Below are 57,671 nucleotides of genomic sequence, written 5' to 3' on the forward strand. Positions count from 1 at the left end.
TATTTTACATAAAATACTGGTCTAGTTTCGTGATGTCTTTTTTAAGCAATTTGTCCTTTGATAACTTCAAAAGATATTATTTTTCAGTTGACATACTACCGCAGGTCTTATCGCTATTATTGTAAGTTCAATCTTCTTACATGAAGCCATTACAATGAGCTTATTTATTGGCCTATTATTTATTGTTGTGAGCATTTGTTTTGTAAATATAAAGCCGAAAACACTTGCTGTAAGGCAGCAGGTTGAAGTGAAATAAATATGAGAAAGAGCCTACTATTTGTAGGCTCTTTTTTATATCTTATTTTTACGACGCACTACAAAAACACACGCACCTACCGAAGATACAATTGCCAAAATAGATAAAACAATTGCTATCAACTGCATATTACTAGTACCTTCATTCTTTTCTACATTAGATACTTCACCATGTTCTCCTGTTAATGACGTACCTTTTGCAATTGTAGTAAGTGAATGCGGTTTTTCAGCTTTCTCATCGCCTGTCCATTCAACAATTTCTCCGTCTTTATATTGTTGATATGCATCCCAAGCTATTTTTTGTTCTTTATCCGGATTTTTAGCGACGAAAGTAAATCGCTGGAACTGACCGGGTAAAATCCCTTCTCCTATTGCTTCCCATACTACAGTTTTCACTTTTCCGGCATTATCTTTCTGCTCTTCCATTTTCCACCCTGGCACTGGTTCATACTGTTGGAATTCCACACCAGACGGTATTTTCAGTGTAACTTTTGTTGTTGCTATATTCTTTTCAACTGGTACTTTTATCGTGTAAGTCTCCCAAGAACCGATGTCAGAAGTTGCTGGCTTCACAGTAACGTGCGCACTAACAGGTAACGAAAACATTCCCATTGTAATTGCTGTTGCGATCATTGTTGTTCCTAATTTTTTTATACGTTCCATTTTCAATTAGCTCCTTTTTATCTATACCTACTCTTTATCCCGCTATTCGCCGGGTAGCCCAATTGATGAGGGCTGCTTAAAGTTTTACTTTATCTGCCACCTACAATAAATTTATAATCCGTATCGAAGCTATCAAGCGATTTCGTTAATCCATGTACTTGTATATTCCAGTTTCCTGTCATGTTAATATACATACCTTCTGCTTCATATTCTCCCGGTGAAACTGCCGAAACTTTAAATGATCCTTTTCCCATATTCATATCTAACGATTGAGTCGTTAATATAATTTGTTCCATATCAGTAACGAGTTGTCCGTTCTCATCCTTTAAAGTAATATGGAATATATTTTGTCCTACTCTATTAGGACTTACATTTAGCGTCATTTCATATCCATTATCTAATTGTTTACTCTCTGTAAAAGGTCCAGTAGGAGGCATCGGTGGTGTTTGTACGTTTGTCATAAAAGCTACGATGACGAAAATGATAATTCCAATGATAAACTCTACTTTCACCGTAGCACCTAATCCTTGCTCCGCTCTCATTTTCCCTTTCACATAATGAATAATTCCCAATATCCCCATGAAAACGAATAAAAGTATCTTTGCTAGTAAAGCTAATCCATACTTCGTATCAAATAACGAGTGGATTGTTGGAATAAAAAATGTACTGTTAAAAAGACCTGTTATTAAAATCACAATGACAGCGCATGTTGCCCACGGTGAAAAACGCTTAATCATATCCCAATACATATTCCATTTGTTATCCTCTTTACGTAACAGAAGAATAATAGACGATAAACCACCAATCCATAATGAAGCTGCGAATAAATGTAAAAAATCCATAACAACAGCAATATCTTTAAACTTTAAACCATATGCGTGACTATTAAATGCTTTCATAACAAGTATTCCAATAAACAGCACTATTGGAATACTCCATACTTTAAACGACGAAAACTTCTCATGCTTCACCGCAAAATACGTAACAATTATAAGCGTACTAATGAGAACCATTTGAGTGATCCATATATAACCAAAAACAGAAAGCTGTAATGTTTCTTTTAATAGTAAAGGGTTGAATGCTTCTAGCCACGAAACATCGGCATTTATTTTCGCTTGCAATGGTAGGTTGAATAACAAGCTAATAAATATCCCAAATAAGGAGATCCATATTATGTTCTTACTCCTTGATCGAACCGAGGTTGCATTCCCTTTATACATAATAAGATTAAAGAAGAGAACTCCTAAAAATAGCGAGAAACTCGTATATAGAATCCCACGTTCCATAATCATATCGATTTGCGGGACATACCCCATCTCTTCCACTTGTATATCGTCTGTTTCCGCTTCCGCTAATCCAATCCGAAACGGGATAACTCCTTGAATTGGATGTCCATCAGCTGAAATCACTTTCCACTGAATGGAGTAAAGACCATTTTTGAGGTTTTCTTTTAATCCAGCTTCTAATAGCTTTTTATTTTTTTTATCAATATGAGCATCTTTTAAATCGACTCTTTTACCTGATGTATCTCTCACGTACAATGTATTAAAACGTGAAACTTGTATGTCCTCATCGAATTCGATTTTTACAACAGATGGTGCTTTCTTCAATGTTTCATTTTCAGTAGGGTTTGATTTCACAACGTACGCATGAGCAGATGCACTTTTCGGTATCAATATGATAAGCACACATGCAAGTAATAACCATGTCCCTAATCTTCTCATTACTTTCATACTCATTTCACTTCTTTCTTCCTCATCGCTCTATTTTCATTACTTTAACTTCCGAAGTTTGATTCTCCGGCGAAATATTAACCTGATTAAATATAAACTTCTAGAAAGTATAACTCTTTATTTCTCTTCCACCTCTAAACTTCTAATATAATAGTAACTATCATGATAGATACAACTTACATTTTTAAAGTCGATTGTTATTATATCATAAAATATATTTATGTAAGTTATCAAAGAAGAAAAGTTATCGTGAATCATTTGTGAAGAAAATGTGAAATACATAAATAAAAAGGTATTACGTTATTACGTAACACCTTTAAAAAAATATCCCTCTTCTATTTCTCTTCCGGATAATCACAATACTCGATAATCGTTCCTTCAGTATCCGCTGGGTTAAGATAAATTAACCTTCTACCGTGCTTATTAATGCGTAGTGTATGCTCTAATGTCCGAATACCTTGTTCTTTTAACTCTTCTAGAGCCACATCTAAATCATCGACACGATACGCAACGTGATGAACACCTTTACCTTTTTGTTTAATAAAACGGGCAATTGGAGATGTCGTATTATTCGTCGGTGCAAGTAATTCAATTCTATCTCCATCCACTTCAAGAATGGCTACTTCGCTTTCCACACCAGGAGCTTCACTTACGTAACGATCTATTAAAGTTCCTAGTAACACATTTTCATAAAAACGTATCGTACTATCTATATCACGAACTGCGATTCCGATATGATCAATTGTTTTTTTCATTTTATTTCCCCTACTACTTTATTTTTTCTCATTATTAATAGTAACAAAAAAAGCTATAGAAACAAGTTCTATAACTTTTTTTATTTAACCTATTTTCTTATCCGCTCTAGTTGCTGGTTGAACTTGGTTTTTCACTTTTAAAATGCTAAGTCCATATCCGATAAATCCACCGATAATCGCTGGGAAGATCCAGCCTAATCCTACTTCCTGCATCGGAAGGAATTTAGTGAACACTTGGCTTACTACTTCAATGTTAACTCCAGCTGCACTTAATCCATCGAATAAGCTGATGATAAATGTTACGATTAAGCTCACTTGATAAACTTCAGCTCTTCCTTTGAATAATGAATGGAAGAATGTTAAGAAAATCAATACGATTGCTAGTGGATAAATTGCTGTTAATACTGGAACAGAAACTGCGATTAACTGTGTTAATCCTACATTTGCAACAATTGCACTAAATACACATAGCGTGATTGCAATTGCTTTGTAAGGAACATTTGGGAATAACTTATGGAAGAATGAAGAACATGCTGATACAAGTCCCACACTAGTTGTTAAACAAGCTACTGTAATCATTAATCCTAATAATACTCCGCCATATGATCCGAAATAGTAGTTAGAAACTTTCGCTAATACTTCTCCGCCGTTCTCTAAATGTCCAAGCTTTGCAACACTTGAAGCACCCATATAAGAAAGTGCTGTATAGATAATTGCTAAAATAGATGCTGCAATAATTGTCGCTTTTGCACAAACGACCATAATTTGTGTTTTCGTTTTCGCACCTTTTTCTTTAATAGCATTGATGATGATAATCCCGAATACGAATGATGCGAGCGTATCCATCGTTAAGTATCCTTCTTGGAATCCTTTAAAGAATGCATGTGATGTATAAGCTTCCACTGGTGCTTGCATATCTCCAATCGGATGTATAAAAGCAACGATTACTAAAATACCGATGAAAGTCAACTTAATTGGCGTTAAAATTTTTCCAACAATATCGACAATTTTCGCGGGATTTAGCGAAAAAAAACAAGTGATGCTAAAGAATATAATTGTGAAAAGAATTAAAGGTGTAGAACCTACTCCCTCTGGCATAAACGGCTTAAGACCAATTTCATAAGAAACATTTCCTGTTCTCGGTATTGCAAATAACGGACCAATCGCTAAGTATAAAACTGTTGTAAACACAATCCCAAACACTGGGTGAGCACGACTAGCTAACGACTGCAAATCATCTTTACCTGAAAAACCAAATGCTAGCACACCTAGTAATGGTAATCCAACACCAGTTACTAAAAATCCAGCGTTAGCAATCCATACATTCTCTCCTGCTGATTGACCAAGCATCGCTGGGAAAATTAAATTTCCCGCTCCAAAAAATAGTGCAAATAACATTAATCCAATAACTACTATGAACGAAAACGGTACTTTATTCGCCATAATATAACCCCCATTCAAGTTTCCTTATCTCATTTTCCAATTTTAACTAATTGATTTTTCTGAATATTTAATTTAATTATCAACTATTCTTGAACTCATTATAGTTTGCTATATAATATTTTGCAATACTATTTTCGAACTTTTCTTTTATTTTATAAATATACATTTTTTAACATGAAAAATAGACTAAAAAACCAACATGGTCATCCATGTTGGTTTTTCCATTTACTATCATGAATTAAAATTTTGCTGCTACTTTTTTAACGTTTTCTAGACCTTCTTCAACAATTTGTTGTGAACGATCTGGATATTGATTGTGTCCTTCAATTACAACTGTCTCTGGATTTGTAATTCCCCAGAATCCAAGTACCGTTGTTACGTAATTAACTGCCATTTCCATAGGAGCCATTTGCTCTGAAGAGTAATCTGAACCACGAGCACCTAACACAACTACTTTTTTACCACCAACTAAACCTTCTGGGCCATTTGCTGTATATTTAAACGTTTTTCCAGCTTGAGATAAGTATGAAATATATGTGATTAATGGCGCTGGTACTGTAAAGTTCCATAATGGGAATGCAAATACAACCTTATCAGCTTCTAAAAACTGATTTAAATATTGATCTACTGTAGCAACTGCCTTCTCTTCTTCAGCAGTTAACTCCATGCCTTGGCTACGTTTATATCCACCTGAAATCGCGATATTTCCGTAATAAGGAAGATCTAATGCAAATAAATCTAATTCCGTAATTTCTGTATTTGGATTTGCTTCTTTATAAGTACTTACAAATGTTTCATACATTTTTGAACTAACTGCTTGCTCCGCTGGACGATCGTTTGCTTTTACAAATAATACTTTTGACATTTTTTTATTCCCCTCTACATTCGTATTTTCTTCTTTTTTACCAAATAATGAGCTAAATAGTCCCATTTTCTTCACCTAATCTTTCTTTTCATATTCATTATTCATCATCATAAAAATTCTTATTCTAAGAAAAAGTTCCAATAGATACCTTAAGTTACGCTATCACAACTTTTTGTTATTTAATTACCTTATGTAAGTGATTGTAATATAGTCACTTACTTTAGTCAAGTAACTTTTAATAAAAAATAAAATCTCAATTTAAAAATATTAACTAAAATACAATTGAACACCAAATACATCTTTATTACTTGTATAATAAACTTTGAGAGGAAAATTCATATATAGAAAGGATTTATTCATGAGCACTATAGAAAAGATTCAAACTTTTATTATTCTTTTTGCTGTTACATGCGGCATCGTACTCGGACAATTTAATATGATACATACGTATTCAGACAAATTTATTGTCCCCTTCTTATTTTTCATGCTATATGGATTATTCCTCAGCATTCCATTAAAAGAAATAAAAAACGGATTTCGCAATTTAAAATTTGCTGGAACAAGTCTTACTATTAACTTCTTATGGACACCTTTACTCGCTTGGGGGTTAGGAGCACTATTTCTTTCCGATCATCCAGCACTTTGGGTTGGATTTATAATGTTAATGGTTACTCCATGTACAGATTGGTACTTAATCTTTACTGAAATAGCGAAAGGTAATGTAGCACTTTCTACTGCAATTTTACCTGTAAATTTAATTTTGCAAGTACTGCTCCTTCCCATTTATTTATTTTTATTTGCTGGTGTCATGAAAACTGTAGCGGTTTCTGTTTTAGTAGAAAGTATTGTTATCGTAATCGTCTTACCATTTATACTTGCACACGCTACAAAATTCATTATGAATAAAATGAAAAAAGCTGAAACTCTCGAGAATAAACTCATTCCGTTTTTCAGCTCTGCTCAAATTGTATTTTTAAGTTTAGCAATAGTAGCGATGTTTGCATCACAAGGTAAATATTTACTGCAAAATATGAATATCGTTTTATTATTACTCGTTCCTGTTCTATTGTTCTTCATCATTAATTTCTTACTAGGACAATTTATCGGGCGCATGATGCATTTATCTTACAAAGATACAGTAAGTCTAAGCTTAACAACGTTAGCAAGAAACTCACCTGTTGCACTCGCTATCGCTGTAACAGCTTTTCCAGACGAGCCTCTTATCGCACTTGCACTCGTTATTGGACCGTTGATTGAGTTACCGGTACTAGCTTTTGTTTCACAAGTTTTGTTGCTTATTAAGAAAAAACGGCAATACGCATAATAAAAATCGTCCCATTTTGGGACGGTTTTTATTATGGAAAGATTACATACAACACTTGCTTCTTATTTATCAATACAAATGAAATTACCGAAACTACAAACGTAATAATACCAATTGTAATAAAGTGAAACTTTAATCATTGGGGGGGTTGTTCATCCCCCAATGATTATTAGCCCTCACCACTCCCGCATTAACAGATCCTTTCTAATTAAAAATGATAGGAAACGTAAATATAACGAAAGCTGCCCAAAGTCCGTATATTGGCAAATACTTCGTAACGGCATCTTGGATAGCTTTTGGTCCTGATTTATTTTGCAAGAAACGCATATAGGAAAACATAATCCAAATTAAATTTGCCCAGACCAGTATGTTTACACCTAAAACAGCAAGTCTATTAGGTGTAATCCCGTAAGAAGAAAGTCTGAATACTATGGCTGACAATGCGACAGTGTCAATAATAAGCGCCAGAACAATTAAGGAAAAATTTATATAATCTGAAATGTTCTTTTTCTCGTCCGAGTCACTCTCAACGATAGAAAATATAGTAACAGCCAATACGCCAAGCAGTATTCCGTTGAAGGCCATTAGGAAATTGCGATCCAAGAATGGATTTTTCCCGACCCAAATTACCGTTATAAGATAGATAAGCAAGGTAATCAGGACGAGAGGACTAAAAATTTTAGATATGTATGGTGTAATATTTTTAGCAAGCTTAAGATTCATTGATACTAAGTATGCAGTCACAATAGCGAGAGCCGCTGCTCCAAATAAAACAACATTACTAAAATAGAATTCTCCTATATCTAAGTCAACAAAGCTAAATAAACGCATGGTGAATACCGCAAGTATCATTCCGCTCACTGCCATGCTCCCGTAGAGAAGACAATATTCTAAATTAAATTTAATATAGGCTAATCTTGTACTGCCTTTTGAATATTCATTTCCTGTAAATGCAAGCCCTACTAAGACCCATAAAAATATAGGAAGATGTAAATAAGCAAGTATGGTACTGTCTTTATAATTTACTGGCAGCGTATTAAGATAATACCCGGAAATTAGGAACAACGCTGCAAGGGAATAAATAATACTTTTTTTCGGAGTATTATTGTAAACAAAATAAGCAGCAATAAAGGGAATTACACCAAAAGCCAAATTAATTGGAGCAATTGCTTCCTGCTCAACAAAGTGGAAAATGATTCTAGTGCTTATGCCGGCCAAAATAGCTAAAAGGCCCATGAATAAGAAACCATTTTGAAACAAAGATGTTTTTTCTTTATTTACCTTCTCCTTGAAATGCAACCTTTCATACCAAGCAGCTAGAACCTGAGAATCAGGTTTTTGGTCCCATGCTTGTGAGAATGATTTTTTAAAAGCTTTCGGATCTTTTCTATACATCTTCTCCAACTCATGAGGGTTATCCATATTTTCGATAATCAAATTTTGATTGTTCATAATTTTACCTCCTCTAATAAAAAACAGCTTTGTTACCTTTCTATAAAAAGCATCTCACTGATTTATTATGATAATGATTTTAATACACAATTTATTGTTTTACAATAAATAATTATCAATTATAAAGATTTTTTTATTGTATATTTCATTTCAAACAAAAACATATAGTACTACTTATTCAAAAAAATATCCTATAGAATAGACTTTTTTAAGCGTCTATTCTATAGGATATTTTTTAATTATCATATTTTTATTTGTTAAAACAACTTAATTCTCAAACACAAAATTAATCTTATTATCTTTCCACTCTAACTTCGCATCAAATGTTTTCTCGCCCTTTTTAAAGCCTTTAATTAAATCGGTCTTTTCACCTTTTAATAGCTTTGTCATATTCTTTTGCGAAATTGTTTTACTTAATATTTTCTTCGAGATGGTAAAGTCACATTGTGTCGTGTTGTAATTAGAACAGCCGTAAAACGTTGACTTATCAATTACATCGCCATCACATTTTTTACAGCTACCAACCTTTTTACCTGTTGTAAATTTCGATCCTTTTCGCTCAATCGATTCAACATGCAATCCAGTAAAGTCCCATTTCTCTGACATTTCCACTGCATCTTCAATAATTTTAGCTGATAGCTTTTCCGTCTGTTCCATAAATGTAGCTGGTGAAGCTGTACCTTCACCAATTTCCGCAAGACGTTGTTCCCATTTCGCAGTCATTTCTGGTGAAGCTAGTATTTTGTCACCAATTGCGGTAATTAATACTTTTCCTTTATCAGTTGCATACACTTGGTTTTTCTTTACATCTATATACTTACGGTCTTTCAGCATCGTAATAATACCTGCGCGAGTCGCTTCCGTACCTAAACCTTCTGTTTTCTTTAATACTTTCTCCAGCTCTTCATTCTCTAAATACTTACCAGCTGTTTTCATTAACGTAATAAGTTGTCCTTCTGTATAGCGCTTCGGTGGCTGTGTTTTTCCTTCTTTCACTTTCACCTTTACAACTTTTCCTTCTTCGCCTTCAGCTACAATTGGAAGAATGGTTTCGTCATCTTTATCGTCTTGGAAAATAACTTTACGCCAACCTTCTTGAATTTGCTGTTTTCCTTTTGAAATGAATTCAGCACGTTCATCTACAAGCGTAATGATTGTTGTATAGTCAAAGATTGCAACTTCATAATGAGCTGCAATAAGCCTTCTTACGATCATATCGTATATTTTCTTTTCATCACCTGATAGTCTGCTTGGGTTTGTAACTTGCTCTGTCGGAATAATTGCGTAGTGATCTGTTACTTTCTTTTCATTTACATAACGCTTGTTATTCATAATGGATTCAACCGGAGCCGGTAATAAGCCTTTATATTCATCAAACTGACTTAACTTCTGTAAAATATCAGGGAACGTCGCTGCTTCTCCTTGTGTAACATAGTTAGAATCTGAACGTGGATAAGAAACAATCCCTTTTTGATATAGTGCTTGCGTTATATCAAGCGTCTTTTTCGGTGAAAACTTAAAGGCTTTATTTGCCGTTGCTTGCAGTGATGATAAGTTAAATAAAAGCGGCGGCTGAAACTCTTTACGCTCCGTTTTCATTTCCTTCACAACAGCCGGTTTCCCTTGGCAAAATGCCGCAATTTTATTCGCCATATCAGGGTCTTTTAAGCGGGATTCATTATCCTTTTCCCATTTCCCGTCATATTTCTTTCCTTCTATATTAAAGGTTGCAAACACTTCCCAGAAAGGCTCTGACTTAAAGTTTTCAATTTCTTTCTCTCGCTTTACAATCAATGCTAACGTTGGTGTTTGGACACGACCAGCAGAAAATACATCATTCATTCCTTTTTTCTTTAACAAAATACTAAAGACACGTGATGCATTCATACCAACAACCCAGTCAGCGCAAGATCTTGTGTATGCTTCGTAATACGTATTAATTGTATCTGATTCATCAAGTAGATTTTTAAATCCTTGGTAAATAGCTTGCTTCGTTAAAGATGAAATCCATAGACGTTTCATCGGCTTTTGCACGTTACAAAGATTAATAATATTTCGTACGATCAGTTCCCCTTCACGCCCAGCATCTCCTGCGTGAATGATTTCTGTTACCTGTGGATTATGTAACAGCTGTTTCACAACGTTAAATTGCTTATACTTTGACTTTGTTACTTCAAATTGAAATCGTTCAGGAATCATCGGTAACGTATCAAGTGACCATTTTTTCCACTCTGCGTGATAATGCTCTGGATTACATAACTGCGTCAAATGACCAATTGCCCATGTACAGTACGCTCCATTTGGAAATAACTCATTCGCTTCTACTTCTAAATATCCATCTTTCCGGCGATATTTAAACTGTGAAACAAGAGCCAACCCTTGATCTGGTTTCTCGGCAATAATTAATTTCATTTTATAACTCCCTATCTGTATTCCAGTGTTACTTTCATTGTCTATATGTTTAGAAGCGATGATAAAACAACAATCTTATTTATCATTCGCGGTTTGTCTCGCAAATGGGAGACCTATAATATTATACGCTTATTCTTTATGGCTTCACAATAGAAACTCATAATATAACAATTTCTTTGATATCCTTAAACAAAAAAAGACACCATAAAATTTGGTGTCTTTTTCTCTATTTTTTAACCACTATCTTTTCATTTACATTGTTTTTTATACTCTCTTCATTGCAATTAATTTTATCGATACTATCTACCTTCAATTTACCATCATTTTTCTAAAAAAGATGGTACTGTAAGGAAATGCCACAATAATTTATGTATTAAACTTTAAAAAATTAGAATTTTTTTTCATTTTATCCATAGAATACTTTAACTATCTCGTTGTAGTAGACAAATCATAATTTGCTCTTTAACAGCGAGCTTTCTCTACATGATTATTAACTCTCTTTAAAATCTATCAATCAAGTTGTATCCATTTCACTATACTCGCTCTAGAACTTCAAGGTTAGATTTTGTACTTTTTTCCAAATTCAATATATTTCCCGTCTTTATATTTAGCCCTAAACTTTTATCATTATCAAACCAATCAACTTCTAATTTTGTAAATTTAAGATTTTCCTCACTCCTTATTTCATAAGTGTAGAGTTTATCCCATAATCCCCATAAATGAGGATATAATCTCACTTTCAAATTAAAGGGTTCTAATATACATGTAAATAATTTTTGTTTTTTATTCTGACCTACATGTATTGATTTAAATAAATTATAGGCTACCAAACGTGATTCTCCATTTCTATTCTTATCAGCAATCAATAAACATAACGGTTTTTTTAATGAACATAATAAATTAATTGCTTCTGATTTAAATGTTAGGTTTAAAAAAGTTGTATTATTATCTTCTGTACTAATCCGCTTACACAAAAAGTTATCTAAAAATAACAAACCAGGATAAATCTCATCTTCCTTAATCTTTTTTAAATCGGAAATATTCAAATATTTACTTCGAGTTAAAAAAACATTTGTTTTAAATATTTTACATAATTGATAATCAATGAGATTAAAATCACCAAATTGAAAAGTACAAAAAAATCCCTGAGCTTTTTTACACAAATAAATGTTATCTAATCCTACTATTTCTTTAACTCCTTTGTAATAATGAGGGGTTAATCTATATTTTCTTTGTATATATTTATTAATCCGATACTTCCGCCAAAGGTCTATTACTTCTACATTTGTAAATCTATTAAAAGATGCTAGTTCTTTTGATAGGTTAGCAAGGGCTATAAAATCACTATATTCTGACCCAATTATTTTCTCAGTAGCTATTTGGCAATCTATAAAGGATTCAGCCAGATAATTTAATTCCTCATTCACGTAATTCCTCCTAATTTCTAGATAATTTATCTTCATTTTGATTTTATTAAAATGAAGCTTTTTAATATACCTCTACAAATATTAAAAGATGTTTATGTTATATATATTTGCACGACACCTAACTATTACAATGATCTTATATCCTCACTTATTACATCATGAAGCACACAATTGTATGTATCCTTAAATCTTTATATTTTGTCCGCACTCAACTTGCATAATATTAAGTACGATTGATAGGCAGTAAACCATACATATTTCCCCTTTTTTCACACCCGATAATTAAAATTATGGAATACTAATTGTTTTCAATTAACAAAAATCCCCTATCTTCATAATCCTCGTTAGTAATTTTTTAATTATATTTTTATTTATAATTTCTTGTGCTATAAATTCTCCATTATAACAAATACTAAAAACCGCAAAAAAACACTGTATTTTCTTTTGTTATTAATCTATGAGTATTAAAAGAAACTTCTTTATCACTCTTCTAGGTCCCCACAAACCCCCAACAGCAATTTTGTTTTAGTATAAGCCGTTATTTTAGTTAAGCATTCTCTTTCATTAAAGAGATAATCTCTTTAATCTTTTTAAATACAATTTCATTAGATATTTGTGGATGCATAGTACAGATAGATAATTTATGATTTTCATCTATGAATAATTTTTTTAAATAATAATATCGATTATCCAATACACTTTTCATTTTAATTATTTCTAAATAATTTCTTAAATCAATTGAAAATGACTCCAAAGGTATCGATAACCCTCTCCCAATCGCTTTAATATAACTCTCTTTTAAAGTCCATAAATCGTAAAATCTATTAATTTGTTCGTTTTGTGATTTAATGGAAAATACATATTCCGCTTCTTCAGTGGAAAAAAAAGATAGCACTAGACTTAAATCTATCAATTTAATAATTTCTACATCAATTCCCACTGGTGATGAATCAAATGCACAAACCACCCAATCTCCTGAATGTGATAGATTGAAATAATTTCCCTCTATCTTTATATAAGGCTTGCCATAGGCATTGTAATATATATTAATATCTTTGTTCTTTAATGATAATTGTTTACCTAGTATAGATCTAACTAATATTTCTCCAACTAATGTTCGTTTTGCATCTTTAAAATGCAAAAAACTCTTTATTTTTTTTTGTTTTTCTAATGGAACATAGCTAAGAAGTTCTTCAAAATCATTGACAGAAAGCTCCTCTGATATATTTACGGCGATTATTTGCATCTGCTCCTACCTCACATTAAATTTCATAAAATCTGTACTACACAAACTGCTTATGATTTTAAATAATATACAGATTCCTGTCTTTTTGCTGTATTAAATACCGAAAAAATAATTCCTAAAATCAAAATAATACAACTATATCTATACGTATTATTAAAACTATTAGTAATCGCTTTTTTATATTGCTTCTTTGCATCCTGATATATATCCGAGATTGTTTTTTCTTGTAATTCAAAATCTTGATTTACTTTTTCTGCAAGCTCTTCAGGAGTATTATGTATAGCAACTTTTTTTCTTTCTTCTATTTGATAAATAAATTTCTCTAAAGAATCTTTAGAAGATGTGTCTTTCATATGTTTTCTATCTATTTGTTGAACATTTATAATTAATTTCTCTTTTATTTCTTTTGGCATATTTGTATGTTCAACTTTGTTTACCATTTCTTTTTTGACCAGATTTAGTTGTGATTCCAATTGATTATTTAGTAATGCTACTAAAACTGCTACACCTAATATACTACCAATAGTACGAGATATATTTGTTATGCTAGAAGCCATACCCGACTTATTAACAGGAACACTTAAAATTGCAGTAGTAGATATTGGAGCAAGTGTGCATCCTGTTCCTACCCCACCTACTGCTACTCGCCAAATATAATCTAAACTTGTAAAATCTGTAGACATTGTAGTAAAAGAGTAAGTAGTAACAGCTAATAACAACATTCCTGCCATTCCTATCCATCTACTACCTTTTTTAGTGGCTATAGGTGTCATTATAGTTGTCACAATCATAGAAAATATGGCCAATACACTAATTATCAGACCTGCTTTCAATTCACTTATTCCTTGAACCTGTGTTAAAAAAAATGATAATAAAAAAATGATATTCATCATACCCATTCCTACTATAAATAGCAATAGATTTCCGACTGAAAATTGACGATTATTAAATAGCCAAAGTGGTAATATTGGATACTTTGATTTTTTTTCAATATTAATAAAACTTATAAAACTAATAATAGATATTACAAATAATAAAATTATATACTCTTTGTTCCAACTATCGTCATTCACTTTTAATAAAGCTAAAACTAAAGTAAATAAAAATAGAGAAGATAACAATACCCCTAACCAATCTATTTTCTTCTCTGATAATTCATCATAAGATTCTTTAAATAAAATCAATACTAATACACAGGCAATCAATCCTATAGGAATATTTATGAAAAAAATCCACTTCCAGCTTAATTGATCACTTAGTATTCCCCCCAAAGCCGGTCCAATAGCTGCAGCAAGTCCTCCAAAGGCCCCCATTATTCCTCCTATAATCCCTTGCTTTTCTTTTGGTACTAATTCTAAACCTAAAGGCATTGCCACCGGAACAATTATAGCTGCTGAAATTCCTTGAATTACTCTAAATAGGACTATTGTTTCCAATGAAATAGATAGTCCACATAATAAAGAACTAATTGTAAATACAAATAAACCTATTACATAAAACTTTTTACGTCCAAATCGATCAGCTAATTTTGCCATAGGTAACAAACAAACAGCAAATGCTAAATTATAACTATTTATAACCCAAGAAATATGTTCTACCGAAGTGTTAAAACTGATTGTCATTTCAGGTAAGACAATATTAACTATGTTTGAATCTAAAATTGCCATAAAAAAACCTGAGATTAAAGCAAATAAAGCAAAGCTATGAGTTAATTTATTATTCATTCTTATCTCCCCAATCTTTAAATTTTTTTACCTTACAGTGCCTTGATAGTAGATTTATATTAGTAAGTACTTACTAACATTTTATCACTTTTTTTACCTAAAACAAATAAATTCTTTGTGCATCAATATAATATACTTCAAAGCTCTCATCGTTAAAGTTAAATATAGGTTGTTGATAATTCTCACCAACAACCTATATTTATTTTATTTAATCTAATTGATTATAAAATTTTTCTATATATTCATTATGATTTGATAACCATTTAAACCCTAAACGCTCTAACATTAAATTTGTTCTGTCACACACTCTTAGAAAATTTGATTCCTTAGTATTTCTAAATAAAAATGAATTTAATAAAACTTGAATTACAGATTGTCTTTTCATTGGGTCTTCAAGGTGATTAGATAAATATTGAACAAAATCATCAAAATTAACAACATCAACCGCTATACCCAAAGATTGAGCAACAATCCCCATATCATTCCAACTAATCTTATTAGGGTTAAAAACATGAAAAATCTCATTTTGAAGACACTCTTTATTAAAAAGGGTTACTATGGCTTCTGCTACCTGATTTACCCCTGATAAATCTAGTACTGGATTTATTAAAAAAGGATAGATTCCTAAATTATTCATTGCCTTTATTACCATATAGAAGCCTTCTTCTCTAAAATTATAAGGCATTTTTTTGGAGCAATAATTCATAAATAAAGAATTCAAACGATATATATTACAATTCAGTCCAGAATCCCTTGCAACTAGTACAGCTTCTTCTGCTAGTACTTTACTTCTTAAATAGTAGTTTTCAATCATATGATTTCCCTTTTTGTCATATTCACTAAATATGACATAATCACCACCACTTGCTATACTAAGTGTAGATATATAGTTAAAATCTTTTTTTAAACCTGTCTTTGCAAACTTCAATACATTTTTTGTTCCTTCGATATTAACATTATGGAAATCTTCCCAGTTCCCATAATGTTTTATTTTTGCCGCACTATGAAGAACACAATCTATTTTATAAGACAGTTTCTCATATTCCTTACATTCCATACCAAATTTATTTTGGGTAATATCTCCTAAGATAATATTGATTCTGGATTGATATTTCTTTAATAGATTTTCTTCATTAAAGTAATAAAGAAATCTTTTATTTAATTTTTCTTTAGCAGCTTCTACTGAAATTGAATTGACTAATAGATATATAGTTGATTCTGTTCTGTTTAATATTTCATTAACTAAATGAATTCCTAGGTACCCTGTTCCTCCTGTTAAAAATATATTGTTATAATTCTTTTGTGACAAAAGAACTTCATTAGAATAGCGCTTAACATCATTAGTATAGATATCTTTATATTCCTCTAATGCTTCAATATCGTTATGATTTATTAAACCTATGTCTTGTGTTATTTTATCTAGTTTGTTTTTTAAATAATTTTGCTTATAAGTCATATTCTTTGCAAACTCAAAAATTGTAGGAAATGCATATACGTCATTAATAGATACCTCGAATAAATCTACCAACTCAGAAATTATCTCTATCGCTTTTATAGAATTACCACCAAGTTCGAAGAAATTGTCATAAATACTAATAAACTCAGTATTTAATACTTTCCCCCATAAGTCTGCAAGTAGTTTTTCTCTTTCACTACTTGGTTCAACTCTTTTATTCTTTTCTCTTTTTTGAAGTATTTGTAATAATGCATTTCGATCAGTTTTCCCATTTGCATTTAATGGTATTTTATCTATACATATAAAGTTTGATGGGACCATATATTTCGGTAATATTCCTAACAAATACTTACGTAATTCTGAACCACTAAACTCTTTTTCCTCTTTTATAACCAAAAAGGCATATAAAGTCGCTTTTTCATCTTGTTTCACTATCACTTTAGCTTCTTCGATACAATAATAATTTTTTAATATAGATTCAATTTCTTCTAGCTCTATTCTATATCCATTTAACTTAACTTGATTATCTTTTCTTCCTAGAAATTGAATGTCTCCTGTTGGAAGATAGCGAGCTAAATCTCCAGTTTTATACATTAAGGATTCTTCACTAAAAGGATTATTAACAAATTGTTCTTTGTTTAATTTATGATTGTTTAGATACCCTTTTGACAAGCCTTTACCAGCTATAACTAATTCTCCAACCCCACCAATAGGTTGTAACTTTAAGTAATCATTTGGATTAACAATAAAGCACTGATAATTCATAAGAGGGGTTCCGATCGTTATTTCAGTATCTTTAGTAACTTTTTTATATGTAGCCCACACTGTAGCTTCTGTAGGACCGTATGCATTATAAATATCAGCTGTTGTATGCTGCTGAACCTGTTTTAGTAATTCTTTTGGAAAAGATTCTCCGCCTACTATAATTACTTTTAATTTTTCAAGACCGCTTGCATCCTCAATTAATAATTTTAATCTTGAAGGTGTCAATTGTATTATATCAACTTGATTATCCATAATTAATTTATTTATTTCTTTAATATTCATATGTTGCTTCTCATTTGCAATTATAACTTTTAATCCTACCGCTAATGAATATAAAGATTCTAAAATAAATATATCAAATGATATACCTGTTAATGCTAACATTACAGTAGTTTGTTTTTCATTTAATATATTCCTCATAGCTTCTACAAAGTTAGTAAGTGCCTGATGTTGTATTTGTACTCCTTTAGGCTTTCCAGTTGATCCCGATGTGAAAATAACATACGCTATTTGATTCTCTTGTATCTGTAAATCAAGATTTTCAGAACTATACTCTAATAACTTCTTATAATCATGCTGTTTTTTCAACAGATTAGATTCATTAGACTCTTTTACTATGAGTTTATTTACTTCTAAAATCACATCATAGCGATACTTTGTCAGCTCATTTTCAATTTTGCAATTTTTTCCCGATATATTTAATGAATGAATTATATGGCTTTTTATTTGCAAATCATTAAACCAAGATTTTGCTAGAAATAACTCTGATGAAAAATCAACTTTGGTTCTATAATTTGGGTTACTTTTAGAAAAATGAACAAGTGATTCAATCATTTCAGATTTTTTATCCTGATCCATTATATCACCAAGAAATATAACACCTTTCTGATCCAACATATCTGTGGCAATATTTATAACCTTTTTCAAGTAATTATGACCTGGAAAATATTGAACTGTACTATTAATAATAATCACATCAAATTTCTGCTTAATTTGCCCAATTTCATGAGCTGCTAAACATTCTAATTTAATATTTTCAATACCCTGTTTTTTAATGTAGTTTTTATTTTTTTCAATAGTCACATTTGACATATCAGTACCATAATATAATTTACAATATGGCGCTATCTTGTACATTGTAATACCAGATGCACAACCTATTTCCAATACACGAATATTTTCATGTAAATAAGGAGTCAATTTTCTCAAAACGTTATTTGAATACTCTTCCATCTCCTCCCTACTAAATTCTTCTCCTGTATAACTATTTATCCAACCACCCATACCTATTCTATTATTTGTACTAGCTCCAATATGATTCCATAATTTCGGATCCATTAATTCATTATTATGTGTATCTTCCACTTCTTCAATGTTATTACTATCCAAACATACATAAGCTTTAAATTCGAAACATTCCCACTGAAGTTTATTTAGCAGCTGAACATAATTAGATTTCGAAATAATAACTTTTATTGCAGTATTATCTATAATATTTTTAATTCTATTTGTAGGTAAAGTCGGATCAATAGGTACATAAGAAGCGCCTGCTTTTAAAACCCCTAACATTGCTATAATGGTATAATGTGATCTCTCAAGTAAGATACCTACACACTCATTTGAATCTATGGTATACTCGCTAATTAAATACTGAGCTAAACGATTAGCACATTTATTAAGCTCCTCAAAAGTTAGTACTGTTTCTTCAAAATTTAAAGCTATTTTATTCGGTGTTAATTTTGCTTGTTTTTCTATTAAGACATGAATTGGTTCATTAAATTCTTGATTAATCGCCTCTATATTGGAATTAAATTCAAATAAAATTTTGTTAGAATCATATTCAGATGTAGCATTTATATTTTTTAGTAGAACATCTGGATTTGTTGTTGTCTCCTCATAATACAATATTAGTGTACGTAGCATCGCCTCTATTGTTTCTCTAAAATATACGTTTTCATTAAATTCAACTTTTATTTCAATGCCGTCGTTTAAATTAAATATAAATGCAATATCCGCAAATATCGGCTTTATGTAATTTATATCTTGTATTTCTTCTAGTAATGTAACTATTGGGAACAAGGGCATTTTTTCATCTTCTAATAAGATTTTATTCTCTTGTAAAATCGTTTGGTAAGGAATTTCTTGATTTTGTAATGCTTCCACTACAACTCCTTTAACTTCATTTATCCAATCTCGAAAGCTTATTTGACTATTAATTTTCTTTCTTAAAGTAAGTAACTGATTTATTGTCTTCTCATCCCCTCCCATATTAATTATAGGAGTTCCAATAACAACATCTTCATTATCAGTATATTTATATACTAAATACATGATTCCTGATAGTAATAAAATATAGGTTCCTAACTCAGAATTTTTACTTATCCGAAAAACATCTCTTACCAATTCATCAGGAAATTTTAATTTTACAATTTCTTTTTTATATTCTTTTAATAAAACACGTGACTTATCTGTTGGGAAGCTGCTCATAGCAACTTCTCCTTTTAGTTTTTCTTTCCAATAACCTTTTTGATTCTCAAAAATTTGATTTGTTACATACGGATCATTCGTTGCTTTACCCATTTTCATTCACCTTTCTAATGAATTCAAAATTGAAACTCTATATTTTCTACATTTAAATTAATTTGCGTAGGCTTTTCTCTCAAAATATCATTAATCTGTATTTCAGGGTTTGAAGTAATATCATCTAAGATCTTCAAATAATGTTCACTCATCATTTTAATTGTTTCTCTTTTAAACAGTTGAGTACTAAATTCAAATGTAAATTCTATACCCTGAGCTTGTTCAGAAGCAAACAACGTAATATCAAACATAGAAGTAGTATTTTCAAATGGATACTTTTCCAAAGAAACACCCTCAAAATCAAAATTAGGTTTCTCCATATTTTGAAGTACAAACATTGTATCAAATAAAGGATTTCTTGCTGCTTCACGTTTTACTTTTATATTTTCAACTATTTTTTCGAATGGATAATTCGAATTATCAAAGAACTCCATAACATTTTTCTTTGTGTTTCTCATAAAGTCAAAAAAGCTTTGATTTGTTTGTATGCTAGTTCTTATAGGAATTGTGTCAACAAACATCCCTATAACATTTTCTAAATAATAATGTGGGCGACCATTTATTAACGTGCCAACTACAATATCCTTTTGAAGAGTATATTTATACATTAAAAGATAATAAGCTGATAACAAAACAGTAAATAAAGTTGTTTCGGCTGTTAATGCTAACTTTCTCAACTTACTTTCTAATTCTTTTGAAGAATAGCAAATAAATTTTTCTCCACTATATGTTAGCCTATCAGACCGTGAAAAATCAGTCGGTAAATTTAGAATTGGTATCTCTCCTGAGAAAATTCTTTTATAAAATTCCTCTTGTTTTTGATATTCATGACTATTTACCATATTTTCTTTCCAATTTGTAAAGTCCTTATATTGTCTATTTGGTTTATAAATCTCTTGTCCCGAATATGCTTTTATAAATTCATTTGTAAAAATCGCCATAGAAGTTCCATCTGCAATGATATGATGAATGTCTAGTAATAATAAATATTTATTTTCTTCTATTTCACCAATACCTACTCGAAATAATGGTGGTTCTTGTAAATTAAATGGTCTAATAAAATTCCGAATAGTTGTATTTATATTTTCTTTAATTCTTATTTCTTCAACTTCAAATGGCAGTGAAGCATGGATTTTTTGTACAGGTTGGCCATTAATTAACTGAAATGAAGTTCTTAATGACTCTTGTTTTTCCATTAGATCGAGAAAGGATTGTTTTACTTTTTCTAAATTTAAATTCCCCTCTAGTATAAAAGCTTGTGGCATATTATACGTTGTTGTTCCACTTGTAAATTGTTCCATTATATATATTCTTTTTTGGGCAGATGAAATGGGGTAGTAATCCATTACTTTACTTAACTCAATGTCATTTTTTAATTTAGTAACTTTTTCACTAGCGTCTTTATCTATATGCCTTATTAAATCTTTAAAAATTGGGTATTTTAATAAATCAGTAACTTTCCACTCTAAAGATAAATATCTATTCAATTTATTGATAACTTTTAAAGCTATTATTGAATCACCACCTAGTTCAAAGAAGTTATCAATTATATGAATAGTCTTTAATCCTAATTCTTCTGCCCATACCTTTGCTACAAGTAATTCATTTTTAGAATAATTTTGTTTATCTTTTCCAACTATTTTTATTTCACTTAATATATCCTCAACACTGTTATTAATTGATATATAACTATCCCATTTCATTGTTAAATTTTCTATTTCTTTTTTTAAATCAGCAGGCACCTTAGAGTCTTTTAGTAAATGAGAAATATTCAAACTAAACTCTTTACTGTCATTTTTTTCTGGGATACTTAACCAGCATGGGTATTTGTCAAATACATATACAGGTAAAATTACTTTTTTCCGCAATTCACCTTTATACAGAAAACCCCAATCAATATCTGCTCCTTCAATGTAGTATTCACATATATTTTGCAATTCATTTCCTTTTACGTAATAAGGATTTTCTATTTGATTTATATATCTTAACGCTTCTTGGCTTGACTTTTTTATGTTTAACTCACTTAAAACTTTTATGTTTTCATCTGTCCTTCTATTTATTAGTGAGTATTCCCCCCAAAAAACCCCTTGTTTTTTTTGATTTTTTAAATTTTCTTCAGTAACTAGCAAATTTAATTTTGTCTTAAGTTCTTCCTCACTTTGGAATATGATAGCAAGACGGTAATTATAATGCCCTCTTCCAGTATTTGCTGTATAACATAAATCTCTAAGGTCATACTGGTTTTCATTTAATAATTTTTGGTATTTTTTTATTAATTCTTTCACTGCTTTTTCACTTTTTGCTGAGATAGTTAATAAATGAAACATGTTATTATATTGATGGTTATTTACAGAATTCTCATTATTCCATTCTGACAAGACAATATGGCAATTAGTTCCACTCATTCCAAATGAACTTACACCACAAACCCTAGCTTTCCCTCCATTTTCCCAGGGTAGTAACAAATCATTCACAAATACAGGAGATGACTCAAATTCTATTTTACGATTAGGACGGTAAAAATGGATTGAAGGTGGCAACTCCTTCATTTTCATGGCCATGACACTCTTTACAACTCCAGCCAATCCAGCCGCTGCCTCTAAATGTCCTAAATTAGACTTTACAGAACCGATTGCACAAAATTGCTTTCGCTCAGTAAACCTTTCAAACGCTTTTTCTAAACCAGCTATTTCAATTGGATCACCTAGAGACGTCCCTGTAGCATGTGCTTCTATATACGTAATATCTTCGGGAGATACTCCAGCATTTTCCCACGCTTGACAAATTACCTTTTCTTGAGCTTCTACATTTGGTGCTGTCAAAGCAATTGAATTTCCATCTTGGTTAATTGCCCCTCCCTTAATAACAGCTTCTATATGATCACCATCTTCTATCGCACAATGTAAAGGCTTTATTAGAATGGCTATAACTCCCTCTCCAGATCCAGTCCCTTCCGCCCCATCGTCAAATGATCTCGTTCTATAATCCGAAGCCTCAATGCCTAACTTTTGTTCTATTTCAAATGGCAATAAATTAATATGCGTAGTACCAACAATGGCTTGTTTACAATCTCCATTTCTAATAGCCTGACATGCTAAATATAATGAGGTAAGTGATGATGAACAAGACGTATCAATTAACATGCTTGGCCCTTTTAAGTCTAAGAGATAAGATATTCTACTTGGAATAATCGATGGTAAATTCCCAATAAATCCTGTCATATATGAATCTGGTTCAATATTTTGAATCATTTCTCTATAGTTTATTCCGCCTAGTTCACTATGCCCTACAAATACTCCTGTCTCTGTGCCATTCAGCCTTTTCCCTCCATAACCAGCATGCTCAATAGCTTGATACGCAACTTGAAGAAATAATCTTTGTTTCGGGTCCATTAAACTTGCTTCTTTAGGTGATAAATTAAAAAATTTGTAATCAAAATTATCTATCCGATCAATATAACCCATTTTTTTGTATCTATATTCATTTGTATTCAATATATTTACATGATGTAAATATTTATCCGCATGTTCTTTTCTCAAATTTGGAATAGAATGAACACAATCTGTACCTAAACGTATATTCTCCCAAAAACTTTCAACATTATCAGCTAATGGAAATATACCCGCCATGCCAATTATCGCAATATCATTATCACTTTTATCTAACTCTTTATTTTTCGAACTATTGTCCATGAGATCTTCAAATTTTATATCCTTAAAATCTAGCATGATTCTCCTCCATCCTTAAAAACTTCATTGAAAATTCAAATTAAAAAGAGTATTTCACTCCAGTTTCTTCATATAATTTTTCAAAACGTTTTTGTTGTTCCTGAAAAGGAACTCTTTTTGTATCAAATACTGTTTTAAGAAGTTTTAATGCATAATGCATTTGTTCTATAGATGGTTTTTTATCATTTAATTCAAGATCCTCTTGAATATTGCGTAATATCCTGATTGAATTAATAACCTCTGACATATATTCAGAAGTATCCATATTATAGTTTTTTGTTGCTACCATCATTCCTAAGCATCTAGTTATCAATGAATATTTAGGTCGTGGAGCAACATTCAATCTGTCAAATAATAGCTTTTTATCCGTCCCTTTATCATAAGAAAAAAATTCCATTTCTTGAACATGTCCTTTAGACAAATTAGTTAATACACCTTTAGGACCTATTTCAATTGCTACCGTTACTCCTTGATTTTTTAGGTATCCTATTGTTTGACTCCATTTAACTGCTTTAGTGATTTGAAGTGTTAGGTTCCTTTTCATTTCTTCTATGCTAACATAGGGCAAAGCTGTAGTATTTGAAATAATTTTCCCTTTAAATGAATGATATTTATTATTATCTAAATGTTTTGTAAAACTTTTGGCTACTGATTCCATTAAACTTGAATGAAAAGGGGCACTAACATTCAATAAGCTTGTACTAACTTTTTTTCGTTTCAAAAAGCTCTCCACTTGATGAATGGCCTGCGTATCACCTGAAATAACTGTTTGAGTCGGGGAATTATAACAAGCAATACTTACTAGATTACCTTGTTCATTTAACTTCTCTAAAACTTCCTTTACAATATTCTTATCAGAGTTATTTATAGCTAACATCATCCCAGTATGCATATCACTGGCCGCTTTCATTAACTGTCCCCTTGTTCTAACTAATTTTAGAGCATCAGAAAATGAAATTGCTTGCATACAAGTTAATGCTGAAAACTCGCCTAAACTATGGCCAGCGACATAATCAGGAAAAACACCAAACTCCTGTAAATATACACGAAACATAGCTACACTTGTTGTTAGAATAGCAGGTTGTGCATTCTCAGTACTTGTTAATACCTTAGAATCTCCTGAAAAACATATTTTCTTCAAATCCATGTGTAAAACGTCTGACGCTTCTTCAAATACCATTTTAGCAAGGGAAAACTCTTCACAAAGAGCTTTCCCCATTCCAACATATTGAGAACCCTGTCCCGGAAATAACATTGCAATCTTTTCCATAAAACCTACCCCTTAATGGAATATTTACTTATTATCATTTCTATTAGCTTGATAAACATATTAGATAGTTCCTGTAATGTGTGCATCGCTATTCTTTCCTTATTAGATTTAATTGTAAAATGAACTATATTATTTAATTCCTTAATTTCTATACTAGTATTAGACAGTGCTAAAGATTCAATTTTCCCCTTCAAGAATGTTTGATTATACATAAGGTAATCAAAATTGTTACTTTCCAAATGTTTATTATTGGTTGTCTTTACGTTTATAATTTGCTTACGCTGCTTATAAATTTCTTTAAACATAGTATTGAAATCATGTAAATTGTTCATATCTAAAGTAATAGTTTTTACATTTTCACTATCCAATAACGTTTGAACTTTCATATTCATCTTATTTGTTATTTTTGTAAACAAATACGTTGAGAAAGCTATTAATAAATCTTCTAACTGTACTTTTTCTTTATGAGCAATGCTTCTAATTTTTTGTGTTAATAATGCTGTAATTTGTCCTTCAGCAATATAAATATTTTGAGCTTTCGATATCTCAATATCATTTTTATCAATAAACTTTGCTAACTTTGATACGGTGTTATGAATAAACATATCTGTTATTTTACATTTCCCAGGATATAATTGTTCTAGCTTCCTATGCATTTGAATTAGATGTATAGATGATCCTCCCAGTTCAAAAAAGCTTTTATTTAAGTTAATATCCTCAACATGTAATACCTCACCGATTAACTGTTTAATTATATTTTCTGTTCGTGTTAACAACTTAGGGGCTTTTTCTTCCAATTTATTTTTTCTTATTTCCAAAGCAAGTAACACCTTACGATCGATCTTTCCATTCGGAGTCAGTGGCAATTGCTCTAATTTTACAAAATATTGCGGAATCATATATTCTGGCAACTTTTGTGCTAGATACTCTCGAATAGTTTCCATGACTTTCTCATCATCTACAACAATATACGCACATAAGAATTTTTCCCCGTTTGAATCTACTTGATCTATTACTACTGCTTGTTGAACATTCTTATGCTCTAATAGTTGATTAGACACTTCACCTAATTCCACTCGGTATCCTCTAATCTTAATTTGTTGATCTTTTCGACCTAAAAATTCAATATATCCTTCTTTTCTTAACACTCCATAGTCCCCTGTTTTATACAAGCGCCCAAATGTAGGATGTTCTATAAATGCATTTTTTGTTTTTATATCATCATTTTTATATCCTTGTGCTAGGCCTATTCCTCCAATATAGAGTTCTCCTTCTACCTCTACTGGACAAACCTGTCCTGCATAATTTAAAACATAAAATTTTTGATTTGCTAATGGCATTCCGTATGGAATGCTCTTCCACTCAGGGTTTATTTCATTAATCGGATAATAAATAGACCATATTGAAGCTTCTGTGGCTCCTCCTAATGAATTAATTTGTGCTTCCCCAAAATATTTCCAAATTTTCTCTGGTAATGTCAACGGAATCCAATCCCCACTTAACAATACAAGACGTAATTCGTTATCTTGATATTCTTTCATAGATTCTATAAATTCAATTGTTAAATCCATAATAGCTGGAACCGAATTCCAAATTGTAATATCATACTTGTCGATTGTTTCTATGACTTCTTGAATATCCCTTTGATCCTTAATCTGAACAATTGAAGCTCCACTACTCAAAGCACCAAAAATGTCATATACGGATAAATCAAAACAAATAGATGAGAGACCAATAAAACGATCATCTTCATTTACTTGGAATTTTTGATTCATATCTAAAATGGTATTAACTGCTGATTCATGAGTAATTATTACCCCTTTAGGCTTCCCTGTGCTTCCAGAAGTGTAAATAATGTAAGCTGTATCATTTGGACTACTTTCATTTTCCACATCTTCTATAGAACAAGAATGTAGACCCTCTTTTGAATACACATCCGGTGTCAATAATAAATCACATTGGCTATTATTTAAGATGTAGTCAATACGTTCTTGTGGATATTCTGGATCTACTGGTACATATGCCGCTCCTGTTTTTAAAATCCCTAAAATATTTACAATCGTATCTGGGCAACGTTGTGCAAGCACCCCAACTAGTGAACCCTTTCCTACTCTTTTTTCTTGTAAATACCTTGCGACTTGATTAGATTTTTCATTTAATTCTTGGTATGTCAAGCTCTCTTCTTCCATGATAACCGCTGTATAATCTGGTGTTTTCTGTGCTTGTCTAGCAAATAAATTGTGTAATGTTGTTTTTTCAGTTTCTTTCTCGGTTTGGTTATACTGCTTAACTATATTTTCATCAATCCTAGGAAGAGTTAATTGAGCTAAATCTTTCGATTCCACTAAATGATGTAACATTTCGATGTATTGAGAAAACATCGATCCAATCACTTGTTCATCAAATAAGTCCTCTACATAATCCCATGTAATCTGTAAATCTCCCTTTATCTCCATAACTTGATAATCCAAATATACTTGAGAAGTTTGACTGACTCCCAATTTAACTTCTCCTAAGTCTGTCCAATCTACCTCTTCTTTTTCTGGAAATAGCATACTAGTAAATACAATTGGCATCACTGCTTTTCCATTTAAGTTATGAAAATTTGAGAATTCCCTTACAAAGTCTATACCATCATACGATTTATGCTCTAAAGCTTCTATTAATACCTCTTGCAACTGTTGTGCACGATTAGCAAAAGAAAGTTCCCCCTGACTAAAATCAACATCTAGCAAGGAAATCATTGTGAAATCACCTATAATTCTATTAACATGTTCATGAAAAGGCTCCCTGTTAAATAATGTTGTATTAATAGCTAATTTAGGCTGATTACTCCATTTTGCAAGTATTTCTGCATAAGACGTACACAATAAAACTAAAGGCGTTATGCTATAACTTTGTGCAATCTTTTTGAGTTTACTCCAAATATTTCGAGATATTTTATATTCCAATCTTTTAAACTTTGGATTTTTTATTAAATTTGGTTCCTGTTTCATTGGTAGTTCCGGTGCAAAAGGAAAACCCTTCAATTTAGACAACCAATAGGCTTTATCCGTACTATATTTTTTTGTATTTTTAAACTTTATATGTTCTGTAATGTAGTCTCTAAACGTAAATTCTAATTTAGGAAGCTTCTTATTTGGATTCAAATACAGTTCTAACAATTCTTTGGAAAAGATATGAATCATACTGGCTCCATCCATTATCAATAAATCAAAGCTAACACAAAGAATATGTAGATTCTCTGCTATTTTTAATGCACGGAATTCAAATAAAGGCCATTGACTACTATCAAAAACATGATGTGACATTTTATTTCGTTCCTTAATAATTTCCTCTTGTCTTGATTTATCGTCAAGATAAGATAAATCAACTACCTTTATGAGATAATCTGGAACAGTTTCTAGTATTTTTTGTTCTCCAGATGGTAAAATTATACCTCTTAACATTGGATGTCGTTGAATCATTTCTTGTAAAGCTTTATTCAACCTTTCTATATTAACTGGTGTCTCTATTTCTACATAACTATGTGTAGACACCCCTCCCATTTCAAACGTATTCTCTCTTCCTAGCCAATAGGCTGTTTGTACTTCTGTTAATGGAAAAGGATTATATAAATTTTCCCAGTCTGCTGTCTTACTATCATGTTCTTCATGTATTATTTCTTCTTGTTTGCAGGATTCAATTTCTTTTGAAAGTTTAAAAATCGTTCTCAATTCAATAAACTTTTTAATTCCCACGTTTATTTTAAATTCTTTATTTATGGAATTCACCACTTGTATCATAGCAATAGAATTACCGCCTAATTTTAGAAAATCACTGTGTATATCAATAGGGGATATACCTAATACACCTTCCCATATACTACCGATTTTTTTCTCTACCTCTGTATTTGGATACTCGATATTTAAACTCTTATCATCTTCTATCAACTTAGGTTCTGGCAACACTTTACGATCGATCTTTCCATTCGGAGTCAGTGGCAATTGCTCTAATTTTACAAAATATTGCGGAATCATATATTCTGGCAACTTTTGTACTAGATATTCTCGAATAGTTTCCATGACTTTTTCATCATCTACAACAATATACGCACATAGGAATTTTTTCCCGTTTGAATCTACTTGATCTATTACTACTGCTTGTTGAACATTCTTATGCTCTAATAATTGATTAGACACTTCACCTAATTCTACTCGGTATCCTCTTATCTTAATTTGTTGATCTTTTCGACCTAAAAATTCAATATATCCTTCTTTTCTTAACACTCCATGGTCCCCTGTTTTATACAAACGGCCCAATGTAGGATGTTCTATAAATGCATTTTTTGTTTTTGTATCATCATTTTTATATCCTTGTGCTAGGCCTATTCCTCCAATATAGAGTTCTCCTTCGACCTCTACTGGACAAACCTGTCCTGCATAATTTAAAACATAAAATTTTTGATTCGCTAATGGCATTCCGTATGGAATGCTTTTCCACTCAGGGTTTATTTCATTAATTGGATAATAAATAGACCATATTGAAGCTTCAGTGGCCCCTCCTAATGAATTAATTTGCGCTTTTCCAAAATATTTCCGAATTTTCTCTGGTAATGTCAACGGAATCCAATCCCCACTTAACAATACAAGACGTAATTCGTTACCTTGATATTCTTTCATAGATTCTATAAATTCAATTGTTAAATCCATAATAGCCGGAACCGAATTCCAAATGGTAATACCATACTTGTCAATTGTTTCTATGACTTCTTGAATATCCCTTTGATCCTTAATCTGAACAATTGAAGCTCCACTACTCAAAGCACCAAAAATGTCATATACAGATAAATCAAAACAAATAGATGAGAGACCAATAAAACGATCATCTTCATTTACTTGGAATTTTTGATTCATATCTAAAATGGTATTAACTGCTGATTCATGAGTAATTATTACCCCTTTAGGCTTCCCTGTGCTTCCAGAAGTGTAAATAATGTAAGCTATATCATCTGGACTATTTTCATTCTCCACATCTTCTATAGAACAAGAATGTAAACCCTCTTTTGAATACACATCCGGTGTCAATAATAAATCACATTGGCTATTATTTAAGATGTAGTCAATACGTTCTTGTGGATATTCTGGATCTACTGGCACATATGCTGCTCCTGTTTTTAAAATCCCTAAAATATTTACAATCGTATCTGGGCAACGTTGTGCAAGCACCCCAACTAGTGAACCTTTTCCTACTCCTTTTTCTTGTAAATATCTTGCGACTTGATTAGATTTTTCATGTAATTCTTCATATGTCAAGCTCTCTTCTTCCATAATAACCGCTGTATAATCTGGTGTTTTCTGTGCTTGTCTAACAAATAAATTGTGTAATGTTGTTTTTTCAGTTTCTTTCTCGGTTTGGTTATACTGCTTAACTATATTTTCATCAACCTTAGGAAGAGTTAATTGAATTAAATCTTTCGATTCCACTAAATGATGTAACATATCGATGTATTGAGAAAACATCGATCCAATAACCTGTTCATCAAATAAGTCCTCTACATAATCCCATGTAATCTGTAAATCTCCCTTTATCTCCATAACTTGATAATCCAAATATACTTGAGAAGTTTGAAAAGAGCTTATTTTTACCTCTCCAAAATTTTCCCAACTAAATTTATTATTTTCTGTTAACATACTAGTAAATACAATTGGCATAGCCACTTCTGTACCTAATTCATGCAATTTGCTATATTCCCTAATAAATTCCACACCATCATAGTTTTTATGATCTAACGCTTGAATTAAAGATCTTTGAATACGTTGAGCACTTTCACTAAATGCTTCTTCCCCTTGCAATTCAATATCCATTAATAATAGCGAAGTAAAGTCCCCCACAACATGTTCTATCATTGGATGGACTGGAAGACGATTAAATACTGTTAAATTCAATGCAAATCTCTCCACATTACTCCAGATACTTAATACTTTTGCATACGTTGTACACAATAATACTGACGGAGTAATGTTCATGGATTTCGCAATATTCTTTAAGGAGTCCCATTCCTTTTTATTCAAATTAAATTGTAATCTATTAAAACGTGGCTTTGTTAACAATTTTGGATTTTGTAACAAAGGTAACGATGGAGCTGGTGGGAAATCCTTTAATTTTTGTAACCAATATTCCCTATCATCCATATATTCATCTGTATTCTTTTGTTTTTGATAACTTAACATATAATCTCTAAAAGAAATCTCTACTTGTGGCAATTGTATATTAGGGTTTTTATAAAATTCCATTATTTCAGATCCTACAATTTGCATACTGATACCATCTGCTATTATTGCGTCAAAACTAATACAAAGTATATGTCTATTATCTGATATTTTGAATGCCTTATATTCAAATAGAGGCCATGTGTCCGACTTGAAAATAAAATGGGACATTCGTTCCCGTTCTTCTTTAATTATCAGTTCTTGTTCTACTGCATCTAGATGTTGGATGTTTTCTATTTCGATTTTGTATTTAGGAACATCTATAAGTATTTGTTGTTCTCCAGTAGGCAAAATGATTGCTCTTAACATCGGATGGCGTTCAATTACTTTTTGCAAACTATCATTAAACTTTGTTATATCTAAAGTTGTTTCTATCTCATAGTAACCATGGGTAGAAACGCCGCCTAACTCAAATTGATCATCTCTTCCTAAAAGATATGCTGATTGTACAGCAGTTAGCGGAAAGGGTTTATGTAAATTTAAAGGGTCTGGATAGGCAGATATTAATTCATTATTATTCTTTTTCTCTTGAATTGATTCAGCTAATCTAGAAATTGTTCTATTTTCAAACAAAGTACTTACTGTAGTACCTAAGGAGTACTCATTCTCTAGACAGTTTACAATTTGAATAGCTTTTAAAGAGTTTCCACCGAGCATAAAGAAATCTTCTTCAATACCTATCTTTTCAAAGCCCAAAACTTTTCCCCATATTTCCGCTATTATTCTTTCTTTATCATCTCTTGGTTCTATATACTCTTTTTGTACAACTAAGGCAGGATTAGGTAGTGCCTTCTTATCCAATTTCCCATTAATAGTTAGTGGCATTTGATCTAATTGTATTACCGCCTTAGGTACCATATAACTTGGTAAATTTCTTGATATAAAACCTTGCAACTGTTCAATTGAAATTTTTTCTTTCCCTTGAATATATGCACAAAGATAACTTGAACCATCCTTATTTCCCCATTTGAGTACAACTACATCTGTTACATCTCCAAATTTTAAATATTGTTTCTCTATTTCCTCCAGCTCTAAGCGATACCCATTAATTTTCACTTGAGAATCGTTTCGACCAATATATTCTATTTCACCATTTGGAAGCCATCTAGCTAAATCTCCTGTTTTGTACATCCGTTCTTCTAAAACAAAAGGATTTGAAATGAACTTTTCATTTGTCATTTCAGAAAGATTTATATACCCTTTAGCTAAACATTCCCCAGAAATATATAATTCTCCAATTTCTCCTACTGGTTGTACATTTTTCTCTTTATTTAATATGTAACATTTATAATGTGGAAGCGGTTTTCCTATAGTTACGTGTGTTTCATTAGTAAGTTCTTTAATTGTGGACCAGATTGTTGTTTCAGTAGGACCGTATAAATTAAAAATTCTTGAATCTGTTATAGTTTTAACCTCATTTAATAATTTTGAAGAAAATACTTCTCCTCCTACAAGAAGAATAGAAACCCTTTTTAGACACTTAGAATATTCCTCATTATCAAGTAATAATCTTAATCTAGAAGGTGTCATCTGTAAGATATCTATCTTGTGATTGAAGATTAATTCTTTTATAGCTAAAGGATTGCTACATTGTTTTTCCTTTGCTATAACAACTCTGATTCCATTTACTAGAGCAAATATTGTTTCGACAAAAAATATATCAAAAGAAATACTTGTTAACGCTAAAATTGACATATTCTCTCTCAATGGTATATTCCTAGCCATCCCATCAATGAAGTTACATACTGCTTTATGTTCGACGCTTACTCCTTTAGGTTTTCCAGTTGAACCTGATGTGTAAATAATGTAAGCTGGCCCTTGTCCTAGATCCTCTGCATGTCTATTTTTAAAGTTTGTAGATTCAGAACCTAATTTTTCTCGATCTAAAACAATGGTATTTGTACTAAGCTTTATACCTTTTAGTGCAAATTTACTAGTAATTACAAAAGACGCATCACTATCTTCTAACATATAGTTTATTCTGTTAACCGGATTTATTAAATCAATTGGCAAATACGTGGATCCTAATTTTAAAACTGCTAAAATTGTGGCTACTAGATCTAACGATCGCTCTAACATGATTCCTACAACCATATCCTTTTTCAAACCTTGCTTCTGTAAGTAATTTGCTAACTGATTTACTTTATCATTCAATTCTTGATATGTGAGCTGTTCACCATTAAACTGGATAGCAACCATATCACGATAAATTTTAACGTTATTTTCAAAAAGTTCAGATATATTATTTTCTAATACCTGATACTGCATGTTTTTACTATTAAAACCTTCAACAATTTCTTGCTTCTCTTTAGTAGATACTAATTCGATATTAGAACATTTACAATTCATATTATTTAAAACTTGTTCTAATATATTTTGATAAAATTCCAACATTCTGCAAATTGTTCTTTTATTATATGACATTTTATTATAAAATAATTCAACCCAAAAACTATCCTTGTCTTTTATACAAATAAAGTTTAATGTACTCGGCTGATTAGAAAGATACTCACCCACATAAGATATAGAATGTATTGTTTCAAAAAGTAAATTAACATTAAACTTTTCATTAGAATCTAATGACTTGCTAATATCTCCCAAAGGATAGTATTGCTTATTATATACATCCAATGTAGTATTCTTCACATTTAAAAGTAAATCTTTAAACTTAAGATTTTGGTCTACAATATTGTAAAGCGGCAATAGTTTATTTATTTTTTGTGAATTTTCATCAACACTTTGATACATAGGTGTTCCTATTGTAATTTTTCTTTGCCCACTTATTTTATACATTAAAACTTTTAATACAGTTTGCATAAATACATATATTGATAAGTTTTGACTTTGGCACATCTCAAAAAGCAGGTTAGCTACATTGCTTTTAATATGAATTTTTTCAATACCTAAATCTAATTTTTCCGAATGATTGTCAGCTGGAATTTTACATTGTTGTATTTCATTTAACGTAGTAACCCAATACTCTTCAACTTCTTTTAATTCGTCTATATCTATATTTTTGTTTACAGTTTCAAGGCTCATGTTTACATTCTCCTATTTCCTAAATTCTATTGCTCTAATTTTAATCCACCTTCAATAACATGTAGTAACACTTGATTCCCTTGTAACTTAAAATATTTTTTAACCTTATCAAAGTGTAAATCTCCTATTGAACATAAACCTATACCTTGATGCTCAGCCACAGATGTTAGTGTTGCCGTAATAATTCCTGCTTCAATTAAAGCATATGAATAAGCATTCCCACCGTACTTTGCCATAGAAGATTCAGAATTATATATCATGAAAATAGAAAATGCTGAAGACTCAAATATATTTTTATTATTATAGAAATGTACATCTTTAGTAATTAAAGCCATATCATCAACAAGATATATACTATGGCTGACAGGATGGTAATAATACAACCCTCTTCTAACCCCATCAATTCTATTTTTCTTAATATAGATAAATATATCAATTGGGTATAATCCTCCCGCACTACCATATGCATACTTAACTTCTTTTTTGTTTTTAATTTGCTGAAGAACTCCGAATAAGTTTGAAAAAACATCTTGAGATATCTTGGTAGTCTCGTCAAAAACGCGCTGTGATCTCCTTTCAAACATGGATAGAACTGTGTCATTTGGCTTAAGTAGTTCTATTTTCGTTTTTTTACAACCTTTAAACATACGATTTAACTGTCCGTTTGTATAAACATCCAGTTTTTCTTTATCAAACATAAGATTCTCATCGTATTTTTGAAATAATTTAGTCTGAGATTCAAACAAATCTTTTGGATTTAAAATGGATTTAATTAAAACTTTTTTTTCAATTAAAAACATAATCAATTCTTGTATTTCTTTTTCATCTATATTAGAAAATCTATCAATTAGTTCGTTGATTTCAATTCCATTCTGAGTACAAAAATAAAATTCAGGAAAAACCTCAACTGCAACTGTAGGTGCATTATATTCATTTATGATAATACGATTTCCACTCTTTTCCCAATGCATTATAGGAGACCAAAAATAAATATTTTTTTCTTGCATATTAATTCTCCTTTTATTAAAAATTAAAATCTGCCACGATATGTTTTTTTGATTTATTAAAGTTCTCTACTATTCTCATTCTCTCTAATCTAGTTAAAAGTTCAATTTCTTCAAGCTTTAACTTCGGATTCTCTATAATTTGTTCTATAATATTAACTAATCTTCCTAGCATAAGTTTTACTGTTTCTTTTTTATACAAATCCGTACTATATTCCATAGTAAGCCTGTATTCTTTTCTTTTTTCATTAATTATTAGATTTAAATCAAACATAGAAATATTTTTGTTTATATCATATAAATTACAACTAACATCTAGGTTATCCATCAATTCATTTTCTAGAGTTAAATAATTTATCATCACATCAAACAGAGGCATTCTTGATGGATCTCTATTTATATCGAGCTGTTCTACTAACTTCTCAAATGGATAATCTGAATTCCCATACATTTTTATATTTTTTTCTTTAACTTCATTTAAAAACTCATCAAATTGCTTATTTCCATTAGGATAATTCCTTAATGGAAGACTATTTACAAACATTCCTACTACTGAAAATAAATCTGGTTGTTTCCTACCATCTACGGGCACACCAATAACAATATCTTTTTGATGTGAGTATTTCGATAGTAATACATTATACGCTGCAAGAAAAAACATAAATGGTGTTACTTGTTGTGCTCTTGAAAACATTCTTATCTGATTTGTCATCTCCTCAGTAAGAAATAAATCAACTTTTTCACCTGTTATTTTTTTTACAGGACTCCGATTAAAATCAGTAGGTAAATTCAATTTGGGAACCGAATTTAAAAACTCTTCTTTCCAAAAATTTAATTGTGAATGTGTTTTCTTTTTCTCTTCAGGTGAGTTTCTCCATTCTAAATAATCATAGTATTGCAGAATATCTTTCTTTAATTTATTTCCTTTATATAGCTGTATTCCTTCTGTAATTAGATTTTTTATTGCTGTTCCGTCAGCAATCATATGATGAATATCAAAAAGTATTAAATACTTTTTGGTATTAATTTTAATCAATTTTATACGCATTAATGGCGCACATTTTAAATCGAACTCTTGAACAAAGTCCGCGATTAAATTATCTACTTCAGTCTCTTTGATTTCACAATATTCTACATCTAAATCTAACTTGTCATTAATTATTTGAAACAGATTTTGATTTTCCCATAAAAATGATGTTCTTAATGAAACATGTCTTGCTATTAATTTTTCGCACACTTGTTGAAACTTATCATAATTTATCTTTCCTTCTATAAAGATTCCATGCGGTAAATTATATAAAAGTTTGTTGTCATACAACTGACTATGCATATAAATCTGTTTTTGAGCAAATGAAGCTTCATATTTTTTTGCTCCCTTGTTAACTGTTATTCCCTTTTGAGAAATCACATCACCCATACTTAACTTTATTACCTTCGACATCCCAATAATTGTAGGAGCCTCGAATAGTTTGTTTATAGGGATATATAGATTAAATGATTCTTCTATCATACTATTTAATAAATTGGCCTTTAAAGAATCTCCACCTATTTCAAAAAAATTATCTGTAGGTCTTAAAATAGTTTTATCGAAAACCTTTTCCCACAATGATTGCATTTTTCTTTCAACATAATCAATAGACTCAACTTGTATATTATCTATCAATTCCAACCCATTTTGCTCTTTTTTAATTTCTTCCAATAATAAAGTGTACATCCCTTCACGATAACATTGTGCCAAAAAGAGTCTTCTTACTTTCCCACTAGTCGTCTTAGGTATTTTTTTTATGGGAATAATATTTTTTACAGGTATCGCAAACATTTCTTGTATAATTTGTTTTGCTTGGTGAAGTAATGGAATAAAACTTCTTATCTTTCCTTTATACAAAATAAATAGAATTAATTCATCTGTATGTTTTTGTTCATTAAACACTCCACAAGCTACAACTTTTCCTAATTCCATAGAAGGTAGTGATTCAATCATTCTTTCAATATCATGTGGATATATGTTCTGTCCATTTATAATTATTATTTCCTTAGCTCTACCAGTAATGACGATTTCACCATTCATCATAAAACCCAAATCCCCTGTTTTTAACCAACCATCACTAGTTATTGTTTCATTTGTTGCTTCTATATTGTTATAATATCCCTGCGTTACATTATCCCCTCTAATTTGAATATTACCAATATACATATCTTCCATAACATTATTTTTATTATCACAAATTCTAACCTGACAAGAATCTACAGGAAATCCTACTGCAACAAATGGAGCTGCATCTTCACTTTCACTACCCACTTCTTTTACTTTTTTACCAAAATTTAAATTTTGACGTTGTAAATAGATTGGATTGATTTCTTTATCTATTGTTGGGCCCGAAATACCGACAGTAGCTTCCGCCATTCCATATACTGGATACATAGATGTGGTTTTTAAATCATATGGTGTCATACGTTTCAAAAATTCATTAACTGTATTAATAGCAATAGGCTCAGCGCCATTTAAAATTAATCGTATACATGAAAGATCCCAATTCTCTGCATATTTTTCTTTAAAATATTTTAAGAAATAATGATACCCAAAGTTTGGTGAGCTTAATATTGTAGTTCTATATTCATTTGCCTTCTTTAACCATAAAATCGGGTTGCGAATAAACAGCCATGGATTCATATTCACTTGGTTAATCCCCTTAAATATAGGCATAAGATGGCAACAAATTAATCCCATATCATGGGTCAAAGGCATCCAACTTAACATTGAATCCAATTCACCAACTTCTATTCTTTTAACAATATCTCTAATGTTTGTAAGTAAGTTATGGTGAGTAAGAATAACTCCTTTAGGCGCCCCTGTAGAACCCGAAGAAAACTGTATAAAAGCAATATCTTGTTGCTTAGAAGAATAAATTACCCCCTCCTTCACTATATTTATTAATTCTTCTATAAAGATAACCCTTTCACCAATCATTTTTTCTTTATTTTTTATATCGGAATTTCGTAAAAATAAACTTAACTTTTGGTGTGTGTTTTTATCAGTTACAATATAAGGATTCGAAAGGTTCCCCCATACATTTACTACTTTCATTTTATGCAAATCATTGTTCCCTACGGTAATAGGTACAGGAATCATCCCTCCTAAAATACATGCCCAAAACAAGTACATAAATTGTTCATTATCATCTATTTGAAAAATCACTTCATCCTGGGGCTTTAAACCTTTTTTTTGTAAATTATATAAAACGCCTTTTGACTTTTTGTATAAATTTTCAAACGATATAAATTTTTCTGTATTACTATTCATTATTATGGTAATACCTTTATTCTTAATCTCTCTCTTAGATTCTAGCATCTCTATTAATGTTTTCATTCGATTACCCCTAGATTATTTTTAATTGATGATAATTTTTTTCATCAATTAATGTGTTATTTATAATTTTGGTAATGTCCCCAACATGCTTATTTATAAAAAAGTGGTCATCATTAAACAAATGAAAAGAACATTGTTCAGTAGAAAATTCTCTCCATTCCTCTAATTCTTTAATATCAATTAACTGGTCTTGAATACCATTAAGAATAGTCATAGGAACTCTGACTTTTTCATTTCCATATATAAATCTATGTTCATAATTTTCAACAATTTTAAAATCTGATTTCAAAATCGGCATAAAAATCTCCATTAATTCTTCGCAAGCCAACACTTCTTTAGGTGTTCCTCCCAAAAGAAGAACCTCATTTTTAAATTCCTCATCGGGTAATTTGTGCATAGAAGTTATAGATTTTTTATTAGGTGAATTTCTTCCTGAACAAAAGAGATGTACAGGAAGATTATTATCTTTCTGCTGTATAACTCTTGTTAACTCATATGTAATTAAACTTCCCATACTATGCCCAAATAAGGCATATGGTTTTTCTAGTAGCTGATTTCTAATTTTCATATATACATCATCAATTAACTCTTCAAATTCTTCATATAACGGTTCAGTGATTCTATTTCCTCTACCAGATAACTCTATTATTTTCAAATCAATCCCAGGGTGCAAATACTTCTGCCATCGCATATAATAGGTTGATGATCCTCCCGCAAATGGGAAACAAAATAAATTTATTCCTCCCATCTCACCCCTCCTTTACACTTTACTTTGACTCTTTAAGATAGTTATTGTACATCGATGCGCAGGTAGCAACAAAATGCTCACTTGTAACATTGTTCATCTCATCATTTCCAATTGCCACCATATTGATTAAGTAGGTAAATAATTGACCATAAAACATAGCAGAAATCAATTTAAAATCCTTCAATGGGATTTCACCTTTACCATGTAATTTATTTAAATAGGTAACTAAGTGATCTATCAAGCGCATATTAATTTCATTAAATAACCCTTTCATTTCTTCATTTTGTCTAGCTTCAATAAGAACAGCCCAAATTTGACTAACCTTCGGTATATTAATTTCCATATAAATATTCCCTAATAAATTTAGGTCATGTTCTACATCTCCAGTTAGTTTGGTTGTTAAATCAGCTAGTATTGCAACAGGTGTAGTTTTCAAAATAATACCCTCTTTAAATAACTTCTCCTTGTTACCAAAATGTCTAAAAATAGTTACTTCACTTACTTTTGCTTTTTCTGCAATTTCACGGGTTGTCGTCGAACTATACCCTTTCTCACCAAACAAGGAAATTGCTGCTTCTAATATTCTTTCTTTTGCTGATATTTTTGTCATTTTAGTTTTTTATCCCTCCTTATTAGTATTGTAAAACAATTATGTTAGTTAGTGTTTACTTACTTTCATTTTAGCGCATTTTTTTCCAAAAACAAGATAAAATTGTAAAATAACTTTAGGTCAATTTAATAATTACAAAAGTATAAATTTCATTTTTTACATAATTCTTTTTAAAAAGGACCCCCAACAAAATCAAACGTCTCTTTGCCTACATCTATGAAATTGTGCAGATAATATGCAGATATAAATTATCATAAGTACACATATGATGAAATGAACGGTAGGACAAGGAGGTATCATAATGTTTGCTTATACGTTAACTACCTTAACACTTTGCTGTACCTCAATTCTTATTACATCCAATATTTCTAAACGTAAGGGTACCCTAATGGAGTATATGGTATTTATTATGTCTTTTAGTATGAGTATCGGTTTAAGTATTGGTTTTTATTTAGGCATTCTCTTTAAGGGGGAATTACTATATTCTACTTTACTTGCTATTTTAATTAGTGGTTTTATCGGTTTTTTAGTGGGTCTACGTTTTCACCTATATACTGCTTTAGAAGGAATGTTTTCTGGATTAATGGCAAGTATGATGGGAGCAATGATTACAGAAATGTTAAATGCTCAACAAGCTCATAGTATATTGTTCATTAGCCTTTTACTTACTATAACAATAACTATGTCATGTATGATTCAGTTTTTATCAGAAAGTTTTTCTGCTGTTATTCAGCGACGTTTTCCATTATTACTGTCAATTGGTGTAGTAATTATCCTGACTATATTTGTAACGTTCCCAGAGCATATCCCGCCCACCTCTTCCACAGAAGAACAACATAAACATTAACAACTATAATCGATCCCCTCTACTATTTCATCATAGTAGAGGGGATCGATTTCATTATTTTTATTTCTTAACAGACAAAGATAAAAACACTTTGAATTGTTAGTTCAAAACTTCTAAATCTATGAAATTCTCTTTGCTTGAGAAAATATACTATTCCAGGTTGAAATAATAAAGCGAAACTTTAATCAGTAGGGGTTTTGTTCATCCCCACTGATTATCAGCCCTCACCAATCGGGCTTTTACGGGCAGTTGATCCCCAACCTAACTTCTTCGCTTTCGCTGAATTTTGAGACGTGGGGCTTACTGCCCGTTAGTGCGGGATAAATTTTCAATTAACCAATATATATTTTTGGATCCATAGCATTGCTCTTCTTTGCATTCCATTCACCTTTATGGATTTCAAAATGTAAGTGCTGTCCTTCAGATTGTCCTGTATTCCCCATTATGCCAATTTGTTGTCCTTGCTTCACTTTTTGACCAGCAGAAACAGGACGACTCTTTAAATGAGCATATACAGTCGTATATGTTTGTCCGTTAATATTGTGAGAAATAAACACAACATTACCATAGCTTGTAGAATAATAAGAGCGAGTGATTACCCCCTCTGCGGCAGCAACAACTGGCACTGTTCCTGAAGCAGCAATATCTAATCCATGATGCATTTTCCCACCACGTTTCTCAAATCTAGAAGTATATCTTCCTGCAGCTGGTTGAATAAAGTCATTTGTTTTATTTACCTCTTGGGATTGCCGCCACTTCTCTGCATCAGTCTCACTTGTTTTTGATAAAAATTCACTTGATACATAACCGTTTTTACCGTTGTAATTAATTTTCAACCAGCCATTTTGTTCAAATAGAACCTGTACTTTTATTCCTTTTGATAATGCACCAATTACACCATGATTTGTACCAGCGCCGTTTCTTACATTTAACACGTTTACGTTAACATAGTAGTCACCAACTGTTGCCCCAGTAGATAGATTACTAGTTTCAGGTTTTGATGGTGTACCTCCTTTAACGAATTTTACATATTCACTACTTACATAACCAGTTCTTCCATTATGATTAATTTTCAACCAGCCATTTTCAACGCCAGTTACTTGCAATATTCGTCCGTTTAATACACCACCAATTACACTATGGTAAGTAGCAGGGCCCGTGCGAACACGTAAAGAAGTAGCGTTTACAATGTATGTGCCGTCAGTTTGAACCGTAACATTCTTTTGTTGTTCATTTGTTTGGTCTACATTTGCATTAGAACCACTCTTTGAAATATAATCTTTACTAATATAAGCAGTTTGTCCACTATAGTTAATTTTGACCCAATCTTGAATTTCACCAGTTACTTGAACAACTTGTCCTTTATGTATAGAGCCTAAAATTGCATGGGAAGTACTTGGACCTGTACGTACGCGGAGAGAAGATACGTTAACTTTGTAATTGCCACTCGCTACTTGAACTTTTCCATTGTTATTGTCGCTTCCATTTGAACTACCGTCTATTACAAATTGACTGCTTACATAACCTACTTCTCCATTATGATTAATTTTTAACCAACCGTTTTCTTCTCCAATAACTTGTAAAGCTTTCCCTTCATATACGCGCCCCATTATTGCACTAGACGTATTTGGCTGTGTGCGAACACGTAATACATTAGCAGTTACAGTTTTACTACGACTCATGCTTACATTTGTCTTCGCTGATACATTATTTCCCGAAACAAATTCACTACTTACATAGCCAGTTTTTCCTTTATGATTAATTTTCAGCCAACTGTTTTCTTCTCCAATAACTTGTAAAACTTCTCCTTCATACACGCGTCCCATTATTGCACTAGACATATTTGGTTGTGTGCGGACACGTAGAGCATTTGTATTTACTGTTACTTGATTTTCATATTTTACTACATCAGTCGTTTGCTCATGCTTCGTGTCTTTTGGTATAACAGTATTTTTTGCTTGAGCAGTACTAATAAATACACTTCCTGTAACAGAAGCTACTGCTACACTAGCTAAAATCTTTTTCATAAGTACAAAACACCTTCCTATAAACACATTCAAGTATCATTATATTTTTCCCACTTAAACCATTCAGCAAAATTATTCTTTTACTTCCCATATTAAATTTCTAATCATTCACAATAATCTATATCTAGTAATAAAAGAAATTTAAATTCATAACACTCTGAAAATCCTCTCATTCTTTCAATCGAACACTACACAATGTAGTTTTAATTACCAAAAAAATACCGAAAAAATAATCACCTATAATTAATACTACAAAAATAAAAAAATCATAATTGAATCCTTCTTCATTTAACTCATAATTTTGCTTGAATATCTGACTTCTCCTTTCACACTACGAATTGTAGTATAAAATAAAAGAAAGGTCAAATATAAGTATTCAATCTTGTGGAACTACAATATAATACAATAAATTTATCCACTTCTAATCAAAAACCACCATGTTTTTTAATTCTTAAATAACAAGAAACATTCTCACCTTGTAAACTCTTTCTACAGGATAACCTTCTCGTATTATCTAAACTTTTATAAAAATAATATTCCCAATTCACAACATGACATATAAAAGCAGCAACCTATTAAGATAACTGCTTTCATCATTAATAAACTACATGATTTTCACATTATTCTGGTTTATTAGGAATATTAGGGTTTGGAACATAACCAGATTCATAATCTGTATAGTTCACTTCCGTTACCATCCCTGCTGAAGCATGATGTAGGTCGTGACAGTGGAACATCCACTCACCAGGATTGTCTGCTACAAAGGCTACTTCATATTCTTCTCCTGGCCTCAAATTCAATGTGTCTTTAACAATCGGAGAACCTTCTATCGGTTTTCCATCTTTACTCAACACCTGGAAGAAATGACCATGTAAATGCATTGGGTGATCATCCATTTTAGAACGATTTACCAACTTCACTTTTACTAAATCACCCTTTTTTACTTGAATTGGGTCAATATCCGGAAATACCTTTCCGTTAATTGTATATACCATTTCATTTCCATTCATTTGCGTATTTAAGTCCATATTATATGTGGCAGTATACTCTTGATTTAACGGGAAACTTCCTAATTTTTTAGTACCATATTTCATGATATCTACTTTCGGTAATTTTTCTTTTTCGTCTGCTTTATCTTTCATCTCTTTGCTGCCATCATATTCAATAACAGCTTTCATTCCTTTTGCACCTTTATTTTTCGAATGGTCTTCAACATACCATTTCCCAGTTTTATTAGCAGTAAATTCAATATCATAACGTTCACCCGGTGCGATTGAAATTACTTTATCCTTTATAACTTTTGGATCATTTATTGGTTGACCATCTGTCGCAATTACTTTTATATCATGACCGTGAACATGTATATTATGTGATAGATAACCAGCATTAACGAGTCGAAGACGAACTTTATCTCCCTTATTCACTTTCAATGGCACTACTAAATCACCGCTTTTTCCATTGATTGTGAATAAATCATACATACTCATATCATGACCTTCCATCTTCATATTTCCATGGTCCATTCCCGCCATATTGCCAGAGTCTTTTTGATCACTGCCCATGTCCATACCAGAATGAGCCATGCCGTTCTTATCATCATTCTTTTCCTCATTTTCATTACCTTTAGATTTATTACCTATTTGCCCTTTTGTCATTTCTTTTAACTGCTTATTCATTTCTTCTTTATCTGTAACCCATTCATCCAACATTAATGTGTAATCTTTATCATATTTTTCCTTTGTATCTTCTACAATGAGCGCTCCATACAAACCTCTATCTAATTGATTTACAGAATCTTGATGCGAGTGATACCAGTACGTTCCTGGTACGTTCGCTTCAAATTCGTAAGTGAAACTTTTTCCTGGTTCAACTGCATCTTGTGTCACGCCTGGAATTCCATCCATGTTATTTGGGACAGGATATCCATGCCAATGAATAGATACTGGTGCAGATAATTCATTTTTTAATGTCACTTTCACCTTTTCACCTTTTTTCACCCGAATTTCTGGACCAGGTGATGAGCCATTAAATGTCCAGACTGGAACAATAACACCGTTACCTAACTTTTGCTTTTCTTCTTTCGCTACTAAAGTAACTTCTGGTCCTTTTTCAACCTTCAATGGTTTTGTAGCTGTTTCAGCCTGTATTGTTTTTTTATCTTTCATATTTTTATGATCATTTGTTGTATTTGTGGCCAAAGAACATGCAGCAATTAAAAATATTACAGAGACCGTAACAGCTGTTAATACAAATCGCTTCATGGAAAATCCCTCCTTTTTCTTTTTCAAAATCATTATAGAACTTGATTTTCAAGAAAATAAGGAGATGTAATTAGATAATACGTAAGCTAATTGGAAGATTACTAAAAGCGGAGACATTACAAGAGGCGAATATTTTAAAAGTATAAAATACTTCCCTTGTAGCGACTATATTAGCCGTTCTCATATTTATTTTGACGTTATTTCTTAAGAAACAATAACACTGCTATTATTAAATAAGAAAAATGTAGCTAAAATGCTCTTCACAAAAGAACTTAGATTTTTGTATAATAAGAACTAATGTTCCTCACAAGGAAACAATGGACTCAAATTACACAAATATATCAAATAGAAGAGGATTGATATACGATGAAAATTGATAGACCAAAAATTTCACCAGAGTTATCTTCAAAGAATTTTCAAGATATTTTTTATGAAAAAGATCCAACATTGGAAGTGTGTGAAATTATAGACTCCACTTTCGAAAATGAATCTGTAGATAGAGTGCGATTATATGATGCGGTGATAAAAAACTGTAAGTTTACTAATACAGACTTTAGCAATATTGATATTACAGATGTTTGTTTTGAAAACTGTGATCTATCAAATGTTAATTTAAGCAATTCTTCTGTTCACAGAGTCGAATTTAAAAACAGTAAATTAATCGGAGTAAATTTCACAGAATCTAGCTTAGGAAATGTTAAATTTGAGAATTCAATTTTGAATTTAGCGGCATTTGGAAATTCCAAACTAGAAAAAATCATCTTCAATGAAACTTCATTAAATAATGCAGATTTTTTTGACTGTAAACTTAAAAAAGTTGAATTCCAATTATGTAGTCTTGATGAAGCTAATTTTGATCAGACATCACTGAAGGGGATAGATATTAGTTCTTCTACCTTTGATACACTTACAGTTTCAGTGAACGATTTAAGAGGATGTAAAGTATCAACATATCAAGCTGTTCAGTTTGCTACTTTATTAGGATTAATAATTAAAGATTAGTATTTCGAAGAAAAGAACCCTATCCCGAATCATGGATTTTTTAATTGTCCACGATTCGAGATAAAGTTCAAATAAATTAGTGATGACTCTTTTATTATTTAACTACAGCTTGGTTTCCTTTTACATGTTCATTATTTACACTCATAAATTCTTCAATTTCTTCAACTTCCCTAATGATATCTTTTGACAAGTTTTCATACCCGTCTTTCGTTACAAGAATGTCATCTTCAATACGAATTCCAATTGATTCTCCTTCAATATAAAGACCAGGTTCAATTGTTATAACCATACCTTCTTCTAACACTCTATCTTTATATGTTCCTACATCATGTGTATCTAAACCAAGGAAATGGCTGACACCATGATAATAGTAGTTTGATAACTCTTCATCTTCTTGAATTAAACCAATTGCTTTACACTCTTCTGCCAGTACTTTTTTTGTATGCTCATTTAATGCAGCGAACTTTAATCCTGGCTTAATAAGTGCTGTTGTTTCTTTTAATGCTTTTAATACAATATTATAAATTTGTTTTTGACGACTAGAGAATGTTCCATTTGCCGGGAATGTATAACTAATATCAGCGTTATAGTAGTCTTTTTGAGCACCTAAATCTAGTAATACTAAGTCACCATTTTGAATTTGTGCATCATTATCTTCATAATGAAGAACTGTAGCATTTTTCCCACTCGCCAAAATTGTATTGAACGCATGGTGCTTAATGCCAGATGATTTCAGTGTAAAATCAAATTGAGCTTCTAATTCATACTCCATCATGCCTGCTTTTGCATTTTTTAACACATTGTAAATACCATCTTTCGTTACAGCAATCGCTTCTTTAATAATTTCAATTTCTTCCTCTGTTTTAAATACTCGTAATTCACAAATGTTCGGATATACATTACCAATTGTTACGTGTGGGTATTTTTCTCTTACATGTTTAGCAAATGCTAATGTTTTTGTCTCCGTACCATTCCAATCACGACGTTCTATATCTAAATATAGATGCTTCGCATTTTCTGTAAAAAGTATATTTGACATTGTCTTTTCAAAGCTATCTAAATATACAACTTTCTTTATACCTGAAATTTTCTCTGCTTCTTCGTTAGAAACTGTTTTACCGACCCATTTTTCCATTACTGGATCTGACTTTTCAATGAAAAGTGTTTCTTCAACACTACTTCCAACCTTTTTCAGCATAAAAATAACATTTGGTTCATCGATTCCCGTTAAGTAGTAAAAATTACGATTCGGTACAAATTTATAATGTGCATCAGCTGACATATGCGGTGCTTGTCCCGCAAATAATATCGTAATAGATCCCTCTGGTAATGTGTTTGCTAATCGTTCTCTATTTTGAGCAAAAAATGTTGATTTCATAATAATCCCCCTAGTGTTCTATGTATGCTTGTGAAACTAATCATCAATACAATTCATTCTATTATTGTTATAATTTTTCGTCAATTAATAGTACTCATAGCCAAAGGAGAATTTTCATTACTAAGGTCCCTTCCACGCTAAATTATGCATACCACTCCACAATTTCTTGACATTTATTCCATATACTTAAAATCACGTATATAGGAAAGGGGCCTACAAATTTGAAACATTATGTAGCAACAGGGTTAGCAATTACTTCTTTATTAATAATTTCAGGATGTTCTAGCAACGTCGAAACAGCACCAGTGAAGAAAGGAACGGCGCAATCTCAACCAAAAAATACAAAAACAGCAAATACGAATCCGCAAGACTTCTATAAAGAAATTACATCTGGAAAAATCGAGCACATTCATGGAATTGGCTATGCAGGAAATATGCTAGGTGTTTCTATTGCCACTCATAGCGGGATAAAAGTTTATCAAGATGGCAAATGGTTTGAAACTAAGACTGAGCTACATGATTATATGGGATTTCAGGCAACGAAGAACGGATTCTTTGCCAGCGGTCACCCTGAACCAGGTGCAAATTTAAAAAACCCTTTAGGATTATTGAAAAGTTCTGATGGTGGTAATACTCTTGAAAAGCTAGCATTTTACGGAGAATCTGATTTTCATAACCTTGCTGTCGGATATAATACAGAAGCAATTTATTTATACAATGAGCGTCCAAATTCTAAATTACAACAAGGTTTTTATTTCAGTACGAACAACGGACAAGATTGGGAAAATAGTAAGTTAAAAGGTCTTTCAAGTACGATTCATTCCTTTTCCGTACATCCGAATCAATCTAGTGTAGTCGCAGTAAGTGCCAAAGACGGTGTTTACTTATCTACAGATTACGGAAATACGTTTGAAATATTCGCTAAATCACTTGAATCGACCGCAATTACATTAAGTAATGAAGATGTTATTTACGCGCCTATCAATAAGCAAATCGTAACGAAGAAATCAATTGCTACAAATGAGGAGACAAACATACAAATTCCACCTTTAGATCCTAAAGATACAATTATGTATATATCACAAAACCCTCAAAATTCAGCTGAAATTGTATTTGCTACAATGAAAGCAAATGTGTTCCTTTCTACGGATGAGGGCAAAACATGGAAGCAGCTTACTAAAGAAGGAATATTCCAAATTAATTAGAAGGGTGAATATAACGTGTTTTCAATAATTAGTGAATGGAGCTATCAACTCATGTCTCCTTTAATAGATGTCGCGAATGCTACGAAATCAGTACCTCTTTTATTTGCGTTTTTATTAGGCATTGTAGGTACACTTGCTCCTTGTCAATTAACAGGAAACATTAGTGCTATTACACTTTATAGCAACCAATCTTTACAAAAAGGACATGTATGGAAACATATACTTTTATTCATTTTAGGAAAAATAATGGCTTTTACGACGCTTGGACTATTAGTATGGTTTTTAGGAAAAGAGATTCAGCAAATATTAACTTTGTATTTCCCATGGTTACGCAAAATGATGGGACCCCTATTAATTTTAATGGGGTTAATGTTGGCAGGTATTATAAAAGCAAGAAACTTCTTCTCAATCAAATTTATAAGAAAACAAAATGAAACTGGCTCATTTTTACTTGGATTCTTCTTTTCCTTAGCTTTTTGTCCGACTATGTTCGTTCTATTTTTTGGAACGTTAATCCCTTTATCTTTCTCATATAATTATGGTTACTTGTTTCCAACATTCTTTTCGCTAGGAACTGCTCTCCCTATCGTTGGAATTATGTTCATCATCTCTTATCTTGGATTAAATGGAACATTACTAAAAAAAAGTAGGAATATTGGCAAACGCGTTCAACAGGTAGCCGGTGTTCTTCTTATATTAATCGGACTTTATGATACCGCTCTTTATTGGTAATACATACAAAAGATAAGCTTCAGTGAAATGAGCTTACCTTTTGTAATATTATATTCATTTTTTCTTTTGCTGTAGTTGAGCTAATAAGTTCTTAACAAACGCGAGAAACAGCGGGTCATTCTCTTTTTTAGGTGACCATTGCATAATACGTTGTCGTGGAATTGTAATTTCTATCGGCTGTACAATGAAGTCATGAATAATTTGCTTATGTAGTCCTGATAACGGAACGATTGTTATGCCATTAACTTGTATAGTAAGTGCTAATGCTGAACTAATTGATTCTGACTCCATCACTTTATTAACTGTTATTTCATTTTTCATCAAATACGGTTCGAGCACTTCTTTGCAACCAGAAAGCGGCATAATAAAAGGATAATTTTTTATATCATTAATAGTAAGGTTAGGCGGAACTTTTTTTGAAGAAACCATAACATACGGATCTTCACCAATGACATCATAATGAAATCCTTGTATTAAATTTTCTTTTATAGAAATAGAAAAATCTGCACTACCTGATGATAGCCAATCTAACACTTCTTGATAGCTTCCTTCTCGAACTGCAAGTACATATTGACTATGATCAATATTCCCTAGTTGAATACACTCCGCCAAACAATATACAGTAACGGAAGGATACGTAGCTAGTACAATTTTATACAAGCTTTTATTTTTCAACTGGAAAGCTGTTTCCTCAAGTTTTTCATACTCCATTAGAAGTCGATTCACACCAACTAAAAATTCTTTGCCATTTTCAGTTAGAATCGTTCCTTGTCTAGAGCGATCAAATAACGTTATAGCATATCGTTTCTCTAATTTGTTAATAATATGGGTTATTGCTGGCTGTGTCATATGTAATTCCTTTGCTGCCAGACTAATACTATTTAAACGAGCCACATATGTAAAGACTTTAAAATCAAAAACATTCATTCTGTTCTCCTTATATAAAATATATTTATATCATCTATAAATAACCTTCATTATATTTATGAAACCACTTCATTTACACTGAGTATACATCATCAATATTACAAATAGATGAAACTTATATACCCTAGAGGAGTGTTGATTAAATGAGTACTTACATTTTAGTACATGGAGCATGGCAAGGTGAATGGGCATGGGAATTAGTAAAACCTCAACTAGAGGCTTTAGGTCACACTGTTATTACACTAGACTTACCTGGAAGTGGGAAAGATACAACTCCTTCACAAAATATAACGTTAGATTCCTATGTTGATGCAGTAACAGCTAATATAAATCAACAAAATGAAAAGGTTATTCTTGTTGGACATAGTATGGGTGGAATCGTTATTACTCAAACTGCTGAACTTATACCAAATAAAATCGATAAATTAGTATATCTTTGTGCCTTTTTACCACAAAACGGAGAAAGTCTTGGTAGTAAATTAGACGGAGAAGATGGCCCGCAATTCACTATAAATGAAAATGACTTGACTGCTGAACTTATACCTAATCTAATTGAACAAACATTTTTAAATGCTACAGAAGACGGTTCTATTAAAGAAGCATCTTTTAATCAAATGTGTCCTCAACCACTAGGACCCTTCCAACAAGAGCTGAAAATATCTGAAGAAAACTTTGGAGCCATAGATCGCATTTATATTGAAACGACTCTAGATAGAGCGATTCCAATTGATTTTCAGCGCCGAATGAATACAGAAACACCTTGCAAGAAAATTATTACTTTAGAAGCTGATCATTCTCCATTTTTCTCTAAAGCATCGGAACTTGTTCATTACTTAAATGAATTAAACTAAATTTTTCATAAAATAAATAGACACTCACAGGTGTCTATTTATTTTACTAATTAAAAGCTATCTTTACTCTATCTACATTGCCATGCCCTTTTGCTTCATCTACCACTTTTTATACAGTAGTACTGCACCAAATAAAAATACTCCCGCAACAAATGAAGCTACTGGTAACATCTTTATCATTCCATCTGGAAATACGAGCGGCAATAATGGAAATGCATACACTGCTGGAATACGTACACCAACAATTTTTAATAAAATAAGCATTGATATCATATTTAATAAAGTGACTACAATCCATGAATCAATCGCAAAGTACAATATTGTTCCAACAGTTGCAGATGCAGTTAATACGACTATTTGTTTAAAAGCCATTTTTTCATTGTACATCGGCTTTTGAAGTGATTCATACACGACAACTAATATTGGTGGAATAACTGCTAATTGTTCATAACCAGTTATCCAACATAAACTGATCCACACAAAGTTTAGTATTAGAAATACAATCATATACTTATACTGTATATTCACTTTTCGCTCCAGACCACTGTTCAATTTAAATATAAGTACACCAACCATTAATATAAATGTTAAAGCGCAGACCGCGATAACAAATGACCATTCCGTCGCATTTGTTACTAATGGTAATAAACCTGTCGCAATTGATGGTGCTAAATTGGATTGAATTACACGCAAAAACAGCATCATGAATACAAGCGTTAAGCTTACTTTCCCTAAATAGGCTATATCCATTTGATTCACCATAAAACCGATTACAGCTGTTATTGACGGTGCAATAAAAATTTTTTCTGGTTGTCTTAACCATCCTGGCTCACGATACGCCCATAAAGCAATTGCCATCGCCGCTATTTCCGGCAAAATGACTTCTGGATCATTTAATAACACACCCGCTGTTACCATGGCTAAAATAAATAAAATAGCAATCGTATATGAGATGATTGTTTCTTTCTTTGAAATTACTGCATTCATTATTACATACTCCTTTGTGCTCATTTCTTTCATAATGTAAAACAACAATTTTATACCCTACTACGGTATTGTATATTAACATCTTTTCTATTTCAAGTATTAGTAGTCATTTACATTCTCTCTCACCCCATACACTTACAAAACAAGGCATTTTATAGACATTGACACTTATTAAAAGATAGGTTAAAATAACTATACATTAGTAAGTAGCTAATGTAATTAAATCTAACTAGAGGTGAAACAAATGAAAAATATTTTATTCCGTATTAACGAATTGTCCAAAAAAGAAAAAGCAACTGGATTAACAGTTGATGAAAAACAAGAACAACAAATGTTGCGTCAAAACTATACACAAACATTTCGTGGAAGCTTAGATTCCATTTTATTAAACACAAAAATTGTTGATCAAAATGGTCTTAACGTTACACCAGCCGCATTACAAGATGCTCAAATACGTTTAAAATTAAGCAAATGAGTTCCGAGCTAAAGAATTTTAATAAAACATAAACAGAGCTGGATTTCCTATATAGAAATTCCAGCTCTGTTTATTGTCTTTTCTAATTTAGTAAACGAGCGATACATCGCAATTCTCCACGACACAATCATCGCAAATGCAAGTAAGAAAAACATTCCGCTTAACTCTGCCAAATCAATTGATTGGCTTAAATATGACTTTAATGCCACGCGTACAGCTAATAAGCCTACTAAAATAAATATGAATGCTTTTGACGGTTTCATAAATATATGTTCGCCTTTTATTTCGAACTTAGTTGTTTTAATAAGAAAAATAGAAAAGATAAGCCCTATACTAATTGCCTCGACTATTTCTAACGATGTTAATCGAAACTCTGGTAAAAAGTACATCATCCCGCCTGTACTCATAAAAATTGGCGGCAATATAATTTTCTTTTTCGTTACCGGCTTTTTCGCTGCTTTAAAACGTAGAAACATTACCCCAACAGCCATACAAACTGCTACGACACTTGATAAAAGTGCTATCATACTTTCCACTCCTATCTATTTAAATGACTTTTTTAACAAAATCATAAACCAATAAGTAACTACATCCCGCATTATAGAATTTCTTCATTATATTCCTCCTGCTGTAAACTTTCCATATTCGCTGCAATCATTTTATGCAAAGTTTATGAACAGAATATGAACAAAAAAGCCATTCTGCAATTAATTATTGCAGAATGGCTTTTTAACTTATTTTAAATCGTCAATTGTGAAAGCACCTGGAAGTAATTGCTCAACAGTCACTTCTTTTTCATCACCTTTTACATTCGTTAATAATACAGGCATTTTCGGATCACAGAATTCAGCAATTACTTGTCTACACGCACCACATGGTGAAATAGGTCCATCAGTTTCTCCTGTAATAACTAAATAACTAAAATCGCGCTCACCTTCTGATACTGCCTTAAATATTGCTGTTCTTTCTGCACAGTTACATAAACCGTAAGAAGCATTTTCTATATTACAACCAGTATAGATTTTCCCTTCTTTCGTAACTAACGCTGCGCCAACAGGAAATTTAGAATACGGAATATACGCTTTCGATAACATCTTGTTTGCTTCTTCAATATATTTTTTCTTATCCATATTATTTCCCCCTCAAAGTAAATGAAATGATGATTAGTCAGTAATAACTGTATGAACTAATTTAGGAGCCACTGCTGTTTCAGCAATAGAGATGTTCTCATAAATTTTTGCTTTTACATCTTCTACATTTTCACGATTTGCGTAGATTGTTACGAATGGCTCGCCTTCTTTTACTGCATCGCCAACTTTTTTACGTAACATTAAACCTACCGCTAAATCGATTTCATCTTCCTTCGTTGCACGACCTGCACCAAGTAACATAGCTGCAATACCAATCTCATCTGCAACAATGTTAGAAATAACACCTGAAGTTTTTGCAGGTACATCAATTACATACTTAGCTTGTGGCATTTTTTCTGGATTGTCTACAATTGAGCTATCTCCGCCTTGATTGCTTAAGAACTCTTTAAATTTCTCAGTTGCTTTTCCGTTTTTCATCACTTCAATTAGCATTTCACGAGCTTCTTCTAACGTATTTGCTTTTTTCGCAAGTACGACCATTTGACTTCCTAATACAAGTACTAATTCTGTTAAATCTTCTGGACCTTCACCTTTTAACGTATCAATCGCTTCTTTCACTTCTAGAGCATTACCAATCGCAAATCCAAGAGGTTGTGACATATCTGAAATAACTGCCATTGTTTGACGTCCTACATTATTTCCGATACGTACCATTGCATGTGCTAATTCTTTTGCATCTTCTTCTGTTTTCATAAATGCACCAGCACCTGTTTTTACATCAAGTACGATTGCGTCAGCACCAGCTGCAATTTTTTTACTCATAATTGAACTTGCGATTAAAGGAATTGAGTTAACCGTTCCGGTTACATCGCGTAATGCATAGATTTTTTTATCTGCAGGTGTTAAGTTTCCTGTTTGTCCAATAACAGCTACTTTGTCACGGTTTACAATATCAATGAACTGCTCTTTCGTAATTTCAACGTGGAATCCTTCTACCGCTTCTAATTTATCAATTGTTCCGCCCGTATGTCCTAAACCACGACCAGACATTTTTGCTACTGGTACATCTAAAGCAGCAACTAATGGTCCTAATACTAATGTTGTTGTATCACCAACACCGCCAGTTGAATGTTTGTCTACTTTAATCCCTTCAATTGCTGATAAGTCGATCGTTTCTCCAGACTCAACCATCGCCATCGTTAAATCTGCACGTTCGCGATCTGTCATATCTTTAAAGAAGATTGCCATTGCAAGCGCACTCACTTGATAATCAGGAATACTTCCGTCTGTATATCCATTAATAAAGAATTTGATTTCTTCAGTCGTTAATTCTTTGCCGTCACGTTTTTTTGCAATAATATCTACCATTCTCATTACAATCACCATTCCTTTTTATATTATATGAATCTATTAAAATAGTAAGCCAACGATTGTTGCTGATAAGAAACTTACTAATGTTGCACCGAATAGTAATTTCAAACCAAATCTTGCGACTACATTCCCTTGCTTTTCATTTAAACTCTTAACTGCCCCTGCAATAATCCCAATTGAAGAGAAGTTTGCAAATGAAACTAAGAATACAGAGATAATCGCTGTCGTTCTATCTGAGAAATTAAAGTTTCCTTGTGCTAAATCTGTCATAGCGACAAATTCATTTGATACTAATTTTGTTGCCATAATATTTCCGGCATTAACTGCTTCATGCCAAGGTACACCCATAATAAATGCAAATGGTGCAAATGCATAACCAAGAATTTCTTGGAATGAAATACCGATTACACCTTTAAATACTGCATTAATGAATGCGATAAGAGCTACGAAACCGACTAACATAGCTGCTACTGTAATCGCAACTTTAAATCCATCAATAATGTATTCCCCTAATACTTCAAAGAAAGTCTTTTTCTCTTCTTCTTGTACTTCTAACATATCTTCTTCCTCAGTAACTTCATACGGGTTAATGATAGAAGCAATGATGAAGCCACCGAATAAGTTAAGCACTAAAGCGGTTACAACATATTGTGGTTTTAATAACACCATATATGATCCAACGATAGACATAGAAACTGTAGACATTGCTGATGCACATAATGTATACATTCTTTTCTCTGGCAATAACCCTAGTTGTTTCTTAACTGAAATAAATACTTCTGATTGTCCTAAAATCGCTGATGCCACAGCGTTATATGATTCTAGTTTCCCCATTCCATTTACTTTACTTAATGCTAGACCGATAGATTTCACAATAATAGGTAATACTTTAATATGTTGCAAAATACCTATTAAGGCTGATATAAATACGATTGGCATTAATACACTTAAAAAGAACGAAAACTCTTTTTGATTTACTAGTCCACCAAATACGAAATTCACACCGTCAGCAGCATATTTTAATAGCTCTCCAAAACCATCTGCTATTCCGCTTATTAATATATTCCCTACACTTGTATTTAATAATAGAAACCCCAAAATGAATTGTAATATAACCATCGTTATGATTGGGCGATATTTGACTTTCTTTCTATCATTACTAGCAAGCCAAGCGATACCTAAAATCAATACGAGGCCAAAAACACCGATTAAGTATTTCATAAGCCGTTTCCTCCCATTCGTATCCGCTTACATTTTTTTCAATTATTAAAGCAATAGATACACTTTACTTTGTGTATCTATCGCTTTTGACTTCATTAATGATTAGTAGTTATCTGTAGCACCTTTTGCATCATTTAATACGATTGCAACACTAGCACTTGCTCCAACGCGAGAAGCTCCAGCAGCTACCATTTTGTCTGCATCTTCACGTGTACGAACACCGCCAGATGCTTTTACACCAACGTTTGGTCCTACTGTTTTACGCATTAATGCGATATCTTCAGCAGTTGCTCCGCCAGTTGAGAATCCAGTTGAAGTTTTTACGAAATCAGCACCAGCTTTTACTGATAATTCACAAGCGCGTACTTTCTCTTCATCTGTTAATAGACAAGTTTCAATGATTACTTTTACAAGAGCTTTTCCTTTTGCTGCTTGTACTACTTCATAAATGTCTTTTTCAACAAGTTCGTTGTCACCATCTTTTAAAGCGCCTACGTTGATTACCATATCAACTTCAGTTGCACCTTTTGCAATAGCATCTTTTGTTTCAAATGCTTTTGTTTCAGTCGTACTTGCTCCTAATGGGAAACCGATTACAGTACAAACGTCTACATCATGTCCAGCTAGTTCATCAGCCGCTAATTTTACCCATGTTGGGTTAATACAAACAGAAGCGAATTTATATTCCTTTGCTTCTTCGATTACTTTCATAACATCTTCTTTAGTAGTATTAGCTTTTAAAATTGTATGGTCAATTAACTTTGCAATGTTCATTATCTTCACTCCTCATATCTTTTAACAACTTCATTCTAACTCTTGGTTGAACAAATGTAAATATACTTTTGAAATTTTGTTCATTTTTTTTAAGAGTAATTTTCTTGTAGCAAATAAAGCGCATTCTAACAAAGAACACTTCAGATATATAATCAAAATTTTTATGTTAACAATGGTAGTATGTATCTCCATATCCATAATTATTTTTAAAAAGGCAATTTGTGTTCAAAAAAGACTCCTATCATTCATACATAACAAAATAAAAGGCATTCTCAAAATTAACATCTTGAGAACGCCCTTTATTTCTAATCTTTTTGATAATGTAACAATTCTTTTGCTGTATGCTGATCGATAATTAATACATTTGCATACCCGCCACGTAACGCACCATCAATTGCTTTTATT

The 57,671-nt window shown here is 31.6% G+C and carries 36 protein-coding genes and 1 pseudogene (1 of these 37 running past the window's edge); 8 read left to right on the forward strand and 29 right to left on the reverse strand.

Annotated elements, in window-relative coordinates; genetic code table 11:
* Positions 1–106: 106 nt before the first annotated feature.
* A pseudogene (locus MR168_RS10165) lies at positions 107–256 on the forward strand (DMT family transporter); the annotation flags it as partial.
* A 35-nt stretch (positions 257–291) separates the two neighbouring features.
* Here MR168_RS10165 and MR168_RS10170 read toward each other — a convergent pair.
* The 5 genes from MR168_RS10170 to MR168_RS10190 all read right to left on the reverse strand — a co-directional run bounded on the left by MR168_RS10170 (position 292) and on the right by MR168_RS10190 (position 5,780).
* Entirely contained in the window at positions 292–918 is a 627-nt protein-coding gene (locus tag MR168_RS10170) for a YcnI family copper-binding membrane protein (RefSeq protein ID WP_242291249.1), read from the reverse strand.
* Between the two features lie 89 nt (positions 919–1,007).
* Complete coding sequence (locus MR168_RS10175; protein ID WP_103597643.1) at positions 1,008–2,657, reverse strand: copper resistance CopC/CopD family protein; 1,650 nt, start codon at positions 2,655–2,657, stop codon at positions 1,008–1,010.
* Between the two features lie 329 nt (positions 2,658–2,986).
* Positions 2,987–3,406, reverse strand: a complete 420-nt coding sequence (locus tag MR168_RS10180; protein WP_000750850.1) for a VOC family protein — start codon at positions 3,404–3,406, stop codon at positions 2,987–2,989.
* Between the two features lie 84 nt (positions 3,407–3,490).
* Complete coding sequence (gene brnQ / locus MR168_RS10185) at positions 3,491–4,849, reverse strand: branched-chain amino acid transport system II carrier protein (RefSeq protein ID WP_001284786.1); 1,359 nt, start codon at positions 4,847–4,849, stop codon at positions 3,491–3,493.
* Between the two features lie 238 nt (positions 4,850–5,087).
* Positions 5,088–5,780 (reverse strand): FMN-dependent NADH-azoreductase, encoded by a 693-nt coding sequence (locus MR168_RS10190; protein ID WP_000522528.1) that lies wholly within the window; start codon positions 5,778–5,780, stop codon positions 5,088–5,090.
* A 292-nt stretch (positions 5,781–6,072) separates the two neighbouring features.
* On the opposite strand from MR168_RS10190, the gene MR168_RS10195 reads away from it, so the two are divergent.
* Positions 6,073–7,038, forward strand: coding sequence for an arsenic resistance protein (locus tag MR168_RS10195; RefSeq protein WP_016122319.1), 966 nt, complete (start codon positions 6,073–6,075; stop codon positions 7,036–7,038).
* Positions 7,039–7,242: 204 nt separating this feature from the next.
* On the opposite strand, the gene MR168_RS10200 is transcribed toward MR168_RS10195, so the two are convergent.
* The 13 genes from MR168_RS10200 to MR168_RS10260 form a co-directional block, all read right to left on the reverse strand.
* The gene (locus MR168_RS10200) at positions 7,243–8,490 is read right to left on the reverse strand and encodes a DUF4153 domain-containing protein (protein ID WP_001064721.1); all 1,248 of its coding nucleotides are present in this window, start codon (positions 8,488–8,490) and stop codon (positions 7,243–7,245) included.
* Between the two features lie 267 nt (positions 8,491–8,757).
* The gene (gene topB, locus MR168_RS10205; protein ID WP_086412485.1) at positions 8,758–10,902 is read right to left on the reverse strand and encodes a DNA topoisomerase III; all 2,145 of its coding nucleotides are present in this window, start codon (positions 10,900–10,902) and stop codon (positions 8,758–8,760) included.
* A 533-nt stretch (positions 10,903–11,435) separates the two neighbouring features.
* Entirely contained in the window at positions 11,436–12,329 is an 894-nt protein-coding gene (locus MR168_RS10210; RefSeq protein WP_086412484.1) for a hypothetical protein, read from the reverse strand.
* Between the two features lie 547 nt (positions 12,330–12,876).
* The gene (locus tag MR168_RS10215; RefSeq protein WP_016122317.1) at positions 12,877–13,575 is read right to left on the reverse strand and encodes a 4'-phosphopantetheinyl transferase family protein; all 699 of its coding nucleotides are present in this window, start codon (positions 13,573–13,575) and stop codon (positions 12,877–12,879) included.
* A gap of 50 nt (positions 13,576–13,625) precedes the next feature.
* A complete protein-coding gene (locus MR168_RS10220; protein WP_016122316.1) occupies positions 13,626–15,299 on the reverse strand; it encodes an MFS transporter in 1,674 nt (557 codons plus the stop codon).
* A 208-nt stretch (positions 15,300–15,507) separates the two neighbouring features.
* The gene (locus MR168_RS10225) at positions 15,508–20,100 is read right to left on the reverse strand and encodes an AMP-binding protein (protein WP_242291250.1); all 4,593 of its coding nucleotides are present in this window, start codon (positions 20,098–20,100) and stop codon (positions 15,508–15,510) included.
* Positions 20,101–20,123: 23 nt separating this feature from the next.
* Positions 20,124–23,828 (reverse strand): condensation domain-containing protein, encoded by a 3,705-nt coding sequence (locus MR168_RS10230; RefSeq protein ID WP_086412482.1) that lies wholly within the window; start codon positions 23,826–23,828, stop codon positions 20,124–20,126.
* 40 nt (positions 23,829–23,868) lie between these two features.
* Positions 23,869–25,098, reverse strand: coding sequence for an ACP S-malonyltransferase (gene fabD, locus MR168_RS10235; protein ID WP_086412481.1), 1,230 nt, complete (start codon positions 25,096–25,098; stop codon positions 23,869–23,871).
* A gap of 5 nt (positions 25,099–25,103) precedes the next feature.
* The gene (locus MR168_RS10240) at positions 25,104–34,388 is read right to left on the reverse strand and encodes a non-ribosomal peptide synthetase (RefSeq protein ID WP_242291251.1); all 9,285 of its coding nucleotides are present in this window, start codon (positions 34,386–34,388) and stop codon (positions 25,104–25,106) included.
* Positions 34,389–34,414: 26 nt separating this feature from the next.
* Positions 34,415–35,395, reverse strand: coding sequence for a SagB/ThcOx family dehydrogenase (locus MR168_RS10245; RefSeq protein ID WP_016122311.1), 981 nt, complete (start codon positions 35,393–35,395; stop codon positions 34,415–34,417).
* A 16-nt stretch (positions 35,396–35,411) separates the two neighbouring features.
* On the reverse strand, positions 35,412–38,759 hold the full coding sequence (locus MR168_RS10250) for a condensation domain-containing protein (RefSeq protein WP_242291252.1): 3,348 nt from the start codon (positions 38,757–38,759) through the stop codon (positions 35,412–35,414).
* 10 nt (positions 38,760–38,769) lie between these two features.
* Positions 38,770–39,507: a thioesterase II family protein gene (locus tag MR168_RS10255; RefSeq protein WP_016122309.1), complete on the reverse strand. Its 738-nt coding sequence runs from the start codon at positions 39,505–39,507 to the stop codon at positions 38,770–38,772.
* 19 nt (positions 39,508–39,526) lie between these two features.
* Entirely contained in the window at positions 39,527–40,117 is a 591-nt protein-coding gene (locus tag MR168_RS10260) for a TetR/AcrR family transcriptional regulator (protein WP_016122308.1), read from the reverse strand.
* A 301-nt stretch (positions 40,118–40,418) separates the two neighbouring features.
* On the opposite strand from MR168_RS10260, the gene MR168_RS10265 reads away from it, so the two are divergent.
* Complete coding sequence (locus MR168_RS10265) at positions 40,419–40,964, forward strand: hypothetical protein (RefSeq protein ID WP_025710121.1); 546 nt, start codon at positions 40,419–40,421, stop codon at positions 40,962–40,964.
* A gap of 332 nt (positions 40,965–41,296) precedes the next feature.
* Here the strand turns inward: MR168_RS10265 and MR168_RS10270 are convergent, their stop codons facing one another.
* Complete coding sequence (locus MR168_RS10270; RefSeq protein ID WP_049107641.1) at positions 41,297–42,991, reverse strand: SH3 domain-containing protein; 1,695 nt, start codon at positions 42,989–42,991, stop codon at positions 41,297–41,299.
* 620 nt (positions 42,992–43,611) lie between these two features.
* Positions 43,612–45,252 carry a multicopper oxidase family protein gene (locus MR168_RS10275; protein WP_242291253.1) on the reverse strand — a complete coding sequence of 547 codons (1,641 nt, stop codon included), beginning with the start codon at positions 45,250–45,252 and terminating at the stop codon, positions 43,612–43,614.
* Between the two features lie 366 nt (positions 45,253–45,618).
* Here MR168_RS10275 and MR168_RS10280 point away from each other — a divergent pair, with 366 nt between their 5' ends.
* Complete coding sequence (locus MR168_RS10280; RefSeq protein WP_086410890.1) at positions 45,619–46,254, forward strand: pentapeptide repeat-containing protein; 636 nt, start codon at positions 45,619–45,621, stop codon at positions 46,252–46,254.
* A 94-nt stretch (positions 46,255–46,348) separates the two neighbouring features.
* Here the strand turns inward: MR168_RS10280 and MR168_RS10285 are convergent, their stop codons facing one another.
* Positions 46,349–47,632: an aminopeptidase P family protein gene (locus MR168_RS10285; protein WP_086412453.1), complete on the reverse strand. Its 1,284-nt coding sequence runs from the start codon at positions 47,630–47,632 to the stop codon at positions 46,349–46,351.
* A 221-nt stretch (positions 47,633–47,853) separates the two neighbouring features.
* Here MR168_RS10285 and MR168_RS10290 point away from each other — a divergent pair, with 221 nt between their 5' ends.
* Complete coding sequence (locus MR168_RS10290; protein ID WP_086412452.1) at positions 47,854–48,837, forward strand: F510_1955 family glycosylhydrolase; 984 nt, start codon at positions 47,854–47,856, stop codon at positions 48,835–48,837.
* A 15-nt stretch (positions 48,838–48,852) separates the two neighbouring features.
* Positions 48,853–49,569 (forward strand): urease accessory protein UreH domain-containing protein, encoded by a 717-nt coding sequence (locus MR168_RS10295; RefSeq protein WP_236093400.1) that lies wholly within the window; start codon positions 48,853–48,855, stop codon positions 49,567–49,569.
* A gap of 54 nt (positions 49,570–49,623) precedes the next feature.
* On the opposite strand, the gene MR168_RS10300 is transcribed toward MR168_RS10295, so the two are convergent.
* Positions 49,624–50,496, reverse strand: coding sequence for a LysR family transcriptional regulator (locus MR168_RS10300; protein ID WP_242291254.1), 873 nt, complete (start codon positions 50,494–50,496; stop codon positions 49,624–49,626).
* A 143-nt stretch (positions 50,497–50,639) separates the two neighbouring features.
* Between MR168_RS10300 and MR168_RS10305 the strand changes: the two genes are divergently transcribed.
* The gene (locus MR168_RS10305) at positions 50,640–51,347 is read left to right on the forward strand and encodes an alpha/beta fold hydrolase (RefSeq protein ID WP_086412451.1); all 708 of its coding nucleotides are present in this window, start codon (positions 50,640–50,642) and stop codon (positions 51,345–51,347) included.
* A 99-nt stretch (positions 51,348–51,446) separates the two neighbouring features.
* Here MR168_RS10305 and MR168_RS10310 read toward each other — a convergent pair whose 3' ends face one another.
* Positions 51,447–52,334 carry a hypothetical protein gene (locus MR168_RS10310; RefSeq protein WP_086412450.1) on the reverse strand — a complete coding sequence of 296 codons (888 nt, stop codon included), beginning with the start codon at positions 52,332–52,334 and terminating at the stop codon, positions 51,447–51,449.
* Positions 52,335–52,578: 244 nt separating this feature from the next.
* Here MR168_RS10310 and MR168_RS10315 point away from each other — a divergent pair, with 244 nt between their 5' ends.
* The gene (locus tag MR168_RS10315; protein WP_000789783.1) at positions 52,579–52,809 is read left to right on the forward strand and encodes a DUF896 domain-containing protein; all 231 of its coding nucleotides are present in this window, start codon (positions 52,579–52,581) and stop codon (positions 52,807–52,809) included.
* 47 nt (positions 52,810–52,856) lie between these two features.
* Here MR168_RS10315 and MR168_RS10320 read toward each other — a convergent pair whose 3' ends face one another.
* The 6 genes from MR168_RS10320 to MR168_RS10345 all read right to left on the reverse strand — a co-directional run.
* The gene (locus tag MR168_RS10320) at positions 52,857–53,336 is read right to left on the reverse strand and encodes a CcdC family protein (RefSeq protein ID WP_000561076.1); all 480 of its coding nucleotides are present in this window, start codon (positions 53,334–53,336) and stop codon (positions 52,857–52,859) included.
* 207 nt (positions 53,337–53,543) lie between these two features.
* Positions 53,544–53,939 (reverse strand): cytidine deaminase, encoded by a 396-nt coding sequence (locus MR168_RS10325; protein WP_000358533.1) that lies wholly within the window; start codon positions 53,937–53,939, stop codon positions 53,544–53,546.
* Between the two features lie 33 nt (positions 53,940–53,972).
* The gene (locus tag MR168_RS10330) at positions 53,973–55,274 is read right to left on the reverse strand and encodes a pyrimidine-nucleoside phosphorylase (RefSeq protein WP_001983022.1); all 1,302 of its coding nucleotides are present in this window, start codon (positions 55,272–55,274) and stop codon (positions 53,973–53,975) included.
* A gap of 36 nt (positions 55,275–55,310) precedes the next feature.
* Entirely contained in the window at positions 55,311–56,492 is a 1,182-nt protein-coding gene (locus tag MR168_RS10335) for a NupC/NupG family nucleoside CNT transporter (RefSeq protein WP_000876188.1), read from the reverse strand.
* 102 nt (positions 56,493–56,594) lie between these two features.
* A complete protein-coding gene (gene deoC, locus MR168_RS10340; protein ID WP_001017441.1) occupies positions 56,595–57,266 on the reverse strand; it encodes a deoxyribose-phosphate aldolase in 672 nt (223 codons plus the stop codon).
* A gap of 305 nt (positions 57,267–57,571) precedes the next feature.
* Positions 57,572–57,671, reverse strand: partial view of a sugar-binding transcriptional regulator gene (locus MR168_RS10345; RefSeq protein ID WP_000409780.1) — the 3' portion only. Its footprint extends 848 nt past the window's final position; only the last 100 of its 948 coding nucleotides appear in the window; its start codon lies off the right edge, out of view — the gene reads right to left on this strand; it ends in the stop codon at positions 57,572–57,574.

It is taken from the genome of Bacillus cereus group sp. BfR-BA-01356 (genome assembly GCF_022663635.1).
Lineage (GTDB): Bacteria > Bacillota > Bacilli > Bacillales > Bacillaceae_G > Bacillus_A > Bacillus_A cereus.

Bases quoted from the DNA above. Each gene is read 5' to 3' on its own strand.
- MR168_RS10255 (WP_016122309.1), bottom strand. From the start codon at position 39,507: ATGGGAGGAATAAATTTATTTTGTTTCCCATTTGCGGGAGGATCATCA.
- MR168_RS10195 (WP_016122319.1), top strand. From the start codon at position 6,073: ATGAGCACTATAGAAAAGATTCAAACTTTTATTATTCTTTTTGCTGTT.
- MR168_RS10175 (WP_103597643.1), bottom strand. From the start codon at position 2,657: ATGAGTATGAAAGTAATGAGAAGATTAGGGACATGGTTATTACTTGCA.
- MR168_RS10335 (WP_000876188.1), bottom strand. From the start codon at position 56,492: ATGAAATACTTAATCGGTGTTTTTGGCCTCGTATTGATTTTAGGTATC.
- MR168_RS10215 (WP_016122317.1), bottom strand. From the start codon at position 13,575: ATGCAAATAATCGCCGTAAATATATCAGAGGAGCTTTCTGTCAATGAT.
- MR168_RS10260 (WP_016122308.1), bottom strand. From the start codon at position 40,117: ATGACAAAAATATCAGCAAAAGAAAGAATATTAGAAGCAGCAATTTCC.
- MR168_RS10315 (WP_000789783.1), top strand. From the start codon at position 52,579: ATGAAAAATATTTTATTCCGTATTAACGAATTGTCCAAAAAAGAAAAA.
- MR168_RS10200 (WP_001064721.1), bottom strand. From the start codon at position 8,490: ATGAACAATCAAAATTTGATTATCGAAAATATGGATAACCCTCATGAG.
- MR168_RS10280 (WP_086410890.1), top strand. From the start codon at position 45,619: ATGAAAATTGATAGACCAAAAATTTCACCAGAGTTATCTTCAAAGAAT.
- MR168_RS10230 (WP_086412482.1), bottom strand. From the start codon at position 23,828: ATGCTAGATTTTAAGGATATAAAATTTGAAGATCTCATGGACAATAGT.
- MR168_RS10220 (WP_016122316.1), bottom strand. From the start codon at position 15,299: ATGAATAATAAATTAACTCATAGCTTTGCTTTATTTGCTTTAATCTCA.
- MR168_RS10285 (WP_086412453.1), bottom strand. From the start codon at position 47,632: ATGAAATCAACATTTTTTGCTCAAAATAGAGAACGATTAGCAAACACA.
- MR168_RS10265 (WP_025710121.1), top strand. From the start codon at position 40,419: ATGTTTGCTTATACGTTAACTACCTTAACACTTTGCTGTACCTCAATT.
- MR168_RS10325 (WP_000358533.1), bottom strand. From the start codon at position 53,939: ATGGATAAGAAAAAATATATTGAAGAAGCAAACAAGATGTTATCGAAA.
- MR168_RS10330 (WP_001983022.1), bottom strand. From the start codon at position 55,274: ATGAGAATGGTAGATATTATTGCAAAAAAACGTGACGGCAAAGAATTA.
- MR168_RS10300 (WP_242291254.1), bottom strand. From the start codon at position 50,496: ATGAATGTTTTTGATTTTAAAGTCTTTACATATGTGGCTCGTTTAAAT.
- MR168_RS10225 (WP_242291250.1), bottom strand. From the start codon at position 20,100: ATGGGTAAAGCAACGAATGATCCGTATGTAACAAATCAAATTTTTGAG.
- MR168_RS10245 (WP_016122311.1), bottom strand. From the start codon at position 35,395: ATGCAAGAAAAAAATATTTATTTTTGGTCTCCTATAATGCATTGGGAA.
- MR168_RS10250 (WP_242291252.1), bottom strand. From the start codon at position 38,759: ATGAAAACATTAATAGAGATGCTAGAATCTAAGAGAGAGATTAAGAAT.
- MR168_RS10270 (WP_049107641.1), bottom strand. From the start codon at position 42,991: ATGAAAAAGATTTTAGCTAGTGTAGCAGTAGCTTCTGTTACAGGAAGT.
- MR168_RS10320 (WP_000561076.1), bottom strand. From the start codon at position 53,336: ATGATAGCACTTTTATCAAGTGTCGTAGCAGTTTGTATGGCTGTTGGG.
- MR168_RS10180 (WP_000750850.1), bottom strand. From the start codon at position 3,406: ATGAAAAAAACAATTGATCATATCGGAATCGCAGTTCGTGATATAGAT.
- MR168_RS10310 (WP_086412450.1), bottom strand. From the start codon at position 52,334: ATGAATGCAGTAATTTCAAAGAAAGAAACAATCATCTCATATACGATT.
- topB (WP_086412485.1), bottom strand. From the start codon at position 10,902: ATGAAATTAATTATTGCCGAGAAACCAGATCAAGGGTTGGCTCTTGTT.
- MR168_RS10275 (WP_242291253.1), bottom strand. From the start codon at position 45,252: ATGAAGCGATTTGTATTAACAGCTGTTACGGTCTCTGTAATATTTTTA.
- MR168_RS10170 (WP_242291249.1), bottom strand. From the start codon at position 918: ATGGAACGTATAAAAAAATTAGGAACAACAATGATCGCAACAGCAATT.
- fabD (WP_086412481.1), bottom strand. From the start codon at position 25,098: ATGGAAAAGATTGCAATGTTATTTCCGGGACAGGGTTCTCAATATGTT.
- MR168_RS10190 (WP_000522528.1), bottom strand. From the start codon at position 5,780: ATGGGACTATTTAGCTCATTATTTGGTAAAAAAGAAGAAAATACGAAT.
- brnQ (WP_001284786.1), bottom strand. From the start codon at position 4,849: ATGGCGAATAAAGTACCGTTTTCGTTCATAGTAGTTATTGGATTAATG.
- MR168_RS10305 (WP_086412451.1), top strand. From the start codon at position 50,640: ATGAGTACTTACATTTTAGTACATGGAGCATGGCAAGGTGAATGGGCA.
- deoC (WP_001017441.1), bottom strand. From the start codon at position 57,266: ATGAACATTGCAAAGTTAATTGACCATACAATTTTAAAAGCTAATACT.
- MR168_RS10240 (WP_242291251.1), bottom strand. From the start codon at position 34,388: ATGAGCCTTGAAACTGTAAACAAAAATATAGATATAGACGAATTAAAA.